Source organism: Sphingomonas sp. FG14 (genome assembly GCF_057809675.1).
Map to the genome: position 1 here is coordinate 625,166 of NZ_JBMDKK010000002.1, position 57,201 is coordinate 682,366.

Sequence of the window (57,201 nt, forward strand, 5' to 3'; positions counted from 1 at the left end):
ATTCTGTAGATTCTGGTGAACACGCGCCAGCAGAGCGTTGAGCTGCTGTTCCTCGGCCTCGCTGAACCCGTCGAGCGCATCGACGAAGAGTTCTTCGGCATAATCCCTGAGCTGGGCGATGATCGGTGCGGCCTTGTCGGTCAGGAACAATTGCCAGGCGCGGCGGTCATTGGGATCGGCACGACGCTCGACCAGCCCGGCTTCCTGCAGCCGGTCGATCATGCGGCTGAGCGTGATCGGCTCGACTTCGAGCAGATCGGCGATGCCGCCCTGGTTGATGCCCTCGCGGCGGGCGAGCAGGGTCAGCACGCGCCATTGGGGGCGAGTGACGCCGATCGTACGCGCCTTTTCGTCGAAGCTGCGGCGCAGCAGGCGCGATACGTCGGAAACGAGGAAGCCAAGGGGGTCGCTCATGACGGGCGATATAATAACAACGCTTATTATATACAAGGTCAGTTGAATTGCGTTTCAGGCTCGGCCAGTTGCAGTCCATGCAATTGCCGGCCGATTTGCGAGCCCTTCCGGCCGCGCAGTTCCGGGCGCTCGCCGCGCTCGCTCTCATGCTGATCATCGCGCAGATCGATCAACCCTTCCCGGAAATCGCGTGGCTTCATCATGTGCCGAGCGCGCTGTTGCTCGTCGCGGCGCCGGTACTGCTGCGGCGATGGCCGCTTAGCGATGGCGCAGTTGTGGCGCTGGTGCTGTTCTTCGCGCTCCATACGCTGGGCGGGCGCTATACCTATTCGAGCGTACCTTATGACGATTGGGCGAGGGGCCTGACGGGGGGCACGCCGAGTGGCTGGTTCGGTTGGACGCGCAATCATTACGACCGGCTGGTCCATTTCGCTTTCGGGATGCTTTTCTATGCGCCCATCCGCGAAATCGGCCTCCGCTGGCTCGGCCAGTCGCGCACGATGGCCGCGATCGTTTCGATCGGCTTCGCGCTTTCGGTGGGGGCGCTCTACGAGATTTTCGAAGGGCTGCTGACGCTGATGGTGGCACCCGAAATGGCCGACGGATATAATGGTCAGCAGGGCGACATGTGGGATGCCCAGAAGGATATGGGGTTGGCGTTCGTCGGCTCGCTGTTGGCGGCTGGCTGTGTGCGGTGGAGTGGCGCTCGTAGATGAAGGCCGGATCGACACCGCAGGCTTGCCGGGCTACCGCGCTGGCGAACATCAGGCTTTCAACACTCGCTGGACACAGGCCATTGGCAAGCTCCCCGACTGATTTTTCCACTCATCGCTTCGCGAGCTTCGACGGCGTCGAGCTTGCCTGGCATGAAATGGGCGCGCCCGATGCGCGGCCGCTGGTGCTGATCCACGGCTATTTCTCCGACGCGTTCACAAACTGGATCCGCTATGGCCATGCCGCGCGCATCGTGGCTGAAGCTGGCCGCCGCGTGGTCATGCCCGATCTGCGCGCGCATGGGCAGAGCGCCAAGCCGCATGACCCAGCCGCCTATCCCCCGGATGTGCTGGCGAAGGACGGTTTCGCGTTGATCTCCCATCTCGGACTGACTGATTACGATCTGGGCGGCTATTCGCTCGGCGCGCGCACGACGGTGCGGATGCTGGCCGGCGGAGCGAAGCCGGGCAGGGCGATCATCGCGGGCATGGGGCTGCAGGGGTTGATCGATACCGGCGGTCGCGCCGGGCATTTCAGGCATATCCTGAGCAATCTGGGCAGCCATCAGCGCGGCAGCCCCGAATGGATGGCGGAGGCGTTCCTGAAGACCACCAAGGGCGATCCGGTGGCGCTGCTCCACGTCCTCGATACCTTTGTCGACACGCGCCGGGCCGATATCGAATCGCTCGACCTGCCGGTGCTGGTGCTTTCGGGCGTGGATGACGATGACAACGGATCGTGCCAGGCGCTCGCCGAAACGCTGCCTGATGCCGTCGCGCGCACGATTCCCGGCGGGCATATGAGCGCGGTGACCCGGCCGGAGCTTGGTGAGGAAATCGCGCGCTTTCTGGCGTCTTGACCATGTCCGGCCACGGGTTCAGTCTGATCCGGGGGATCCGTTCGCGTCAGATCAAGGAAGTCCGATGAAGTCCGCATTGTCAGCGATCGCGCTCGTCACCATGGTTGCGGGCGCGCCGTCCGTCTTCGCCCAGTCCGCCGCCGACGCCGACAAATTCGTCGGCGATGCGGAGGCGGAGCAGCGCGAATTCAGCGTGCCCAAGGCGCAGGTCGACTGGATCAACGAAACCTATATCACCGACGATACCAACGGAATCGCCGCGCTTTTCGCCACACGCGAGAGCGAGATGCGCGTGCGTCAGGCCAAGGATGCCGCGCGGTTCGATAAGGTGCCTGACCTTTCGTTCGATACACGCCGCAAGATCGATGTGCTGCGTGGCGGCATCACGCTGCCGGCGCCGACGACGCCGGGCTCCGCCGCCGAACTCGCAAGGGTCGCGACCGGCATCAAGGGATTGTATGGCGCTGGCAAGGGCACGCTTGACGGCAAGCCGATCTCGGGCAGCGACATCGAGGCGGCGATGGGCGAAGTCCGCGATCCCGCGAAACTCAAGGAAATGTGGGTGAGCTGGCACGACAATGTCGGCGCGCCGATGCGCGAGGATTATGCGCGCATGACCGAGGTCGCCAATGCCGGAGCGCGAGAACTGGGATTTGCCGATGTTGGCGCGATGTGGCGCTCGCAATATGACATGCCGGCTGATCAGTTCGCGAAGCTGACCGACAAGCTCTGGCAGGAAGTAAAACCGCTCTACGACGACCTTCATTGCTACACACGCGGCAAGCTCAACGAGAAATATGGCGACGACGTCCAGCCCAGGACGGGGCCGATCCGCGCCGATCTGCTCGGCAATATGTGGGCGCAGGAATGGGGCAATATCTACGATGTTGTCGCACCGCCGGGGGCTGGCGATATTGGTTATGACGTGGGCGAGTTGCTGAAGGCGCGCGGCGATGATCCGCTGAAGATGGTGAAAATCGGCGAGGGTTTCTACAGTTCGCTCGGTTTCGCGCCGTTGCCCGCCAGCTTCTGGAACCGGTCGCAATTCCTGAAGCCCGCCGATCGCGAAGTCGTTTGCCATGCGTCCGCCTGGGACGTCGACAACAAGGACGATCTGCGCATCAAGATGTGCATCAAGGTGAATTCGGACGATTTCGTCACGATCCACCACGAGCTGGGGCATAATTATTATCAGCGTGCCTATAACAAGCAGCCCTATTTCTATCTGAACGGCGCCAATGACGGCTTCCATGAGGCGATTGGCGATTTCGTCGCCCTGTCGATCACGCCTGACTATCTCGTCAGCATCGGCCTGCTCGACAAGGCGAAGGTGCCCGCCGCCGACAAGGATCTTGGCCTGTTGTTGCGCCAGGCGATGGACAAGATCGCCTTCCTCCCCTTTGGCCTGCTCGTCGACAAATGGCGCTGGGGCGTCTTCAACGGCCAGATCCCTGCAACCGGTTATGAGAAGGGCTGGAACGATCTGCGCCTGCGCTATCAGGGCATCGTTCCACCGGTGCCGCGCGACGAGACGCGTTTCGATCCGGGCGCCAAATTCCATGTGCCGGCCGCGGTGCCCTATACCCGCTATTTCCTGGCGCGGATCCTGCAGTTCCAATTCTATCAGGCCGCCTGCAAGCAAGCCGGGTGGAAAGGGCCGCTGCACCGCTGTTCCTTCTATGGCGACAAGGCGGTGGGCGCGAAGCTGAACGCTATGCTCGAAATGGGCGCGTCCAAGCCCTGGCCCGACGCTCTCCAGGCATTCACTGGCAGCCGGGAAATGTCGGGCAAGGCGATGCTGGCCTATTTCGCGCCGTTGCAGACATGGCTGAAGGCGCAGAACAAGGGCAAGCAATGCGGCTGGTAATGGATCGTCGATGACAGGCTCGGGGGGGGCGATATTGCCTGAAACTGCGACGCGTCGCGCAAGGAGCGCGCGCGTATGAACCTGCCGCTCGTCAATCTGGCGGTGCTGCTCTCTGTCGCATCGATCATGTGCGTCGCATTGACGCTGGCCTGGCTCTATTTCGGTCGGCAGCGTTATGCGCAGCTCTGGGCGCTCTCGGCCGCAGGCGCGGTGCTGCAATGGAGCGTGAGCGCCTATGCGCGGATCGAGTTCCCGGGCGAAGCCTGGCCGCTGCTCATCACCGGCACGCTGGTCGCAGTCGATTCCGCGCTGATCGCCATCGGTGCGCGGCATCGGGCGCGGTTGCCTCTCCATTTGCCGCTCATGGCCGGGATCGTGCTGGTCTCGATCGTCGCGATGGGCATGGGCGCGGTGACCGCGAATCTCGCGACACGGGGATTCGTCGCCAATTTTCATGCTGGCATGATGTTCGCGATCGCGGCGGCGGCGCTCTATCCGCGTGGCCGGCCGGCGCTGCCCCCCGAACTGGCGGTGGTATCCGCCTTCGGGTTGTTCGCGCTGTTTCAGTTCTCGCTGGCGGCTCTGTCGCTTGGCATGGACTCGCGCTACATGCTCGCGACCGGTCAGGTTTACCGCGACGTGCTGATCATCGGGCTGCCCGCCGTCTATGCAGCGGTCGGCATCGCTGCGGTGTTTGTCCTGGCGATGGATCTCAACGATCGGCTGCGTGCTCTCGCTACGCGGGATCCGCTGACCGGTGCGCTCAACCGGCGAGGGCTGGAGCAGGCGGCGACCAACGCCTTCGCCGACGCGCGCCGCCGTCGCCGCGACCTTGCCATCGTGTTGTGCGCGGTCGACGGCTATGACGCCGCACGCCGCGCGCGTGGGCAGGAGGCGATCGACGGCGCATTGGCGATTATCTCCGATATCGTTCACGCCAGCGTGCGCGAGGAGGATTTGCTGGCGCGTACCGGACATGCCGAGTTCTGTCTGTTGCTGATCGACGCCTCGCCCGAAATGGCGATCGACGTCGTCGATCGCGCGCGTCAGGAGATCGCGGCCGTGACGATCGGAGAGGCCAGGCCCTTTTCGCTCACTGTCAGCTTTGGAATCACCGGCTTTCGGCCGGACGATATCGTGCTGTCGTCGGCGCTCGCCCGCGCGGATGCCGCGCTGTGCCGCTCGGTCGCCGATGGCGGCAACCGGATCACGCTTTCGACCGATCTGCCGTGACGCCTGCGATCGTCATCCTTTCGGTGCTGTTCTTCACCAGCGCGATCCTGTGCATCACCATGACCCTGGCCTGGCTCCATTTTGGCCGGGCGCGACACATATCGAGCTGGGCATTCGCCTATGGCCTGGGCGCGCTGCAATGGGTGGTGAATGCGCTTGGCGTCCTGATCGCGCCGACCAATCCGATTCCGGTGATCATCGCGAGCCTGACCGTGCTGGGGTCGAGCGCACTGGTGCCGATCGGTGCATTGCAGCGCGCGGGGCGGCCGGTGCATCTGCCGGCTTTCATCGCGATCGGCCTGGCCTTCGCGATCGCGATCACGCTAATCTATACCGTCCTTCCGAACCGGGCGCTTCAGGGCGCGCTGTCCAACATGTTCGCGGTGATCATGATGCCGATCGCCGCGATCGCGATCTGGCCACGGCACCGGCGTCCCAATGCCCCCGAACTCGCCTTCATCGTCATGTTGATGATCTTCGCGCTGTATCAACTCGCATTGAGCGGTTCCGCGCTGTTCATGGGGGTGGAGGGGGATCGGGAGGCGATCGAGCGTTATAGGATGATCCTCGGCATCGGCCTGCCGCCCGTCTATGTCGGCACCGGGATCGCTGCGGTTTTCCTGATCGCGGGCGATTTGTCTGAAAGCCTGCAGCAGCTCGTCACGCGCGACGGGTTGACCGGTGCGCTCAACCGGCGCGGCATCGAGCAGGCCGCGACTGTCGCCATGGCCAATGCCCGGCGGCGGGGACGGCCGTTCACCGTGGTGATCGGCGACATCGACCATTTCAAGCGGATCAACGATCGTTTCGGCCATGCCGCCGGGGATCGGGCATTGATTTCCTTCGCCGACAATGTCCAGGCTGTGGTCCGCGAAGTCGACATGTTCGGCAGGCTGGGCGGTGACGAATTCTGCCTCTTGCTGTCCGATCTCGCGCCCGAGGATGCCAGCGAAGTCGTCGAGCGCATCCGTGAGGAGGTGGCTGCCATCCGGATCGAGGACACGCCCGATCTGGTTTTCACCGCAAGCTTCGGCGTCGCCGGTTTCGCCGATGACGATCTGTGGTTCGGCCAGATCCTGCATCGCGCGGATCAGGCGCTCTACGAAGCCAAGGGCGCCGGCCGCAATCGCGTCGTGATCGCCGCGCCCGCACAACCGGGCTGATCGATCCTATCTGAACGGTGGCTCGCTAAAGGCGCGCAGCTTGCGGCTGTGCAGCTTGCTGCCCTCTCGGCGAAGCTGGTCGCAGGCCTCGATGCCGATCCGCATATGCTCGCTGATCGCGCGCTCGTAGAAGCGGTTGGCCTGACCCGGCAGCTTGAGTTCGCCGTGGAGCGGCTTGTCCGATACGCAAAGCAGCGTGCCATAGGGGACGCGGAAGCGATATCCTTGCGCCGCGATCGTCGCCGACTCCATGTCGATGCCGACCGCGCGCGATTGCGAGAAGCGCAGCGCGGATGCGGAATAACGCAGTTCCCAATTGCGGTCGTCGGTGGTGACGATCGTGCCGGTGCGCAACCGGCGCTTGAGCATTTCCGCGGTCTCGCCCGAAACCGTCTCGGCGGCGGCGGCGAGCGCGAGCTGGACCTCGGCGATCGCCGGCACCGGAATCTCGGGCGGCAGCACATCGTCGAGCACATGGTCGTCGCGCAGATAGGCATGGGCGAGCACATAGTCGCCGATCCGCTGGCTGGGGCGCAGGCCGCCGCAATGGCCGATCATCAACCATGCCTCAGGCCGGACGACCGCGAGATGGTCGGTGATCGTCTTCGCGTTGGAGGGGCCGACGCCGATATTCACGACGCTGATCCCCGAACGGTCGGGCGCGATCAGGTGATAGGCGGGCATCTGGTGCCGGCGCCACGCGCTGTCGGCCACCACGCGCTCGGGATCGGCGGTTTCGGGCGTCACCATCACGCCGCCGGCGCCCGAGAGCGCCGTGAAGCGGCTCCCTTCGCCCAGTTGGCCGCATGCCCAGCGGACGAACTCGTCGATATAGCGGTGGTAGTTGGTGAACAGGATATAGCGCTGGACATGTTCGGGCGGCGTGCCGGTGTAATGGCGCAGCCGGGCGAGCGAGAAATCGGTGCGCAGCCCGTCGAACAGCGCCAGCGGGCGCGCGGCGTCAGGCAGGTCGCGATAGGTGCCGTCGGCGATCTCGTCGCCGATGAATGCGAGTTCGGTCGCCGGGAACCAGCGCGACAGTTCGGTCGCGCTGATATCGTCGAGCATCAGGTCGTGTCCGGCTTCCAGCACATAGGGGAAGGGGATCTCCTGCCGCCCCGCGACCGCCGTCACCTCGACATCGTAATCTTCGATCAGCAGGCTCAATTGTTCGACCAGATAATCCGCGAACAGCGCGGGCTTGGTGACGCTGATCGCATAATTGCCGGGGGTGACCAGCCGGCCGAACGAACGCGGCGGCACCGGCGCGTCGCCTTGTCCGCGATAGCGCAACTGGATCTCAGGATAGGCGAAGGCACCCTGGGCGCGGTCGATCGGATCGGGCTTCTCGCCGGTCCGAATGAAGCGTTCAAGCGCGGAACGCAGGCGATCGACGGAGGCGGAGTAAAGAGCGTCAAGCTCGGCGACGATGGTTTTTGCGTCGGACATTGACAGCAACTATCCGAGCCTGACCCGTGCTGGCAAGTCCCCGGTCTTGCCTCCGGACGCTCTGGGCTATAGAGCGCGCCAGCATTTTTCTTTGAATCGCGAGAACCCCATGAAGATCAGCGGCGTGGACATCCGTCCCGGCAACATCATCGAATATGAAGGCGGCATCTGGCGTGCGGTGAAGATCCAGCACACCCAGCCTGGCAAGGGCGGCGCCTATATGCAGGTCGAGATGAAGAATCTCATCGACGGCCGCAAGAACAACGTCCGCTTCCGTTCGGCTGAAACGGTCGAGCGCGTGCGGCTCGACACCAAGGATTTCCAGTTCCTGTTCGCGGACGGCGACACGCTGACCTTCATGGACAAGGATACCTACGACCAGATCAACCTGCCGCGCGATCTGCTCGGCGATGCCGCTGCCTTCCTGCAGGACGGCATGGACGTGGTGATGGAGCTTTACGACGAGAAGCCGATCTCGGTTCAGCTTCCCGACCAGATCGAAGCCACGATCGTCGAGGCCGACGCCGTGGTGAAGGGGCAGACCGCCTCGTCGAGCTACAAGCCCGCGATCCTCGACAATGGCGTGCGCATCATGGTGCCGCCGCACATCGCATCGGGCACGCGCATCATCGTCGATGTGTACGAACAGGCCTATGTGAAGCGGGCGGAGTAATGGAGGGACTGGCGCGCCTGCTGCTTGCCGGCGCGCTGGCGCTCGGCTGCTTGGGCGGCACGGCCAGCGCACAGCAGGGTGCGAAGCCGCTTTCATCGGACTTGCTCGCTGTCTCCGCATGGGGGCAGCGGCTGGCGGTTGCCCAGCAGCCGCTGATCGACGCCTATAATCGTTGCCGGCCAGTCAACGAGGCGGCGGCCGCCGCTTTCAATGCGGTGTCAAACGATGCGGCCATGGCGCGAGAGGTCTTGCCGAAATTTGTCGAGTGCGTGGAGAATTTCGAGGCGGCGGCCACCCAGGTTTCCGCGACATTGTCTGGAATCGGCAATTTGCCGCGTTCCGCCGAGATTGCGCTCAACATACGCTCCGCTGATCTTCTGGAGCGGTCCGCCGCGTCGACAAGGGCGTCGGCTGCCTCGATGCGCGATCTGCTCGCCGCGATCGAGGCGGCCGCCGCGAATGACATGGATGGCGCGCGTCAGGCATATGCGCGGGCACGCAATGGTTCCGCAGGGGCGATCGACGCCCAGATATTGCTCCTGGAGGTCATGGCCAAGGGATCGCCGGTTGAATTGCACCGCGCGGTGCTGGATCTGCGGATCGTCGTCAATCGCGCAATTCGCACGATGGTTGTCGGTGAAATCACGCCACAGGGTATTGTGCTTGGCGATTCGCTTTCCACCTTCGGGCGTCCCGCGCGTGATGCGGCGAGACGGATACGCACCGGCTGGGCAAGCAGCAGCGTGGAATCGCGGCGCATCGTCGAGCGTCTTGGCGATACGAAGCGCAAGGCGATGCTCGCGCGGATGGATGTGATCTACAATTATCTCGCCGTTCAGGCGGATGCGACCGCGAGTACGCTGGAGCGTGCGCCCGCCGGAACGGTTTCGGTCATTGAGATGCAGCACTTCTCCGACGAGATTTTAAAGTTCGAGATTTTTGTCGCGCAAATGGCGGCATCGGTATCAAATATTGTTCAGGAGCACCGTTGAGTCATGGTTTCCCATTCCGGCCTCCTCACCGTCATGGAGCGCGCCGCGCGCAAGGCTGCGCCGCGGCTGCGGCGTGACTTCAACGAGGTCCAGCACCTCCAGGTCTCGAAGAAGGGACCGGCGGATTTCGTCTCGATGGCCGATCAGCGCGCCGAGCGCACGCTGTATGACGAACTGAAAAAGGCGCGTCCCGATTGGGGCTTCCTGCTCGAAGAGGGCGGCGAGATCGCGGGCGATCCCACCAAGCCGCGCTGGATCATCGATCCGCTCGATGGCACCACCAACTTCCTTCACGGCATTCCGCATTTCGCGATCTCGATCGCGGTGGAGGAGCCCCGCCCGGGTGGCGGGCGCGGCGAGATCGTCAGCGCGCTTGTCTATCAGCCGCTGACCGATGAGAGCTTCTGGGCCGAAAAGGGCAGGGGGGCCTGGCTGCAGGACCAGCGCCTGCGTGTGTCCTCGCGCCGCCATCTCGACGAGTCGCTGATCGCGACCGGGATTCCGTTCAAGGGGCATGGCGATCATCGCGAATGGCGTGCGATCCATGACGCGATCGCGATCGAGGTCGCTGGCATCCGCCGTTTCGGATCGGCCGCGCTCGACCTCGCATGGGTTGCCGCCGGCCGCTTCGACGGTTTCTGGGAAAGCGGGCTCCAGTCGTGGGACATCGCGGCCGGGATCCTGCTGGTGCGTGAAGCCGGCGGTTTCGTCACCGATTTCCGTGGCGCGGACCGCGCGCTCGAACGCGGTGAGCTTCTGGCGGCGAATGACGTCCTCCACTCGCGCCTTCACAAGCTGATGGCGGGTGCGCTCAAGGCGCCGCGCCCCGCCTGATCCGGCATCGATCCCGATCCGTAACGACGCTTGCGGACGGGATCGGAGAGGAATAGCCTCGCTCCGAGCAAGAAGGGGAGAGGCGATATGGAATATGGCATTCTCGGCTGGATCGTTGTCGGGCTGATCGCGGGCGCGCTCGCGAAATGGATCATGCCGGGCAAGGATCCTGGCGGCATCTTCGTCACCATATTGATCGGCATCGCCGGTGGCCTGGTCGGCGGCTTCATCAGCAGCCGGCTTGGTCTGGGTGGCAGCGGCAATTTCGTCAACATCCTGGTGGCGACCGCCGGCGCGATCCTGTTGCTCTGGATTTATCGGATGGTGAAAAGCCGGTCGGCCTGAATCGGCCCGGCCCGCGCGATGGGCGCGGCTGAACTGATCGGATTGGCGGCAAGCATCAGCCTGTTGTCGGGATGGCGCATCTATCTATGCGTCTTCGCCACCGGCCTCGCCATGCGCACCGGCTGGATAGAGCTGCCGCAGCATCTTTCCGGGCTCGATGCGCTCGCCAATCCCTGGGTGATCGGCATATCCGCGATCGGCCTGCTCGCCGAATTCTTCGCCGACAAGATCGCCTGGCTCGACACGATCTGGGACGGTTTGCACAGTTTTGTCCGTCCGGTCGGCGGCGCCTTGCTCGCCATGGCGATCGTCGATCCACAGGATCCGGCATGGCAGGTGGCCAGCCTGTTGCTCGGCGGCAGCGCGGCGCTGCTCAGCCATGGCGCGAAAATGGGAACCCGCGTCGTCGTCAACGCCAGTCCCGAACCCTTCAGCAACATCGCAGTTTCGAGCGGCGAGGATATCGCGACGGGCGGCCTGTTGCTGCTGGTGCTGGCGAATCCGATCGCGGCGGTGGCCGTCGCCATCTGCCTGTCGCTTGCCGCGATCGCGCTGATCGTGACGCTCCGTCGATGGATTCGCCGTTTGCGGCCGGGCGATCGGAGTGCGCTTGACTGACTCATAACTGCTGGGTTATCGGATCAATCGATAGCCAGAGAGTTATGTATTTCGATGCGCGATGGTCACGACCTGATTTTCAAGACTCTCGCGGATCCGACCCGACGGGCCATTTTCGAGCGGCTGTGCCGGGACGGGGAGCGGACGGTTCGCGCGATCACCGTGGATGCCGGGGTATCGCAACCGGCGGTTTCCAAGCATCTCGCCGTACTCAAACAGGCCGGGTTCGTGCTCGATCGACAGGACGGCCGCCAGACCCATTACAGCGCGCGGCGCGATGCGCTGGCGCCGTTGATCGACTGGACCAGCCGCATGACCGGATTCTGGGAGACCAAATTCGATGATCTCGAAGACCTGCTGAAGAGAATGGATCAATGACCGGAACGTCGACCGAAACGCGCTCGATCGTCGTCGAGCGCGAGATCGGCCATCCGCCCGAGCGGATCTGGCGCGCGCTCACCGTGCCGCATTTCATCGAGGAATGGCTGATGAAGACCAGCTTCGCGCCTGTGCTTGGCCATCGCTTCGATTTTCGTGCGGATTGGGGGGCGGTCGACTGCGAGGTGCTCGCCATCGAGCCGAACCGGACATTATCGTACACATGGGGCGATCACGATCTGAAAAGCGTCGTCACCTGGACGCTCACGCCCACCGATACGGGCACCCGGCTGCGCATGGAGCAGACCGGCTTCCAGCCTGATCAGCCGCGTTACTATCATGGCGCCAGGGCCGGTTGGCCGCGTTTCCTCGCCGCACTGGAGCAGCTTCTCGCGCGGATGGACTGACCCCGACCCACACCCTTTCCGTCGCAGGAGGATGTCTTGAAGTGGAATCACTGGATCCGGCAATTCCATCGCTGGGTGTCGATCGCCTTCACCTTGGCGGTCATCGTGAATATCGTCGTGATGTCGCAGGGGCAGCCGCCCTTCTGGGTCGGCCTTCTGGCGCTATTGCCGCTGATTCTCCTGCTCGTCACCGGTCTCTATCTTTTCGCGCTGCCCTATGCGGCGCGGCGGCGGTCCGGTGCGTTCGAGCGACCGCTATGACCAAGACGACGAAAGGCCCGGTCCTGCTGTCGGGCGGCAACCCGCAAATCGCAAAGGGTGAGGGGGACGCGCCCGTCCAGGCCTATATCGCGGCGATGCCGGGCTGGAAAAGCGATGCCGGTCATCGGCTCGACGCGTTGATCGACCGCACCGTTCCGAACGTGCGCAAGGCAGTGAAGTGGAACTCTCCGCTCTATGGCGTCGAGGGGCAGGGCTGGTTCCTCGGCATCCACTGCTTCACCCGCTATATCAAGCTCGCCTTCTTTCGTGGCGCGTCGCTCGATCCGCTTCCGCCGGTGGCGTCGAAGGACGAGAACACCCGTTATTTCCATATTCACGAGGATGAGGTGGTGGACGAGGCGCAACTGGCGCGCTGGATCGAGCAGGCGGCGGCGTTGCCGGGCTGGATTCCGTGAAGAAAAGGATAGCAAGACGATGAGCAAGGGCGAAGCGCAGGGCGGGAAATCGCCATCCGAACTGATCGACGATCGCATCGCGGAACTGGACGATTGGCGAGGTGAGACCCTTGCCCGGCTGCGTGCGCTGATCCGCGAGGCCGATCCGGAGATGACCGAGGACTGGAAATGGCGCGGTGTGCCGGTCTGGTATCATGACGGGATGGTGTGCACCGGGGAAACCTATAAGGCGGTCGTGAAGATGACCTTCGCCAAGGGCGCTGCGCTCGACGATCCGTCCGGGCTGTTCAATTCGAGCCTGGACGGCAATGTTCGCCGCGCGATTGATATCCGCGAAGGCGAGGCGATCGACGAAGCTGCGTTGAAGGGGCTCATCCACGCGGCGATCGCGCTGAACCAGTCGGGCACGCGGCGATCAAAGGCCCAGTGATATGCCCAGCCAATAGGCGGCTGCGGCGGCGGCCAGCGCGGCGACCGACGCGCTGAGCACGCGCAGGCCGAAGCTTCGGCTGCCGAAGATGATCGCGTAAGCGGCTTTCGAAACGGTGTTGCTGATCACCGCCACACCGATCGCGGCGACCGCGATCATGTGGCTGAGATCCGCCGCCATACCGGTGACCGCGACCACCACGGCGTCGACGTCAGCAAGACCGGAGAGTGCCGAAACCAGGATCAGCCCGCTGTCGCCGAGCAGGCTGGCGGCCGCTCGCGAGAGGAAGGCGACCGCAGTCAGCATCGCCGCCATCTTGAGCACCGACACGATGTCGAACGGGTTCTTGGGCTGGCTGTGCTCGCCGGGCCCGTCATGGCGGCGCGCGAAGATCCCCGCGAAACCCGCCATGACGATCGCACCGGCGCCCAGCGGCAGGAACAGCGCCGGACCCAACGGGGCTGCCAGCACCCCGACCAATATGGCGGTGCGCACATAGGATACCGCGCTGGCCGCGAGCGCGCCGGCGGCCAGGGTGCTCGACCCTTCGATCTCGGTGGAGCGGCGGGCATTGGTCAGTGTCGTCGCGGTGGACGAGATCACGCCGCCGATCGCGCCCGCGACCAGTTCGCCGCGCGCCGGGCCGAGCAACCGGACGGCGACATATCCGCCGAACGAGATCGCCGCCAGGATGATGACCAGCAACCAGGTCCGCGACGGCGATATCCCGCCGAACGGCCCGATCGGATCCTCGGGAAGCAGGGGCAGGATGATGAAGGTCATGCCCAGCAGGACAATCGCCGAGCGCAGCTCCGCCCAGCTCAGCCTTTCCACGAAATTGTGCAATACATCGCGGCTCGCCAGGATTGCGACCAGCGCCACGCCGGCGGCGGATGCGAGCGTGAGGTCACCCATCGCCGACAGCGTGCCGAGCGCGAAGGTCAGCATCGCCGCGACCGTCGTGGTCGCGCTGAACTTGTCGTCGGCCACCGCCTCGCGATACTGGTAGAGCGCGAACACCACCGCAAAGGCCGTGAACATCGCGGCGATCACGATCGCCGCGCCCACGGGGCCAAAACCTGGCATCGCCGCGATCGAGCCGGTGATGCCACCCAGCATGCCGACAAGGCCGAAGGTGCGTATGCCTGCGGTGCGTTTGCCGTCTTCCTCGTCGCGCTCGCGCCAATGGCGCTCGGTTCCGACGATGACCCCGATCGCAATCGCGAAGATCAGGCGCTGAAGAGGTTCGATCGCATCCATCGTCGACATCTCGGTCGTGAAGCGGGCCGCCGTCAACATCAAAGCCGTCCGGAACCGCCAGGCCGCCTTGTCCGGCACCCGGATATCCGGCGGCATCTTGCGTTTCGCGTCGTGGCTGGCATCACAGTGCGATGACACTGCATGCACCGGCGGCCGCTTCGCGCCCCAACCGCATCGTGACGGCGTTGCTCGCCGCGTTGCTCGTCGCCATCCTGCTCTTGCAGACCGCCGCCGCGCCGCTGCGCGAGCCCAATGCCGACGATGATTTCACTTTGCGGGAAGTGATGTTGCCGATGCGCGACGGGGTGAAACTCTACACGATCATCCTGACTCCCAAGAACGCGAAGGGCTATCTGCCGATCCTGCTTCAGCGCACACCTTATGAGGCCTCGGCGACGATGGGGGCGAAGGCGCATCCCGATCTGAACGCCGTGCTGGGACCGCGCTTCGCGGAACTGCCGGGCTATATCTGGGTGTTCCAGGACATTCGGGGCCGCTACAAATCCGAGGGCGATTATTCGCACAATCGGCCGCTGCGCGGGCCGCTCAACGATACGCCCACCGACGAATCGACGGACGCGTGGGACAGCATCGAATGGCTGGTTCGCAATGTGGAGGGCAATAACGGCCGTGTCGGCATCTACGGCACATCCAATCCCGGCTGGCTGGTGCTGAATGCATTGATCGGGCCGCATCCCGCGCTCAAGGCGGCGGTCCCCGTCAACGCAGTCGGCGATCTCTGGATGGGCGACGATTATTTCCACAACGGCGCCTTCCGCCTCAGCTTCGCGGTCGAATATCTCTACCGCATGGGCACGCGCGCCGATGCGCAACTCGCCATGGCGTTCAACCACCACGACCTCTATTCCTGGTTCCTGAAGGCCGGCAGCGCGGGCGATATCGACGCGCGCTATTTCGACAAGCGCCAGGCCTTCTGGAAGCTCGCGCTCGAGCATCCTGCCTATGACGCCTATTGGCAGGCCAAGGCGATGCCGCCGTTGCTTTCCGCAGCAAACACGAACAGCGTGCCGACGCTCAACGTCCATGGCTGGTTCGATCAGGAGGACATCTACGGTGCGCCCGCCACCTACAAGGTGATGGAGAAGAGTGACACCGCGAACGACCGCAACTTCTTCTCGGCTGGCCCCTGGTATCACGGGCAGAGCTGGGGCAATGGCGAGAATATCGGCGCGATGCGCTGGAGCGAGGATACCGCCAGACGCTGGCGCGAGGATGTGCTGGCACCTTTCCTGGCGCATTATCTGAAGGACGGCCCCGCGCACGGCGTCGCGCCCGCGACGGTGTTCGAGACCGGCAGTAACCGTTGGCGCCGTTTCGACGCCTGGCCGCCGCGCCAGGTGGAATCGCGCAAGCTCTATCTGGGCGCCGGCAACAGCCTGGTCTGGGCCGCGCCGGGTGGGGAGGGGAGCGATTCCTATGTTTCCGACCCCGCCAAGCCCGTGCCTTATCAGCCACGCCCGATCCGCCGGATCGTCGGCGATGCCGATGGACTGGCGGGCTGGCGGTCCTGGCTCACCATGGATCAGCGCTTCGTCGACGGCCGCCCCGATGTGCTCACTTATGTGAGCCCGCCGCTGGAGGAGCCGCTCACCCTGCGCGGCACCATCCTCGCGCATCTCCAGGCCGCGACGAGCGGCACGGACTCCGACTGGGTGGTCAAGGTGATCGACGTGTTCCCGGACGACAATCCCGACGACGACCGGCTGGGCGGCTATCAGTTCATGGTGGCGGGGGACATCTTGCGTGGCCGCTACCGCGAGAGCTTCAGCACCCCCCGGCCGATCGCCGCGAACCGGCCGTTGGGCTACGAACTCCGCCTGCCGCAGGTGAACCACCGTTTTCGCCGCGGACACCGGCTGATGGTGCAGATCCAGTCGAGCTGGTTTCCCCTTTACGATCGCAATCCGCAGCACTTCGTGTCGAGCATCATGCACGCGAAGCCGTCCGACTATCGCGCCGCGACCCAGACCATTTATCGCAGCGCGCGCTACCCGTCCTATCTGGAGCTGCCGGTCGATCCATCCGCCGATTGATATGGCCAGGGACCTCGAATCGCGCGGGCGCTCTTCTGCTTGATGGGCGGCGTTATTTCTTCAGGTGATCGCGGAAAAGCGGGATCAGGGCGATGAAGGTGCCGAGATTGTCGTAGAACAGTTCGCGGCTCAGCCCGCCGAAATCCATGTCGACGTCCATCTCCATCACCGGATCTCCATCCTTGTCGACATAGGCGCGGCCCCAGCGCTGATTGCGGTTCCAGTCGTTGATGCGTTCGAGCGTCGCCTTGACGTCGTTGAAGCCCGTATAGAACTGGATCGTGGTGCAGCCGGTCTTCCCCTTCGCGCAGTTGAGGAAGAAGATCGTCACCGGCACCCCGGAATCGGCGGTGCGCACATAGTCGGCGTCCGATCCCTTGATGAGTTCGGCCTTGTAACCCTTCGCCTGGAGCAGCGAGACGAGTTTCTGATGGTCCGCCGTCACCTGTTCCGCAGCCGCCGGTGCCGCCGCCATCGCGAGCGCCCAGATCGCCGCCGCTCCCACCCAAATGCGCCTGTTCATGCCGATGTCCTTCCCCCCTGGAGAAAGGCGAGCCTGTTCGCGCTGCCGGCGGCTGTCAACGCGGGCGGAGCCGAAAATGGCGGATTTCCGCCTAATTGCGAATCATTCTCACTGGTTCACGGCCTTGCTTCGCGGGTGCAGCAGTCCTAAAGCCCCGCCATAAATCTGGCCGAACGAGAGTCCCTTGGTCGATCTGTCACAATATCTCCCGATCCTGCTCTTCCTGGGCGTGGCATTGGTGCTGTCCAGCGTGTTCGTCTTTGCGCCCATGGCCGTTTCGCGGCTGACGGGCGCACATCAGCCGACGCCTGAAAAGCTCACCGAATATGAATGCGGCTTCCCCGCGTTCGAGGATAGCCGCGCGCAATTCGACGTGCGCTTCTATCTGGTCGCGATCCTCTTCATCATTTTCGATCTGGAGGCCGCGTTCCTGTATCCCTGGGCTGTGTCGCTGGGCGAGATCGGCTGGGCCGGCTGGACCGCGATGATGATCTTCTTGGCGGAGCTCGGGCTCGGCCTTGTCTATGCCTGGAAGAAGGGAGCGCTCGAATGGGAGTAGAACTCAGCCCATCGATCCCCGGTGCACCGCCGCCGGGCACGCTGCCCGATCAGTCCTTTTTCGACGGGCTGAACGGCGAGCTTTCGGACAAGGGTTTCCTCGTCACCTCGACCGAGGAACTGTTCCAATGGGCCCGTACGGGTTCGCTCTGGTGGATGACCTTCGGCCTTGCCTGCTGCGCGGTCGAGATGATCCATGTGAATATGCCGCGTTACGACATGGAGCGCTTTGGCGCCGCGCCGCGCGCGTCCCCGCGCCAATCGGACGTGATGATCGTCGCCGGCACGCTCTGCAACAAGATGGCGCCGGCGCTGCGCCGGGTCTACGACCAGATGTCGGAGCCCAAATACGTCATCTCGATGGGAAGCTGCGCCAATGGCGGCGGCTATTATCATTACAGCTATAGCGTCGTGCGCGGTTGCGACCGGATCGTCCCGGTCGATATCTATGTGCCGGGCTGCCCGCCGACTGCTGAGGCGTTGCTCTATGGCGTGATGCAGCTCCAGCGGAAAATCCGCCGCATCGGCACGATCGAGCGCTGATATGGCCAGTCCCGCACCCGCATACGCCAGTAACGATGGCGTGATCGACGCCATACGCGCGGCACTTGGCCCGGCATTGGTCGATGCGATTGAATCCGTCGGCGAGATCAAGCTGATCGTCGCGCCGGCATCGCTGGTCCAGGCGATGACGACGTTGCGCGACGATTGCGGCTATCAGCAGCTCATGGAGATCGCTGGCGTCGACTGGCCGGATCGCGAAGAGCGGTTCGAAGTCGTCTATTGCCTGCTGAGCCTCACGAAGAACCACCGCATCCGTGTTCATGTCTCGACCGACGAGGACAGGCCGGTGCCTAGCGTGACCGGGATCTGGCCCGTCGCCGGCTGGCTGGAGCGCGAAGTGTACGACATGTACGGCGTGCTCTTCACCGGCAACCAGGATCTTCGCCGCATCCTGACCGACTATGGCTTCCGCGGCCATCCGCAGCGCAAGGACTTCCCGCTGACCGGCTATGTCGAGCTGCGCTATTCGGAAGAGGCGAAGCGCGTGGTGTACGAGCCCGTCCAGCTCGCCCAGGATTTCCGCAGCTTCGATTTCATGAGTCCCTGGGAAGGCGCGCAATATGTGCTGCCCGGCGACGAGAAGGCGAAGCTGCCCGAGGCCAAGGGCGCGCCGACGCCGTTGAAGGCGGACGAGATCAAGAAGGCCGATGCGGAAAAGGTGGAGGCCAAGGCGCCGCCGCCGACGCCCAAGACCACCGAGAAGCCGGCCGATACCGGTGCTGGCGAGCCGGCGAACACCGTCGCAGCGAAGCGTTCGCCCGCGAAGAAGGCGGCTTCGAAGGCTACGGCCAAGCCTGCCGCGACCAAGGCGCCGGCCAAGCCGCGTACACCGCGCAAGCCCAAGGGTGAGGCATGATGGTTGACCATGTGGCTGAACTGGAAGCGCAGGTGAACGACGAGAAGCCGACCGTCGGCGATGTCGAGATCCAGAATTACACGATCAATTTCGGGCCGCAGCACCCGGCGGCGCACGGCGTGCTGCGCATGGTGATGGAGCTGGACGGCGAGATCGTCGAGCGCGTCGATCCGCATGTCGGCCTGCTCCATCGCGGCACCGAGAAGCTGATCGAGTACAAGACCTATCTGCAGGCGCTGCCCTATTTCGACCGGCTCGACTATTGCTCGCCGCTTGGCATGGAGCACAGCTATGTGCTGGCGGTCGAGAAGCTGCTCGACCTGGAAGTGCCGCTGCGCGCGCAATATCTGCGCGTGTTCTTCGCCGAGCTGACGCGCATCTGCAATCACATGCTGAACCTGGGCGCCCATGTGATGGACGTCGGCGCGATGACGCCGAACCTGTGGCTGTTCGAGATCCGCGAAGACTGCATGAATTTTTTCGAGCGGGCGTCGGGTGCGCGCATGCACGCCGCATGGTTCCGCCCCGGCGGGGTCCATCAGGACGTGCCGCTGAAGCTGCTCACCGATATCGGCGAATGGCTCGACACCCGGCTGCCGCGCCTGTTCGAGGATGCGATCAGCCTGGTCGCGGACAATCGCATCTTCAAGCAGCGCAACGTCGATATCGGCGTGGTCAGCAAGGACGATGCGGTCAAATGGGGCTTTTCCGGCCCGATGATCCGCGCTGCGGGCATCCCCTGGGATCTCCGCAAGAGCCAGCCCTATGACGCCTATGCGCGGATGGAATTCGAAATTCCCGTCGGCACCAAGGGCGATTGCTACGACCGTTTCATGGTCCGCGTCGAAGAGGTGCGCCAGTCCGCGCGGATCATGCGCCAGTGCCTGGCGCAGATGCCCGAAGGACCGGTGGCGAGCTTCGACCGCAAGGTGGTGCCGCCCAAGCGCGGCGAGATGAAGCGCTCGATGGAAGCGCTGATCCACCACTTCAAGCTCTATACCGAGGGCTTCCACGTTCCCGCCGGCGAGGTCTATGTCGCGACCGAAAGCCCCAAGGGCGAATTCGGCGTCTATCTGGTCGCCGATGGCAGCAACAAGCCGTATCGCTGCAAGATCCGGCCGACCGCGTTCAGCCACCTCCAGGCGATGGACTTCATGATGAAGGGCCATATGCTTGCCGACACCACCGCCGTGCTCTCGGCGATCGACGTGGTGTTCGGGGAGTGCGACCGGTGACGGCGCCGGCCGTCATCAGCATCGGCGACAAGCTGGCATCGTTCGCGGATCACTGGAACCCGCGGATCCTGGGCAGCTATAACGGCAATGAGGTGCGCGTCGCGAAGGTGGAAGGTGAGTTCACCTGGCACCATCACGGCGAGACCGACGAACTGTTCCTGGTGGTGTCGGGCGAGCTCGGTATCGAGTTCCGCGACGAGACCCGCCATCTGAAGGCAGGCGAGATGATCGTCGTCCCCAGGGGCGTGGAGCATCGGCCCTTCGCCACCGCCGAATGCCACATCCTGCTGATGGACCGCGAGGGCGAACCCAATACCGGCGCGAATCCGTCTGAATATACGCGCGAAAAGCTGGAAACGATCTGATGGCCGACGCACCCCAAATCCCCGATGAGGCGGAGACCCGCGCGCGCTGGGGCGCGTTCGCGTGGACGGCCGAGAATGCCGAAACCGCCAAGGAAGTGATCGGCCGCTATCCGGCGGGCCGGCAGGCCTCCGCCGTGATGCCGCTGCTCGATCTCGCCCAGCGTCAGGTGGGCGCGGAAACGAACACGCAGGGCTGGTTGCCGATCCCGGTGATCGAATATGTCGCGCGCGAACTCGATATGCCGTTCATGCGCGCCTATGAGGTCGCGACCTTCTACACCATGTACAATCTGGCGCCGGTCGGCCGCTACCATGTGCAGGTCTGCGGTACGACGCCGTGCATGCTGCGCGGATCGGACGATGTGATGGCCGCATGCAAGAACCACGGCCTGCAAAAGGGCAAGACCACGCCCGACGGCCTGTTCACGCTCACCGAGGTCGAGTGCCTGGGCGCCTGCGCCAATGCGCCGATGGTTCAGATCAACGACGATAATTACGAGGATCTGGACTTCGACAGCATGAGCCGCATCCTTGCCGCGCTGGCCAATGGCGAGACGCCGAAGCCTGGCCCGCAGATCGAGCGGCAGACGAGCTGCCCCGAAGGCGGCCCGACGACATTGAAGGAAATGGTGTCGGCGAACCACGATTATCGGGGGCAGTGGAAATGAGCCTGCTCGACAAGGATCGCATCTTCACCAACGTCCATGGCTTCCAGCCGTGGAATCTCGATGCCGCGATCAAGCGGGGCGACTGGGACGATACCAAGGCGCTGCTCGCGCGCGGTCCCGACGCTATCATCGAGGAGATCAAGGCCTCGGGCCTGCGCGGCCGTGGCGGCGCGGGCTTCCCCACCGGCATGAAGTGGAGCTTCATGCCCAAGGAACCGCGTCCCGATCGCCCGAATTTCCTGGTGATCAACGCCGACGAGTCCGAGCCCGGTTCGTGCAAGGACCGCGAGATCATCCGCCACGATCCTCACAAGCTGATCGAAGGCGCGCTGGTCGCGGGTTTCGCGATGCGTGCGCGCGCCGCCTATATCTATATTCGCGGCGAGTTCATCCGTGAGGCGGAGACGCTGTTCGCCGCTGTGCGCGAGGCTTATGCCAAGGGCCTGCTCGGCAAGAACGCCGCCAAGTCCGGCTATGATTTCGACGTGTTCGTCCATCGCGGCGCCGGCGCCTATATCTGCGGCGAAGAGACCGCGATGCTCGAAAGCCTCGAGGGCAAGAAGGGCCAGCCGCGCCTGAAACCGCCGTTCCCGGCGGGGGCGGGGCTTTATGGCTGCCCGACCACCGTGAACAACGTGGAATCGATCGCGGTCACGCCGACGATCCTTCGTCGCGGTGCGCCCTGGTTCAAGAGCTTCGGCAACGAGAACAATGCCGGCACCAAGCTGTTCCAGATCAGCGGCCATGTGAACAAGCCGTGTGTGGTCGAGGAAGCGATGTCGATCCCGTTCCGCGAGCTGATCGAAAAGCATTGCGGCGGCATTCGCGGCGGGTGGGATAATCTGCTCGCCGTCATCCCCGGCGGATCCTCGGTGCCGCTGGTGCCCGCGGCGCAGATCATGGACGCGCCGATGGATTTCGACGGGCTGCGCGCGCTGGGTTCCGGCCTGGGCACCGCCGCCGTCATCGTCATGGACAAGTCCACCGATGTTGTCCGCGCGATCAGCCGCCTCAGCTATTTCTACAAGCATGAAAGCTGCGGCCAGTGCACGCCGTGCCGCGAGGGCACCGGCTGGATGTGGCGCGTGATGGAGCGGCTGCGCGAAGGCAATGCCGACATCTCCGAGATCGACACACTGTTCGACGTCACTAAGCAGGTGGAAGGCCACACAATCTGCGCGCTGGGCGACGCGGCGGCGTGGCCGATCCAGGGCCTGATCCGGCATTTCCGCCCCGAGCTGGAACGCCGGATCAACGAGAAGAATGGCGGAATCATGGAGGCCGCGGAGTAACATGCCAAAGGTCACCGTAGACGGCATCGAACTCGAGGTTCCCACTGGCGCCACCGTGCTCCAGGCGTGTGAACTGGCGGGCAAGGAAATCCCGCGCTTCTGCTATCATGAGCGGCTGAGCATCGCCGGCAATTGCCGCATGTGCCTGGTCGAAGTGAAGCCGGGGCCGCCCAAGCCGCAGGCGTCGTGCGCGCTGCCGGCTGCTGAGGGCCAGGAGATCCGCACCGACAGCCCGATGGTCAAGAAGGCGCGCGAAGGTGTGATGGAGTTCCTGCTCATCAACCATCCGCTCGATTGCCCGATCTGCGACCAGGGCGGCGAATGCGACCTGCAGGATCAGTCGATCGCCTATGGCAAGGGCCATAGCCGCTACGACGAGAACAAGCGGGCCGTGACCGAGAAGAATATGGGCCCGATCGTGAAGACGGTGATGACGCGCTGCATCCAGTGCACGCGCTGCATCCGCTTCGCGGAGGAAGTGGCGGGCGTGCCCGATATCGGCGCGATCCATCGCGGCGAGAACATGCAGATCACCACCTATCTGGAGGGGGCGGTCAAGTCCGAGCTGTCGGGCAATGTCGTCGATCTCTGCCCAGTGGGTGCACTGACCAGCAAGCCCTATGCCTTCGAGGCGCGGCCTTGGGAGCTCAAGAAGACGCTGGCCATCGATGTGATGGACGCGGTGGGCACCAACATCCGTATCGATAGCCGTGGCCGCCAGGTCCTGCGCGCGCTGCCGCGCATCAACGAGGACGTGAACGAGGAATGGGCGTCGGACAAGACGCGCCATGCCGTCGACGGCCTTGTCCGCAAGCGGCTCGACCGGCCCTATGTGCGCCGCGACGGCAAGCTGGTTCCCGCGACCTGGGAAGAGGCGTTCGCCGTCATTGCCACCGCCGCCAAGGGCGCGGGCAATGCGGTTGCCGCGATTGCCGGCGATCTGGTTGATTGCGAGACCATGTATGCCGCCAGGGCGCTGGTCGGCTCGCTCGGCTCCTCGCTGCTCGAAGGGCGGCAGACGGGGCTCGCCTATGACGTGAGCAACCTGGCCGCCGTCAATTTCAACTCGACCATCGCGGGTATCGAGACCGCCGATGCGATCCTGATCGTCGGCAGCAATGTCCGCTGGGAAGCGCCATTGGTGAACACGCGCATCCGCAAGGCGATCAAGAAGGGCGCGAAGGTCTTCGCGGTCGGCGCGGAGACGGACCTCACCTACAAGGTCGAATGGCTGGGCAATGATCTGTCTCTGCTCGCCAAGCTGCCCAAGGCGGTGACCGAGGCGTTCGCGGGCGCCCAGCGTCCGGCGGTGATCGTCGGCGGTGGCGCGCTCAAGAACGGGCAAGGCGCGACGCTCGCGCTCGTCAAGACGCTCGGCCTGATCAAGGATGGGTGGAACGGCTATAACGCGCTGCATTTCTCGGCATCGCGCATGGGCGGGCTGATGCTCGGCTATGCCCAGCCGGGCGGCATCGCCGATATCGTCGCGGCCGCGCCCAAGCTGACCTTCTTCCTGGGCGCCGACGAGGTGGATTTCTCCAACTTCGCCGACAGCTTCAACGTCTATGTCGGCCATCATGGTGACAAGGGTGCGCATGCGGCGGACGTGATCCTGCCCGCCGCCGCCTATACCGAGAAGCCCGGTACCTATGTGAACCTGGAAGGGCGCGTGCAGCGCGGCGATCGCGCGGTGTTCCCCCCGGGCGACGCGCGTGAGGATTGGACGATCTTCCGTGCGCTGTCGGCCGTGATCGGCACGCCGCTGCCCTTCGACACGATCGAGCAGCTTCGCGCCGCGATGGCCGCCGACGTGCCCGCTCTGGGTGTCGAGGGTCTGGCCGCCTATGACTGGGCGCCGCCCAAGCTCGCCGCCGCAGCGTCGGGCGAGATCGGCTATCCGATCAAGGATTTCTACCTGACCAACGCGATCTGCCGCGCATCGCCGACCATGGAGCGCTGCTCGGTCGAGCTCGTGCGGGGTGAGGAATATCTGGAGGCCGCGGAGTGACCGAGTTCTTCCAGACCTATCTGGGCTATGGTTTCGGCTGGTTTCTCGCCACGCTGATCCTGATCCTGATGATCGCGCTGCCGCTGATGCTGGCCGTCGCGATGATCATCTATGCCGATCGCAAGATCTGGGCGGCGATGGCGCTGCGTCGCGGCCCCAATGTCGTCGGTCCGCTCGGCCTGCTGCAATCCTTCGCGGACGGCTTGAAGGTGTTCCTCCAGGAAACCATCATCCCGTCCTCGGCCAATCGCGGTCTCTTCCTGCTCGCGCCGATCATCACCTTCACCGTCGCGCTGATCGTCTGGGCGGTGATCCCGTTCGGCGCCGGCATGGTGCTGGCCGATATCAATGTCGGCCTGCTCTATATCCTGGCGGCATCGTCGCTCGGCGTTTACGGCGTGATCATCGCGGGCTGGGCCTCGAACTCGAAATATCCATTCTACAGTGCCTTGCGCGCTGCGGCTCAGATGGTTTCTTACGAAGTCTCGATCGGTTTCGTGCTGATCTCGGTGGTGCTGTGGGCTGGAACGTTCAATCTGACCGGCATCGTCGAGAGCCAGAAGGGGCTGTACGGCTTCGTCAACGGCAACGGCTTCAATCCGCTGCTCTTCCCGATGGCGGTGGTGTTCCTGATCTCGGCGCTGGCCGAAACCGCGCGCGCGCCGTTCGATCTGACCGAGGCTGAATCGGAACTCGTCGCGGGATACCAAACCGAATATTCGTCGATGAGCTTCGCGCTGTTCTGGCTTGGCGAATATGCCAACGTCATCCTGATGTGCGCGCTCAACGCCATCCTGTTCTGGGGCGGCTATCTGCCCCCGATCGACTGGGCGCCGCTCTACGCCGTGCCCGGCATCATCTGGCTCTTCATCAAGATCCTGGTGTTCTTCTTCATCTTCTCGTGGATCAAGGCGACGGTGCCGCGCTACCGGTACGACCAGCTGATGCGGCTGGGCTGGAAGATCTTCCTGCCATTCTCGCTGATCTGGGTCTTCCTCGTCTCCGGATTCCTCATGCTTACCCGTTACGGAGGCGTGCAATGAGCCTCGCTCATTTCGTCAAGTCATTCACGCTCTGGGAGTTCGTGAAGGCGCACTGGCTGACCTTGAAGTATTTCTTCAAGCCCAAGGCGACGATCAACTACCCGTACGAGAAGAACCCGATCTCGCCGCGGTTCCGGGGCGAACATGCCCTGCGTCGCTATCCCAATGGCGAGGAACGCTGCATCGCGTGCAAGCTGTGCGAAGCGGTGTGCCCGGCGCAGGCGATCACGATCGAGGCCGAACCGCGCGACGACGGCAGCCGCCGCACCACGCGCTACGATATCGACATGACGAAGTGCATCTATTGCGGCTTCTGCCAGGAAGCATGCCCGGTGGATGCGATCATCGAGGGGCCGAATTTCGAATTCGCGACCGAAACCCGCGAGGAGCTTCTTTATGACAAGAACAAGCTGCTCTCGAATGGCGACAGATGGGAAAGCGCGATCGCCGCGAACCTTGCCGCCGATGCACCGTACAGGTAGGGCGCGCGCATGATCCAGGCCCTTGCCTTTTACCTGTTCGCATTCGTCGTGATCCTCTCGGGAGCGCTGACGATCACCGCGCGCAACCCGGTCCACTCGGTGCTGTGGCTGATCCTCGCCTTCTTCAATGCGGCGGGGCTGATGCTGATCGCGGGCGCGGAATTCATCGCGATGCTGCTGGTCATCGTCTATGTGGGCGCGGTCGCCGTGCTGTTCCTGTTCGTCGTCATGATGCTCGACATCGATTTCGCCGAGATGCGCGCCGGTTTCGCGCGCTATGCCATGTTCGGCCTGCTGATCGCGGTCGTGCTGGTGGGTGAGATGATCGTCGCGGTCGGCGCATGGAGCGCGGGCAAGATCGAGCTGGCGCAGCGCATCGCGCCGACGCCGGCGGACATGCCCAATATCCAGGCGCTCGGCGGGCTGCTCTACAGCCGCTACCTCTATATCTTCGAGGCCGCCGGGCTTGTCCTGCTCGTGGCGATGATCGGCGCGATCGTGCTGACCCATCGTGCGCGTGGCGGCACCAAGCCGCAGAAGATCTCCGATCAGAACAAGCGCAGGCCGCAGGATGCGACGCGCAACGTCAACCAGCCCGTGGGGCAGGGGGTGGAGCTGTGATTGGTATCCAGCATTATCTGGTGGTGAGCGCGATCCTGTTCGTCATGGGGGTGCTCGGCATCTTCGCGAACCGCAAGAACGTGATCATCATCCTGATGGCGATCGAACTGATCCTGCTCGCGGTGAACATCAACCTCGTCGCATTCAGCGCCTATCTGGGCGATCTGGTCGGGCAGGTCTTCGCGATGTTCGTGCTGACCGTCGCCGCTGGTGAGGCGGCGATCGGCCTTGCGATCCTCGTCATCTATTTCCGTGGCCGTGGCACCATCGCGGTCGACGACATCAACCGGATGAAGGGGTAATTCCCGGTGGATAGAATCCTCTTCGTCGTTTTCCTGCCGCTGCTGGCCGCGATCGTCGCGGGCTTCGGCAATCGCATGCTGGGCAACACCGTGGCCAAGTCGATCACGACCGGCGCGCTGTTCATCTCGTGCGCGCTGTCCTGGTCGATCTTCGTGCCGTTCCTCGCCGGCCATGCCGATGCGCAGGTCGTGCCCGTGCTGCAATGGATCCGCTCAGGCGACCTGTCCGTCGACTGGGCTCTGCGCGTCGATACGCTGACGGCGGTGATGCTGGTCGTCATCACCACGGTCTCCGCACTCGTCCACCTGTATAGCTGGGGCTATATGGCGGAGGACGACAGCCAGCCGCGTTTCTTCGCCTATCTGTCGCTCTTCACCTTCGCGATGCTGATGCTCGTGACCGCCGACAATCTGGTCCAGATGTTCTTCGGCTGGGAAGGCGTAGGCCTGGCATCCTATCTGCTGATCGGTTTCTGGTACAAGAAGCCCAGCGCCAATGCCGCCGCGATCAAGGCGTTCGTCGTCAACCGCGTCGGCGATCTTGGCTTCATGCTCGGCATCTTCGGCACCTTCTGGGTGTTCGGCACCGTCTCGATCCCCGCGATCCTCGAGGCCGCGCCGTCGATGGCCGGGTCCACGATCGGCTTCCTCGGCATGCGCCTCGACGTCATGACCGTGCTGTGCCTGCTGTTGTTCGTCGGTGCGATGGGCAAGTCCGCCCAGCTCGGCCTGCACACCTGGCTTCCCGACGCCATGGAAGGCCCGACCCCGGTTTCGGCGCTGATCCATGCCGCCACCATGGTGACGGCGGGCGTGTTCATGGTCTGCCGCCTGTCGCCGATGTTCGAGGTAGCGCCCGTGGCGCTCGGCTTCGTCACCTTCATCGGCGCCGCGACCTGCCTGTTCGCGGCGACCGTCGGCACGACCCAGACCGACATCAAGCGCGTCATCGCCTATTCGACCTGCTCGCAGCTCGGCTACATGTTCTTCGCGGCCGGCGTCGGCGCCTATGGCGCGGCGATGTTCCACCTGTTCACCCACGCCTTCTTCAAGGCTCTGCTCTTCCTGGGCGCGGGTTCGGTAATCCATGCGATGCACCACGAACAGGACATGCGCTATTATGGCGGCCTGCGGAAAAAGATCCCGCTCACCTTCTGGGCGATGATGGCGGGCACGCTCGCGATCACGGGCGTCGGCATTCCGCTCGTCGGCATCGGCTTCGCCGGCTTCTATTCGAAGGACATGATCCTCGAAGCCGCCTTCGCCTCGGGCTATCACGGCCAGGTCGCCTTCGCGGTCGGCGCGTTCGCCGCGCTGCTCACGAGCTTCTATTCGTGGCGTCTGATCTTCCTCACCTTCTTCGGCAAGCCGCGCTGGGAGCAATCCGAGCATATCCAGCATGCCGTTCATGACGATCATCACGGCCATGCCGATCATGGACATGCCGCGCACGGTCATGACGATCATGCGCATGGCCATGCCGAAAGCGACGGCACGGCGGGCTATCACCCGCACGAAAGCCCGCTGCCGATGCTGGTGCCGCTGCTCGTGCTCGGCCTGGGCGCGGTCTTCGCGGGCGTCGCCTTCCACCATGCCTTTATCGGTTCGGAGCATGGCGCTGAATTCTGGAAGGGCAGTCTGGCGTTCGACGCGCATCTGATGCACGCGGCACATGAAGTGCCGGTCTGGGTGAAGTTCACGCCGTTCGCGGTGATGCTGACCGGCCTGTTCATCGCCTGGTGGGCCTATATGAAGGACACGACCCTGCCGGCTCGCTTCACGGCGTCGGCGCGCGGCCTCTATGCCTTCCTGCTCAACAAATGGTATTTCGACGAGCTCTACAACATCCTGTTCGTGAAGCCGGCCTTCTGGTTCGGCCGCCTCTTCTGGAAGAAGGGCGACGAGGGCACGATCGATCGCTTCGGCCCCAACGGGCTGGCGGCGCTCGTGGTGCGCGGCAGCGCGATCAGCGCGAAGCTGCAGTCGGGATATCTCTACACCTATGCGCTGGTGATGCTGCTCGGCCTTGCGGCCGCGGCCACCTGGGCGATCGCGGGGCGGTGATCGAACAATGAACGGGCTTCCCATCCTTTCGATCATGCTGGGCGTGCCGATGGTCGCGGCCATCGTGTGTCTTTACGTCAACGCGCAGACCGCGCGGACGGTCGCGCTGGGCGCGACCCTGGTCGATTTCGTCCTCGGCATCCTGCTCTGGGTGAATTTCGACGCGAGCGTCGGCGGTGCGCAGTGGCAGTTCACCGAATATGTGCCGGTGTTCGGCCGCTTCGCCTGGGCGTTGGGCATCGACGGTATCGCGCTGATGCTGATCATGCTTTCGGTATTCCTGATGCCGATCTGCATCCTGGCGAGCTGGGAGTCGATCGAGGACCGCGTCGGCGAATATATGGCGGCGTTCCTGCTCATGGAAACGCTGATGATCGGCGTGTTCACCGCGCAGGATCTGTTCCTGTTCTACATCTTCTTCGAGGCCGGCCTGATCCCGATGTACCTCATCATCGGCATCTGGGGCGGTGCGAACCGGATCTACGCCAGCTACAAATTCTTCCTCTATACGCTGCTCGGATCGGTGTTGATGCTGATCGCGATGCTGTGGATGGCGCAGGAGGCCGGGACGACTTCAATCCCGCAGTTGATGGCGTATGATTTCCCGGCGAACGCGCAGACCCTGCTTTTCCTCGCCTTCTTCGCCAGCTTCGCGGTGAAGATGCCGATGTGGCCTGTCCACACCTGGTTGCCCGACGCGCACGTGCAGGCGCCGACGGCGGGCTCGGTCATCCTGGCCGGCGTGCTGCTCAAGATGGGCGGTTACGGCTTCATCCGCTTCTCGCTGCCGATGTTCCCGATCGCTTCGGCCGAACTCGCCTGGCTGATCTTCGCGCTGTCGATGATCGCGGTGGTGGTGACCTCGCTGATCGCGCTCGTCCAGCAGGACATGAAGAAGCTGATCGCCTATTCCTCGGTCGCGCACATGGCGATCGTGACGATCGGCCTGTTCTCGTTCAATCGCCAGGGTCTCGAAGGCTCGATGGTCGTGATGCTTAGCCACGGGCTGGTCTCCGGCGCGCTCTTCCTGTGCGTCGGCGTGATCTACGACCGGCTCCATACCCGCGAGATCTCGCGTTATGGCGGCCTTGCGAACAACATGCCCAAATACGCCCTGTTCTTCATGCTGTTCACCATGGCGTCGGTCGGCCTGCCGGGCACCAGCGGCTTTGTCGGCGAATTCCTGGCGCTGGCGGGCATCTACGAGATGTCGAGCTGGGTCGCTTTGGTCTGCACCACCGGCATCATCCTGGGTGCGGCCTACATGCTCTATCTCTATCGCCGGATCGCATTCGGCGAACTGACCAAGGATGATGTCCGCGCCATGCCCGATCTCTCGGGCCGCGAAATCTGGCTGCTCGCGCCGATCGCGGTGGTGGTGATGTGGATGGGCATCTATCCCGAAAGCTTCATCGCGCCGATGCGCAAGGATATCGGCACGCTCGTCGCGCGGCTTGAGCCGACCCGGCCGACCGGCGACATGAAGATCGCGGCAGGCAAGCCCGCGCCCGCTGCCGAGCACGGCCCAACCCATGAAACTCAGGCGGAGGCGCACTGATGGACTACGCGCAATCCGTTCTGATGGCGCTGCCGGAGGTGATCATCACCCTCGGCGCGCTCGCCCTGCTGCTCGTCGCGGCCTATGCCGGCGACAAGGCCACCCGCGCCGTGAGCTGGCTCGCCGTGCTGGTGCTCGCGGGGGCCTCGGTCAGCCTGCTCGGCCTGCCGGGTAATGGCGGGGAGGCCTTCCATGGCCTCTATCGCGCCGATGGCTTCGCGGCGTTTTCCAAGCTGCTGATCTACATCGCGGCGGCGGTATCGATCGCGATCGCGCCGGCCTTCTTCTCGCGTGGCGAGCCGTTGCGCGCGGAATATCCGGTGCTGATCCTGCTGGCCTCGGTCGGCATGGGCATGATGGTGTCGGCGGGCGACCTGCTGACGCTCTATGTCGGGTTGGAGCTCAACAGCCTTGCCGCTTATGTGCTCGCCAGCTTCATGCGGCGCGACACGCGCTCGGCCGAAGCGGGCCTCAAATATTTCGTGCTCGGCGCACTGGCCAGCGGCATCCTGCTTTACGGCATCTCGCTGCTCTACGGCTTTACGGGCACGACATTGTTCGATGGCGTCGCCGTGGCGATGCGCGATGGCCTGTCCAATGGTGAATTGTTCGGACTGGTGTTCGTGCTCGCCGGCCTGGCGTTCAAGATCAGCGCGGTGCCGTTCCATATGTGGACGCCCGACGTGTACGAAGGTGCGCCGACGCCGGTGACGGCCTTCTTCGCTTCCGCGCCTAAGGTCGCGGCGATGGCGCTCACCGCGCGCATCGCGGTGGAAGCGATGGGCCCGGCCACTGACGCCTGGCGCCAGATCATCGTCTTCGCCGCACTGGCGTCGATCGTGCTCGGCGCGGTCGCGGCGATCGGCCAGAGCAACATCAAGCGCCTGCTCGCCTATTCGTCGATCAACAATGTCGGCTTCGTGCTGATCGGCCTTGCCGCAGGCACGCAGGCTGGCGTCTCGGCGGTGCTGACCTATCTCGCCGTCTATGTCGCGATGACCTTGGGCAGCTTCCTGTGCGTGCTCCAGATGCGCGATGCGGAGGGCAACCATGTCGAGAGCATCGCCAGCCTGTCCGGCTTGTCGCGCACGCGCCCGGCGCTTGCCGCCGCCTTCGCGATCTTCATGTTCAGCCTGGCGGGCATTCCGCCGCTGCTCGGCTTCTGGGCGAAGTTCCTGGTGTTCGACGCGGCGGTCGCCGCAGGCCTGTGGCCGCTCGCCGCGATCGGCATCGCCGCATCGGTGATCGGCGCCTTCTATTATCTGAAGATCGTCAAGACGATGTATTTCGACGATCCGGCGCCGAGCTATCGCCCGGTGGACAGCTATGTCGAAGGTGGGCTGATCGCGCTCGCCGCTCTCTTCGTCTCGCCGCTCGGCTATTTCCTGATCCCCGCGCTCGGCGTGGCGACGATGAACGCGGCGCAGGCGCTGTTCTGATCGGCATCATGCACGGGCCTTCATCTGCCTTCGGCGGGGAAGGCCCGTCGACATGACCGTGATCCGCACCGTCGAGCGGACCGAATCGACCAATCAGGACATGCTCGCGCTTGCCGGCGCCGGTGAATCCGAAGGGCTTTGGCTGCGCGCCGTCACCCAAAGCGCGGGGCGCGGGCGGCTCGGGCGGAACTGGTCTTCGCCGCCGGGCAATCTGTATGTCAGCACGCTGGTGCGGCCGCGCATCAGCGATCCGTCCGTCGCCACGCTCGCGCTCGTCGCGGCGGTCGCGCTCCACGAAGTGCTTGTCGCATGGAGCGGCAGCGACGCGCTCCGTATCAAATGGCCCAACGACATATTGCTCGACGGTGCGAAACTGTCGGGCATCCTGCTCGAAGGGGCGGGCGATGCGGTCGTGATCGGCATCGGCGTCAATCTGGCGCATCACCCGGAGGGGCTCGATCGCCCGGTGACGAGCTTGGCCGCGCACGGGGCCGCGCCGGATCCGGCTCTGTTTCTCGACGACCTCGCCACCGCGTTCGCGCGCTGGCTGGCGCGCTGGCGCGGCGAGGGGCTGGAACCGGTGCGCGAACGCTGGCTGGCCGCCGCCCATGCGCGCGGCACCGCACTGACCGCGAACCTACCCGATGGCGAGAGCATCGAAGGGCTGTTCGATGGTCTCGACGCGGGTGGGGCGCTTATCCTGCGCTTGGCGGACGGCACGTCGCGTGCCATTCACGCCGCTGATGTCTTCCTGATTTGAAGGACGCGACATGTTGCTCGCCATCGATGCCGGAAACACCAATGTCGTCTGCGCGCTGGTCGATCAGGGCCAGATTCGCGCGCGCTGGCGCATCGCCACCGATCCGCGCCGCACCGGCGACGAATATGCGGTGTGGGTCAACCAGCTCCTCCAGCTCGAAGGGCTCGATCGCAGCGTCGTCGATGGCGTGATCATCGGTACCGTCGTTCCGCGCACGCTCCACAACCTCCAGGTGCTGAGCAGTAAATATTTCGGCGTGGAAGCGGTCATCGCGGGACAGGGCGCCGCGCAATGGGGCTTCCCGCTCGATGTTGATGAACCGCAGAATCTGGGCGCCGATCGCGCGCTCAACATGATCGCCGCGCATGCCCAGCATGAAGGCGACCTGATCATCATCGATTTCGGCACCGCGACCACTTTCGACGTCGTCGATTATCGCGGCGCCTATAAGGGCGGGGTGATCGCGCCGGGCGTCAACCTGTCGCTCGACGCGCTGGTCACCGCCGCTGCCAAGCTGCCGCGCATCGCCATCGAAACGCCGACGAGCGATTCGGTGATCGGCCGCAACACCGTCGATCAGATGCATATCGGCATCTATTGGGGCTATGTCGCGATGATCGAGGGGTTGCTCGCGCGCACCAAGGCGGAAATCGGCCGCCCGGCAAAGGTGATCGCCACCGGCGGGCTGGCGACATTGTTCGAGATGCACGATATGTTCGACGTGATCGAGCCCGATCTCACGATCCGCGGACTCTCGATGCTCTACGAGCGCAGCCGCGGCTGATGCCTCGAATGCCGCACCGGCCTCGCGCCGGTGCTTTTGCGTTGCCGGCCTTCGGCATCGCTAGGTTCGGCGTCTCGCCGGGCCGACAGGATAGAATTGGACCGATCAAGACGTGACCAGACCCGGCAACGAACTTCTCTTCCTCGCGCTTGGCGGCTCGGGCGAGATCGGCATGAACGTCAATCTCTATGGCACCCAGGGCAAGTGGGTGATGGTGGATTGCGGGCTGACCTTCGCCGATTCCACCTATCCCGGCGTCGAACTGATCCTGCCCGATCTGTCCTTTATTGAGGAGCGCGCCGACGACCTGCTCGGTATCGTGCTCACCCATGGGCACGAGGATCATATCGGCGCCTTGCCTTATCTGGCGGCGGACCTGGGTGTGCCGCTGTTCGCGACGCCCTTCACCGCTGGCCTCATCAAGGGCAAGCTCGACGAAGAGGGTTTGAGCGACCGCGTCGAGCTCGTGATCGTCGAGAATGAAGGCAGCTTCCAGCTCGGGCCTTTCGGCTTTCGCTATGTTCCGCTGGCGCATTCGATTCCCGAAGGTAACGCGTTGCTGATCGAGACGCCCCATGGCCGGGTCTTCCACACCGGCGACTGGAAGCTCGACGATGCGCCGCAGCTCGGCGAACCATCGACCCCGGCGGAACTGAGCGCGATCGGCGATCAGGGCGTGCTCGCGCTCGTCTGCGATTCAACCAACGTTTTCAATCCAGAGGCGTCGGGATCCGAAGGCGCGGTGCGCGACGGGCTCGATGCGGTGATCGGTGCGGCGACCGGGCGTGTGCTCGTCACCACCTTCGCCTCCAATGCCGCGCGGCTCCAGACATTGGGGCAGGTGGCGACGGATACCGGGCGCACGCTTTGTGTCGCGGGCCGATCGCTCGATCGCATCCTGCGCGTGGCGAAGAGTGTCGGTTATCTGAAGGATTTCCCGGATACCGTCGATTTCGACACGATCATGTCGCTGCCGCCGTCAAAGGCGATGATCGTCGCCACGGGCGGACAGGGCGAGCCCCGGGCCGCGCTGTCTCGGATCGCGGAGGGCAGCCATATCATCAAGCTGGGGCAGGGCGATCTGGTCGTCTTCTCGTCGAAGCAGATTCCTGGCAACGAGATCGCGATCGGCAAGATCCAGAACACGCTGTCGGCAGCGGGCGTGGCGATGATCACCGATCGCCAGGCGCATGTTCATGTCTCCGGTCATCCCGGTCGTCCCGAACTTGCCGAAATGTATCGCTGGATTCGCCCGGAGATCGTGCTGCCCGTCCATGGCGAAATGCGCCATATGGCCGAACAGGCGCGTTTCGCGCTGTCGGAGGGGGTGCTCAGGTCGATCGTTCAGCAGAATGGCGAATTGCTGCGCCTGGCGCCCAATGGGCCGGAGAAACTTGGCTTCGAGCGTGTCGGGCGGCTGGTGCTCGATGGAGATGTGATCCTGCCTGCGGATGGAACCACGCTCAACGAGCGCCGCAAGATCTCCATGCACGGCCAGATCTCGGTCGCAGTGGCGCTCGACCACAATGATCGCCTGCTCGGCGACCCACAGATCCGGCTTCAGGGCGTGCCGGTGGAGGAGGATCGTGCAGACTTCCTCGCCGATGCGATCGAGGCGGCGCGCGTCGCCGTCCAGAAGGCTAGCGGCAAGCGTGACGAGGAATTCCTGCGTGAGGCGCTGCGCCTGGGCGTGCGGCGCAAGGCCACCGAATGGACGGGCAAGAAGCCCGTCGTCGATGTTCTGATCGTGAGGGTGGGCAAATGACCTGGACCTCGGGCCTCGCGATCTACATGCTGTTCTGGGTGACGAGCGCCTTCATCGTGCTGCCTTTCCATGCGCGCACCCATGACGAAGCTGGCCTCTCCAAGATTCCTGGCCAGGCCGACAGCGCGCCGGCCAATTTTCGTCCGCTCAGGGTGATCCTGTGGATCACGCTGATCTCAGCCGCCATTTTTGCGCTTTATTACGCGAACTGGGTGTTCGGCTGGGTGACGGCCGACATGTTCGACGTCTTCGCGGACTGATCCGCATACGATATTTCTACGCCGCGTCGACCCGGTCCAGCCAGTCCGCGATCACCGGCGCGGGTGTCGGGTAGAGGCCATAGACGGTGGCGAAGCGGCATCCGTAATAAGCGGTGATGTCGGCGATCGAGAAGTCCGGACCGGCGAGAAAGCGCGTCTCGGCGAGCCGACTCTCCATCAGCGTCAGGAATGCGCGAGGGGCATCGGCGATCGATCCGGCCCAGTCGGGATATTGCGTGATGCGTGCTGCGAACATCGGGTGGCGATGATGGCCATATTCGACGGCGGGAATCAGCAATTGGAATTCGGCGCGCCGTTCCCACATCGCGATCCGCGTCCGCTGTTCCAGCCCGTCACCGCACAGATAGGGCGGGCCGGAAATGGCATCGAGATACTGGCAGATGGTGAGTGATTCTGTGATGTGCGTGCCGTCGTCGAGTTCTAGCACCGGCACCTGGCCAATCGGATTGATCTCCCGATATTCGGGGTTCCTGGTGTCGTCCGCGCCGAGATTATGGATATCGAGCGTCAGGCCCTTCTTGTGCGCCAGCATGGTGACGCGGAGCGGATTGGGCGCGAGCGGCTTCGAATAGAGCTTCAACGGGCGATCAGGTCCGCAACCGCTCGATCGCCTGTGCCAACGCCACATAGAGCTTGCCCATATCCGAGGACAGCAGGGTCACGCCCAGCGGCGATCCATCGCGCGTGGCGAGCACGTTGCGCAGGATGGCTTCGAAATCATGGACATAGCGGTTGATCTGGTCGCGGAACTCGGGATCCTCGTCATAATGGTGGAGGATCTCGCGGACCTCGCCCGAATCGAGCAGCCGCACGGCCCGGCGCGTGAAGACGCCGCGATCGCCCTTGAGATAGGCGGCCCATGCGGTGTCAGTCACATCGTTGGACAGGATCTTGGTGACGTCGATCGCGGTCGAATTGAGCGATTCGATCAGCAGCGCGACGCGGCGGGCGAAGCCGTCCTGGCTGACCTTGTCCGACTCTTCACGTGCTTCCTCGATTCGCGATTCCACGGCGGAGGTGGTGTCGGCGATGGTCAGCATCTGGCGCATCAACCGGTCTGATGCCTTGTGTGCGGCCTCCACCGCGCGTTCGGCCGCCGTCGCGATCTCCACCATCTGCGCTTCGACGCGTTCGGTAAGCGTCTTGGCAAGCGCCTCGTCGCTCGCCCGCGCGAGTGCTGCCGCGCTTTCGGGCACGATCGATGCCAGCGCATCCTTGGCGCGTTCCGATGCGAGTTGCGCGGTTTCGCGGACCCGGACGAGCGATTCGACCAGTTGGGGGCCAGCCATTTCGGCGAAACGTGTGGCTTCGTCGCCCGCCAGCCCGATCGCCTGTGCCAGCGATTCGATAGTGCCGCGGCTCTCGGTGATCCGCCGGTCGAGATCTGCGACGAGTGTGTCGATGGTTTCGCGATGACGCGTGAGCGCCGCTTCGGACTCGCTCAGCCGGTTGAACGCGCTGACAGCCGTCATTTCCAGCTTTTCGGCCTCGGGTGTCAGTGCAGCGATCAGCGTGCGGCTGCCTGCCGCCTTGGCGTCGAGCCGGTCGAATGCGGCCGGCAGCGCCTCATCAAGCTCGCGGGCATTGGCGTCGAGCGCGGTCATCAGCGCTTCGGCCTTCTGGATCAGCGTATCGGCCACGCTGCCGCCCGTGCCCAGCGCCGCGTTCATGCGCTCGGCATGACCGCTCAGGTCGGCGATCGCGGACGAGAGGCGACCGGTCCGCTCCACGCCGCTGCGGTCGAGTTCGGCCAGACCGTTGTCGAGATCGCCAATCGCGGTCTGGAGCGCATCGGTCAGCGCCCGGCTGGATGCTGCGTGCGCATCCAGCGCCGCGCCCAGTGCCGCGATGCGGCTGTTGATGTCCTCGACGCGTCCCGTCAGTGCGATGCCCGCTTGCTCGCCGGTTTCGTCCATCGCCGCGCGCGATTGTTCGATCATGGCGAGCATGGCGGCGCCCTGGGCTTCCATGCCCTTGCGGGCTTCATCGACGGCTTCGGCGGCGCGGTTGAGCGCGGCATCGACCGCTTCGGTCATCTGCCCTGCGGCAGCCTCCAGCCGTGCACCAGCGGTTTCGCCGGTGCTTTCCATCCGGGCGAGATGAGCGGCCAGGCGCTGCGCTGCGCCGCCCGCGATCTCGTCCGCCTCCCGCCCACGCGCGACCAGTGAAGAAAGCTGGGCTTCGAGCGCACCGGCATTGCCATGCGCGGTCAGCCCGGCCTCCTTCAGATCCTCGGTCATGCGCTGCGCGTGGAGTTGCGCCTTGGGAAGGTCGGCAAGCAGCACGCTCAGATCGGTGCGCGCGGCGGTGGCGGCGGTCTTGAGCGCATTGGCCTGACGGCCGAGCGCGTCGACCTCTCCATGCATCGCTTCGGTCACCACCTTCAGCCGCGCCGCGGCATCCTCGCCGATATGCATGAACGAGCCGGTCTGTTCGGACAGCGCGGCCCTGTTCTCCTCCAGCCGCGCGGCATGGGTTTCCATCACCGCCTCCAGCCATTGGGTTTCGGTGCGGATCGCAGCCGATGTGCGGGCAAAGCGCCGCGCCTCGCGGCTGCTGCTGCGCATCAACAGCAGATAGATGATGCCGAGCAGCGCGAGGGGCGCGCTCGCCATGCCGATGAACGCGGTGACGCTTGCCGGCGACGAATTGAGGCTTGGCGCCGACGACCAGGTGATCGCAACGATCCAGCCGATCGCGAGCATGGCCATGACGCCTGCGATCAGCCTGTCGCGCCAAGGCGACGGCCCGTCGAATTCATCGGCCTGGACGACGAAATGCGCGTCGTATTCGGCTGCCGTCAGCGCCGGCGATTCGGCGTCTGCCTCTGCGGACGCCGCGCCACGGCGGAGTTCGACGATCCTGGATCCCCCTGTCATAACATCATCATTTACCACTTTTCCCATGGCAACGCCAACGGGCGAAACACCTCCTTAATCACTCCTGGATAGGGTGATTGGATGGCCTATGATCCCGGAGCCCTGAACACCGCGCTGGCGGCCGCGGTCGGCGACGACCCTTCGCTGATCGCCGAATTGCGCGCCGCTTTCATGGACAGCGCGCTGCGTCAGGCTGATCTGCTTTCGCGCGCCCGTTGCGACGCGAACTGGCAGATGGCGGCATGGCGATTGAAGGGACTGGCGGCGAGCTTTGGCGCGGTACGGCTGATGGACGCGGCGGAGGCCGCGGCGACCGCCGCTCCGGGTGATCCGGTCGCGGTTCGACGCGTCAATAGCGCTATTTCGTCGTTCGACCGCTGATAGCGGCTTTGCACGGCGCACAATATGCGCCTATCGCCTGACCCTCTTGTTCGGGGGTCCAGGGGACGATCGTGGCGCTAGCCAGCCTCATCATCGGATGTGCCGTGCTCGACGACGGCATCACGCCGCGCGCGGCCGCGCCTTTTCTTGGCCAGAGCCTGATCGAATATCAGGCGCGCCAGGCGGCAGCGGCGGGCGCTCGCCATATCGTCGTGCTGGTCGAGCGCGTGCCCGCCGCGTTGGTCGCGGGCGTCGACCGCCTGAAGCGCGACGGTATCGATGTCGAACTCGCCCGCACGGTGGCGGATGCGGCGGATCGGATTCATCCCGACGAACAGCTTCTGGTGATCGGCGATGGCGTGATCGCGCGGCAGGACATGCTGAAACGTGCCGCCCAATCGATATCGCCCGCGCTCTTTACGGTGCCCGACAGTGGCGCCACGTTGCGGCACGAGCGCATCGATGCCGGCGCACGCTGGGCCGGCTTCGCGCTGATCGATGGCACGATGCTGCGCAAGACCGTGGCGATGCTGGGCGATTGGGACCTTCAGTCGACATTGCTGCGCCGGATCGTCCAGGCACAGGCGACGCGGGTCGATACCGGCGCCGCCTCGGCCTGGCTCATCGAAAGCGCGGCCGAGGCGCGCGCGACCGAGATCGCCTTGCTCGACAGGGGCGGGGGGCGGCTGTTGCCCGCGCCGCTGGGCGCGCGATTGAACGGCTTTCTGCTCGATCATGACGTGCGCTCGGGCTGGCTGCGCGCGGCATCGCTCGGCCTTGCCTTTGTCGCGATTCCGGCCTTCATGTTTCAATTTGTCGCGCTTGGTGCGTTGCTGCTGACACTCTCTGGGCCGCTTGCGGCACTTCCCCGGCGGCTCGACGCGGCCGGCCTGCGCACGTCAAGCCAGGAGCGGATCTGGCGCTGGGCGCAGACCGGCTTGTTTGGCCTGGCGCTGCTGGTGCTCGCCTGGGAGCTCGACGGTATCGGCACCGGCTGGGGCGTCTGGCCGCTCTCGCTTGGCACGATCGGGCTGGTCGCGTTGATCTGGGATCAGACAAGGATCACCGGTCGTGAACCCGTGGAACCCTCGTTGTTGGCGGCGCCGCTTTTTGTGTTCGCGCTGTTCGACATGCCTGTGCAAGGGCTTGCCGCGTCGACCTTGCTCGCGGGGCTGGTGCTGACGCTCGGGCAGCGCCGTATCGCGGGCCCCGATTCCGACATTCCTGCCCGTCCGGTTTAGCATCAATTTAACTATGTTGCCGTAACGCGGTCCGCATGATCGCCGAGGACGATGATGGAACCGCGGTTTCCCGGGTCGGTGCCGGCCGTTTGCTGGCCGATGCCGCACGCGGTGGGCATGGCGGCCGCAAGCGCCTGGCCGTGCTCGTCGACCTGTTCCTGCCCGAAAGCATGCGCCTGTCGGACTATCAGCGCGTCACGATCAAGCGTTTCATCGTCCGGCTGGTGGGGGCGGTCGAACATGATCTGCGGCAGCGGCTGATCACGTCGCACGCCGCGCGTTTCACACCGGAAATCCTGGCCGGGCTTGGCAGCGCTCGCGTGCCGATCGCATTGCCGCTGCTTCAGCGCGCCCGTGCGCTTCACGATGTCGAACTGGTTTCACTCTTGCTCGCGCGCGTTGAGGAGCAGCGGTTGAGCAGCCTGCTGCGCCGCGACGGCGAGGAAACCCGATTGGTCGAGGCATTGCTCGCCGATTCCGACGAAGCCGTCTCTGGTGCGGCAATGGCGATGTTGATCGCCGAGAGCCGCCGTCATTTCCTGTTCGAGGAGCCGGTGCTCGCACGCACCGACTTGCCTGCCGACCTGCAATATCGCCTGGTCTGGTGGGTGGCGGCGGCGTTGCGCGAATATCTGACTCGCCAGCATGGCGCGGATCATGGCGTGGCGGATACCGCGCTGATGGATGCCGCGGCTGCCAGCCTTTCGAGTCATGACGAGGGCGAAACGCTTGAATCCTCTGCCATGCAACTCGCTTATGCCCTGGCGGAGCGCGGCCGGCTCGACGATTCGCTGCTCCAGGCCGCGTGCCAGGAGGGACGGCTGTCGTTGTTCGTCGCGGCGCTCGCGGTGCGCGGAGGCCTCGATTTCGACGCGGCGCGCGGCATGGCCTTGCCGCCATTCGGAGAAAGGCTGATCGTGCTGCTGCGTGCGCTCGACGTCCGCCGCGAGGTTGCGGGCGCCGTCGCCCAGATTCTCTCGGCCGATGACGCGGATTTGATCGAACAAATGTCCGCCTATGATGATCTGACGCGTGTCCGCGCGCTCGAACTGATTCAACCTTGGCAAGTCGATACGGGCTATCGCGCCGCGATCGCCGCGCTTTCGGCAGGGCTCGCCGAACGCGGTGATGGATGGGCGGCATGAACGCCGCACCCGTTCATGGCCGCGTCGATCGCAGCGGGCGGCTGATCGAGGCCGATCCGCCACTGCTCGGCCTGCAGTTGCGGGCCGGGGGCGAAGCGGGCGGGGCACTCGCCGTGCCGCAGATCGCGGCGCTGGCACGCCTCGCCAATCGGCTCGGCATCCTGATTTCGCGCGCGGTGATCGCGGCGGATGGGGAGAGCGATATCGATCTCTGGGTGCGCGCGCAGCCCGACGGCAACGAGGTCCGATTGACCGTCGGCGGCTGGAACCGCCGCCCCGCGCTGCCCGCCATCGCCGCGCGCGACATCGATCGCGAAACCGATTTTCTCCGCGCCTCTGCGGATTGGCTCTGGGAAACCGATGAGGCGCTCAAGCTCGTCGCGCTCTCGGCCTCGGCTGAAGAGGCGATTGGTGGACCCGCGAGCGGCATGATTGGCCAGCCCATCACGCAACTGGTCAGGCTGATCGAGGATGAGGACGGGAACCTGCCCTTGCTCGCCGCATTGGCGGCACAGGGCCGGCTGGAGGCGCAGGATGCCGAATTGCGCAACGGCAATGGCAGCGTCCGGCTGAGCGCGGTTCCGATCCATGACGGAGCGGGGCGTTTCGTGGGGTTCCGGGGCAATGCCGCCTGGCATCGCGCGAAGCTTGCCAGCCCTGAGGAACCCCGCATCGTCGCCGATGCCTTTGGCGAGCGGCTCGATCGCGCGCTGCGGGAACCGCTGGCGCGGATCATCTCGCGCGCGGACAGCATCAGCACGCGGAGCGAAGGGCCACTCAGGCGCGACTATGCCGAATATGCCGGTGATATCGCGACGGCCGGTCGCCATCTGCTCGCACTTGTCGACGATCTCGTCGATCTCCAGGCGATCGAGCGCAGCGACTTCCGGGTCGAGGCCGAGGTGATCGATCTGGCCGATGTCGCGCGCCGCGCCGCCGGGCTGCTGGCGGTCCGCGCCTCGGATCGCGAGGTGCGCATCGACCGGCCGGGCGAAGACGAACGATTGCCCGCGCTCGGCGATTTCAAGCGTGTGCTGCAGATCCTGGTGAACCTGATCGGCAATGCGGTTCGTTATTCGCCCAATGGCGCGATGGTGTGGATACGCGCCGAACAGGCGGCCGATCGCGCGGTGGTGGTGATCGCGGATCAGGGCAAGGGCATCGATCCGGAGGATCATGAACGGATCTTCGAAAAGTTCGAACGCGTCGATCCGGGCGAACCCGGGGGCAGCGGCCTGGGCCTCTACATCGCCCGCAGGCTGGCGCGCGCCATGGACGGAGAGATCAGTGTGGACAGCGCGCCCGGGCAGGGCGCGCGCTTCACGCTGACATTGCCGGTCGGCTGAACCGCCGGTGCACCCGGCCTTTCATGCGATATCAGCGAAGCTTGGCATCTCACGACAACTAAACGGTTTTCTCAAACGAAAACCCCGGCTTTCGCCGGGGTAAACGTCCTGGATTGTTCAGGCCGCCTCAGCGGTTGCCGACCGGCACATAGTCGCGCTGCGTCGGGCCCGTATAGAGCTGGCGCGGGCGACCGATCTTCTGATCGGGATCGGAGATCATCTCGTTCCACTGCGCGACCCAGCCGACGGTGCGGGCAAGCGCGAACAGCACGGTGAACATCGTGGTCGGGAAACCGATCGCCGACAGGATGACGCCCGAATAGAAATCGACATTGGGATAGAGCTTCTTCGAGACGAAATACTCGTCCTTGAGCGCGATCTGCTCCAGTTCGCGCGCGACGTCGAAGATCGGATCGGTGACGCCCAGCTTGTCGAGCACCTCGTTCGCGGTCTTCTGCATCACCTTCGCGCGCGGATCGTAATTCTTGTACACGCGGTGGCCGAAGCCCATCAGGCGGAACGGATCGTCCTTGTTCTTCGCGCGGGCGATATATTCGGGGATACGGTCCGGATGGCCGATCTCGCGCAGCATGTTGAGCGCCGCTTCGTTGGCGCCGCCATGCGCCGGGCCCCAAAGGCAGGCGATGCCGGCGGCGATGCAGGCGAACGGGTTGGCGCCCGAGGAGCCGGCCAGGCGGACGGTCGAGGTCGACGCGTTTTGCTCGTGATCGGCATGGAGAATGAAGATCTTGTCCATCGCCGCCTCGACGACGGGATCCACCACATATTCCTCCGCCGGCACGCCGAAGGTCATGCGCAGGAAATTGCCGGTGTAGGACAGTTTGTTGTCGGGATAGAGGAAGGGCTGACCAACCGAATATTTATACGCCATCGCCGCGATCGTCGGCATCTTCGCGATCAGCCGGTGGCTGGCGATCATCCGCTGGCGCGGATCGGTGATGTCGGTGGAATCGTGGTAGAAGGCCGAAAGCGCGCCGACGACGCCGCACATGATCGCCATCGGGTGCGCATCGCGGCGGAAACCGCGATAGAAGGTCGCGAGCTGCTCGTGCAGCATGGTGTGGCGCGTGATGGTATAGCTGAACTTCTCCAGCTCCGCCTGGCTCGGCAGTTCGCCGTTGAGCAGCAGATAGCTGACTTCCATGAAGTTCGACTGCTCGGCGAGCTGGTCGATCGGATAGCCGCGATGGAGCAGGATGCCCTGGTCGCCGTCGATATAGGTCAGGCCGGATTCGCAGCTAGCGGTCGAGGTGAAGCCCGGATCATAGGTGAACATGCCCGTCTGGCCGTAAAGCTTTCGGATATCGATCACATCGGGGCCGACCGATCCGGCCAGCACCGGATAGTCGTGATCCTTGCCTCCGGCCACCAGCTTCGCGTTTCCGGTCATAGTCGTCCTTCCTGACTGTTCAGCCTGCTTGAATCCGGTCGCTGATGCGGCCGAGCGATTCCTCGCGGCCCAACAGCACCAGCACATCGAATATTCCTGGCGAGGTCGCACGTCCTGTCAGCGCGGCCCGCAAGGGCTGGGCGATCTTGCCCAAGCCGATTCCTGCATCCTCGGCAACCTGCCGCACCGCCTCTTCGAGCGCGGGAACGGACCAGTCGACAATCCCCTGAAGTGCTTCGCCTGTCTTCTCGAGCAGTGCGATTGCGCCGCCCTCTAGCAGAGTTGCCGCCTTTTCGTCGAGTGAAAGCGGGCGCGTCTCGAACAGGAACAGAGCGCCTTCGGCCAGCTCGTCGAGAGTCTTCGCACGCGGTTTCAGCGCGGCCATCGCGGCGCTGAGCAAGGTTTCGCCATTGGTGTCGATCGTGATGCCCAAACGGGTTTCCACGCGAGGCTTCACCAGCGCCGCCAGCCGCGCATCGTCCGCCTCACGGATATAATGCGCGTTCAGATTCTCGAGCTTCTTGAAATCGAAGCGGGAGGGCGAGCGGCCGACATTGGCCAGATCGAACCATTCCACCGCCTGTTCGCGGCTGATGATCTCGGCATCGCCATGGCCCCAGCCCAGACGCAGCAGATAGTTGCAGACCGCTTCAGGCAGCAGCCCCATCTCGTCGCGATAGGCATCGACGCCCAGCGCGCCATGGCGCTTCGAAAGCTTGGCGCCGTCGGCGCCGTGAATCAGCGGCACATGCGCATAGATCGGCTCGGGCCAGCCCATCGCCTTGATGATGCCGAGTTGGCGGAAGGCGTTGTTGAGATGGTCGTCGCCACGAATGACGTGCGTCACGCCCATGTCGTGATCATCGACCACCACCGCGAGCATATAGGTGGGTGTGCCGTCCGAACGCAGCAGGATCATGTCGTCGAGTTCGGCGTTGCGCACGACCACGCGGCCCTGCACGCGATCCTCGATTACCGATTCGCCTTCGCGCTCGGCCTTCAGCCGGATCACATAGGGGGTGCCTTCGGGCGCATCGCTGGGATCGCGGTCGCGCCAGCGGCCGTCATAACGCATCGGCAGCTTGGCTGCGCGCTGCTGCTCTCGCAGTTCGGCCAGTTCCTCCGGCGTCGCATAGCAGCGATAGGCATGGCCCGATTCGAGCATCGCATGCGCAACTTCGGCATGACGTGCGGCGCGCGCGAACTGGAATACCGTGTCGCCGTCCCAGTCGAGACCCAGCCAGCGCATGCCGTCGATAATCGCCTCGATCGCCGGCTCGGTCGACCGCGCGCGATCGGTATCCTCGATGCGGAGCAGGAATTTCCCGCCATTGTGGCGTGCGAACAGCCAGTTGAACAGCGCGGTGCGGGCACCACCAATATGAAGGAATCCCGTCGGAGACGGGGCAAAGCGCGTGACGACGGTGTCGGTTTCCTGGCTTGCGCCCACGCGCTGCTTCTCCATTATGCATACCATGGCCGGTTCGACCGGCGACGCCCCTAGCATGGCTTTTCGCAGCTGCAAAATACCCTACGTCTGATACCATTTCGCATGCGCGATCGGATCGAGAGATGGCTGGAGGCGGAACGCGACCAGCTAGCGCTATGGGGGCCCGTCGCGCTGGGCGCGGGCGTCGCCGCCTGGTTCGCGCTTGCGCCGGCCAGCCAGTGGGCAGCCTTTCTGCTGATCGCTGTCGCAATCGCATTCGGAGGCGCCGCACTGGGGCTGGGTAGCCGGCTGGGGCGTTCGCTCGGCTGGTTCGGGATACTTGCCGCGATCGGCATGGCGTTGATCTGGTGGCGCGCGGAGCGAGTGGCCGCGCCGGTGCTCGAACGGCCCGCGGTGGTGAAATTCCAGGCGGAGGTCGTGCAGGTCGATATGCTGGCGGCGCGGGGGCTGGTGCGATTGCTGCTCGAGCCGCGTGATGCGCCTGCCCTACCGCAGCGCGTGCGGGTCAATGTGCGGCAGGATGATGCGGGAGAGGGGTTGCGGACTGGCGCGACCGTCGAACTGCGCGCGCGGTTGATGCCGCCACCCGAAGCGGCGGTGCCCGGCGCCTATGATTTCGCGCGGCTCGCGTGGTTCCGTGGCATCGGAGCGACCGGGCGGGCGTTGGGGCCGGTCGCGATCGTCAGCCCCGGTGCGCCACCCGTGCTCGCCGACACGCGCCGGCGCCTCTCCGCGCATATCCAGGCGCGACTCGCAGGTGGTGAAGGGGCGATCGCCGCCGCGCTGGCGACAGGTGATCAGGGCGCCATCCCCGAAGAGGATGCGGAGGCCATGCGCCGCGCCGGCTTGTCGCATCTCCTCTCGATCAGCGGTCTCCATGTCACCGCATTGGTCGGTGCGACGATGCTGCTGTTGCTGCGGCTGATGGCGCTCAGTCCCTGGCTGGCATTGCGCTGGCCGCTGGTGCTGATCGCGGCGGGCGGCGGGGCCTTGGCCGCGATCGGCTATACCTTGCTTACCGGCGCGGAGGTGCCGACGGTCCGGTCGTGTGTCGCCGCAATCCTGGTGCTGATCGGCATCGCGATCGGCCGCGATGCGATCACGCTCCGCCTCGTCGCGGCAGGCGCTGCGTTCGTGCTGTTGCTCTGGCCCGAATCGCTCGTTGGGCCGAGTTTCCAGCTCAGCTTCGCGGCAGTGACCGCGATCATGGCGCTGGTCGAGCATCCGCGGATCAAGGCCTTGCTCGCGCGCCGCGACGAGGGGTGGCTGCGCGGCACTGGGCGGATCCTGCTCGGCCTGCTGCTCACTGGTATCCTCGTCGAACTCGCGCTTACCCCGATCGCGATCCATCATTTCCACAAGGCTGGGCTGTATGGGGCGCTCGCCAATATCGTCGCGATCCCGCTCACCACCTTCATCGTGATGCCGGTCGAGGCGGCTGCGCTGCTGCTTGATCTCCTCGGGCTCGGCGCGCCGTTATGGTGGGTGACGGGGCAAGCGTTGTCGCTGCTCTTGTGGATCGCGCACAGCGTTGCCGCCATGCCCGGTGCGGTCGCGGCACTACCGGTCGTGCCAGACGCTGCGTTCGGGGCGATCGTCGCCGGCGGCATCTGGATCGCGCTCTGGCGAACGGGCGCGCGCTGGCTGGGCCTGATGCCTGTCTTGATCGGAGCGATCTGGGCGCTGTCCACCCACGCACCAGACATATTGGTGACGGGCGACGGACGCCATCTCGCGGTGCGGACGGATCGCGGCTATGCGCTGCTGCGCCCGCGCGCGGGTGACTATGTTCGTGATATGCTCGCCGAAAGTGCGGGCTTCGAAGGGGAATTGGCCGATCTTGATGCGGCGCGCGGCGCGCGATGCAGTCGCGACGCCTGCACGATCGAGCTGATCCTTGGAACGAAACGATGGCGGCTCCTCGCCACGCGCAGCACCTATTTCGTCGATCCCGCGCAATTGCGTGCCGCCTGTCGCGATGCCGATATCGTGGTCAGCGAACGCTGGCTGCCCGATTGGTGCGCGCCGCGCTGGATCAAGGCCGATCGCGCATTGTTGGCGAAAACGGGCGGGCTGACGATCGATCTGTCGAGCGCCCGGATCGCGACGGTGAAACGTGCGGGCGACGATCATCCCTGGGTGAATCCGCCGCGGCCGAAGGCGGCGTTGCCGTCATTCCGCCCAAGTCCATCCTGACCTCATGCGCCCCCGTTTGCTTCGAGCAGCGTCGAGCGAAGTCGAGACGCGACCGTCGAGAAGCATTGCGGCCAACGCTTCTCGACTTCGGTTCTCGGCAAGCTCGAACCTGCGCTCGAAGTAAACGGGAGAGGGGGCGCTCAATAGCGCCGCAGCAATCCTGCCAGCTTGCCCTGCACGCGAATCTGATCGGGCCGATAGCGCTGCGGATCATAAGCACGGTTCGCCGGATCGAGCCGGATCATCGCACCTTCGCGGCGGAAATATTTGAGCGTCGCTTCGCTTTCGTCAACCAGGGCGACCACGATCTCGCCATCGCGTGCGACGTCGGTGCGGCGGATCAATGCATAATCGCCGTCGAGAATGCCGGCCTCCACCATGGAATCGCCTGAAACCTCCAGCGCGTAGTGGTCGCCGGAGCCGAGCAGCGCGGCGGGGACGGAAAGCGTGCTTTGCCCCTCCAGCGCCTCGATCGGCGTGCCTGCGGCGATGCGGCCGTGCAGGGGGATCTCCAGCACGTCGTTGGCGGCGATCGGCAACTGGCGCGACGTGGCGGGCGCCGCCTGCTTCTTCGCCGGTTTCGCGGTGGCGCGCTCGGGCTGTTTCAGCACTTCCAGCGCGCGCGCGCGATTGGGCAGGCGGCGGATGAAGCCGCGTTCCTCCAGCGCGCTGATCAGGCGATGCACCCCCGATTTGGACTTGAGGTCGAGCGCCTCCTTCATCTCCTCGAACGAAGGAGACACGCCGGTCTCTTCCAGCCGGTCGCTGATGAAGCAGATCAGTTCATGTTGCTTGCGCGTGAGCATCGCATGTTCTCCGATGGAACGAACGAAGAACGTGTAGGAAACATCCGGGCGGTCGTCAAGCGATCGCTACGATTTCCGCCATTTCACCCACTTCGGCCGCCGGTGCACCCGCTGCGCGGACGATCAGCGCGTTCGCGGAGGCGAGCGAAACCATCGCGGCGCTGTCTTGTTCGGGTGCCTGGATCACCTCACCATTCGTCCACAGTCCGCGCAGATATTCGGCGCGGCCGCCGCACGCCGGAAGCGGCACGCCCAGGCGCACGCGGTGCGCAGTCGGCAACGGATCTGCGGCACCCTGCAATGCCCGCACCAGCGGGAGCAGGAACAGGGTGCCTGTGACGAAGGTGGAGACGGGATTGCCGGGCAGCCCCAGCACGACCGCATCGCCCAGCTTGCCGGCGAGCAGCGGTTTGCCCGGCTTCATCGCGATCTTCCAGAAATCGAGCGTGCCGCCGATCGCGTCGAGCACGGGACGGACCAGATCATGGTCGCCCACCGATGCGCCGCCGGAGGTCACGATGATGTCGGCCCCGCGCGCGGCCTCGAAGGCGGCGGCGAGTGCGTCGAAATCGTCGCGCACGATGCCGCGATCATCGACGATCGCGCCGTTCGGTTCCAGCATCCCACGCAGCATGATCGCGTTCGACGCCGGCAATTGAACGCCCGAGACCGGATCTCCGGGAGGGACGAGTTCGTCGCCTGTCGAGATCAGCGCCACGCGCGGCCGCCGGCCGACACTCAACCGGCCATGCCCGCCCATCGCGGCCAGCCCGATCCGCGCGGCCGTCAATAATGCGCCGCGTGTGACAAGGCGCTGCCCTTCCGCGAAATCGCCGTCGGTGACGCGTACATGTTGGCCGTGCCGGCGCGGGCCTTCGCCCGTCAGCACCAGGGTGTCTTCGTCTCGGGTCGCTTCTTCCTGGATCAGGATCGTGTCGGAGCCCTCGGGAAGCGCGGCGCCGGTAAAGATGCGCATCGCCTCACCCCGCCTGATCGCGTGGTCGGGTAGGGTGCCGGGCGCGCTTTCCCCGGTCACACGCCAAGGGCCAGGCATATCGGCAAAGGCGATGGCATAGCCGTCCATTGCCGAGAGGTCGGCGGCAGGCTGGCCGCGCATGGCCAGGCAATCCGTGGCCAGATAGCGGCCGGTCGCTTCGTCCAGCGTCAATGTTTCGGCCGGAAGCGGTGCGGCTAGTGCAAGCAGCCGCGCCTGCGCGTCGGCGACCGGAAGGAGGGCGCTCATTTGCCTTTGCCTACGCCGTTCGGACTGAGCCTGTCGCAGTCCTGTCTTTCCCTTTCCGTCGGCGCCGACGAAGAACGGGACTTCGACAGGCTCAGTCCAAACGGAACGGGAGTATTCGCGCTCACGCCCGATAATCGCCCGATTTGCCGCCGGTCTTCGAAACCAGCCGCACGGCGCTGATCTCCATTGCCTTGTCGACCGCCTTGACCATGTCGTAGATCGTCAGCAGCGCCACCGAAACAGCGGTCAGCGCTTCCATTTCGACGCCGGTCTGGCCCGTCGTGCGCACCGTGGCTGTCGCGTTGACGCCGCTTGCATCGGGCGTGAGATCGATCGAAACCGAGGATATTGGTAGCGGGTGGCAGAGTGGAATGAGGTCGCTGGTCCGCTTGGCCGCCATGATCCCGGAGACGCGCGCCACCGCGAGCACGTCGCCCTTTTTCGCTGATCCGTCGCGGATCGCGGCTGCCGCCTCGGCGGACATCGAGATGCGACCCTTGGCCACGGCCTCGCGCGTGGTGACCTCCTTGCCTGAGACATCGACCATATGCGCCGCGCCCTCGGCGTCGATATGGGTAAGGCCGCTCATGCCGTGCCCAGCAGCCGGCGCGTCGCCGCCTCGACATCGGCCTCGCGCATCAGCGCCTCGCCGACCAGAAAGCAATGCACGCCATGCGCGGCCATCGCATCGAGATCGACGCTGGAGGTCAGTCCGCTTTCGGCGACGAAAGTGCAACCTTCGGGCGCGCGGCCGATTAGTTCATAGGTACGCGCGAAATCGACGGTGAAATCGCGCAGGTCGCGATTGTTGACGCCGATCAGCCGTGATCGCAGCTTCAGCGCACGGTCGAGTTCGTCCGCGTCATGGACTTCCACCAGCGCATCCATGCCCAGCCGGATCGCTTCCGCCTCGATCTCGGCCATCATCCCGTCATCGAGCGCGGCGACGATGATCAGGATGGCGTCGGCACCCAAGGCACGCGATTCCGCGACCTGCCAGGGATCGACGAGGAAGTCCTTGCGCAGGCATGGGATCGATACGGCGCCGCGTGCCGCGACCAGATAGCTGTCGTCGCCCTGGAAGTAAGGCATGTCGGTCAGCACCGACAGGCAGGCCGCGCCCGCAGCCTCATAGGCGCGGGCATGCGCAGGCGGATCGAAGTCGGCGCGGATCAGCCCCTTGGATGGGCTGGCCTTCTTGATCTCGGCGATCAGCGCATGGCCGTTGCGCGCCTTGGTGTCGAGCGCGGCGCGAAAGCCGCGCGGCGGCGTCTGTGCGGCGGCGCGCGCCTCGATCTCGGCAAGATCGGTTTCCGCCTTGCGGCGGGCGACATGCGCGCGCTTGGCGTCGCAAATCTCGGTCAGCTTGTTCATTTATAGGCGATCCAGCAATCGAGCAGCGCGTTGGCAAGTCCGTTGTCGAGCACTTCCGCGGCTTCCTCCGCGCCTTCGGCCAGGGTCGCGGCGCGCCCGGCAACCACCAGCGCGGCGGCGGCATTGAGCAGCACCGCATCGCGATAGGGGCCCGTTTCACCCTGGAGCAGCCTGCGCAACGCCGCCGCATTGTAGGCGACGTCGCCACCACGGATCGCGCTGGTCGGCGTGCGCGGCAGCCCGATATCCTCCGGCGTGATCATATCGCCGACATTGACGTCGCCGACGCGGAAGACCTGGCTGGGGCCGGCGCCCGACAATTCGTCCAAACCTTCCTCGCCCGAAACGACGAGCGCGGCCTCGGCGCCCAGGCGAGCGAGCGCGGTGCCGTAGACGGGCACGTAATCGGGCCGCGCGATGCCGATCAACTGGCGCGTCACCCGCGCCGGATTGGCGAGCGGCCCCATCAGGTTGAAGATCGTCCGCCGCCCGATCGCCTTGCGTATGGGGTGGATGCGCTTGAGCGCGGGATGATGGTTGACCGCGAACAGGAAGCAGATACCGATTTCCTTCAGCGTCTCCTCCGCGGTTTCGCTGGCGCGCTCCATGTCGAGCCCCAGCGCTTCCAACGTGTCGGCCGCGCCTGCCTTGCTCGATGCCGCGCGGTTGCCGTGCTTGGCCACCGGCACGCCGCAGGCCGCGACGATGATCGCCACCGCGGTCGAAACGTTCAGGCTGTGATGGCCGTCGCCGCCCGTACCGCACACGTCGATCGCCCCTTCGGGCGCATCGAAGCCGATCATGCGGTCACGCAGCGCCTGCGCCGCCGCCGCTATCTCCACGCTGGTTTCGCCCCGTTCGGTGAGCGCGATCAGGAATTCGGCTATGGCTTCGTCGGACACGCGCTGGTCGAGCAGGTCGGCGAATGCCTGCGCCGCCGTCGCCTCGTCGAATTGTTCGCGCGGATCGGGAAGGGTGAGCACCGCGCTCATGCGCGTTCCTTCACGGCGAGCCCGGCAAGCTTCAGGAAATTGGCGAGCATCGCATGGCCATGTTCGGTGGCAATGCTTTCGGGATGGAACTGCACGCCATGGATCGGCAGTGTCGCATGGCGGAAACCCATCACCGTGCCGTCGGGGGCTCGCGCATTCACCTTCAGCGCATCGGGCAACCCGGCTTCCGGCACGATCAGCGAGTGATAGCGCGTCGCGGTGAAAGGAGAGGGGATGTTCGCGAACACGCCGGTCCCGTCATGTGTGACCGCCGATGTCTTGCCGTGCATCAGTTCGGCCGCACGGATCACCTGTCCACCGAAATACTGGCCGATCGACTGATGGCCCAGGCAGACGCCGAACAGCGGCTTGCCCGCATCCGCGCACGCCGCGACAAGGTCGAGCGATATGCCGGCCTCGTTGGGCGTGCAGGGGCCGGGTGAAATCAGAAAGGCGTCCGCGCCCGACGACAGGGCCTGTCCGGCGGAGATCGCGTCGTTGCGGACAACCTCCACCTCCGCTCCCAGCTCCATCAGGTAATGGACGAGGTTCCAGGTGAAGCTGTCGTAATTGTCGATGACGAGGATCATGGCGGACCGGCCTTATCGGCAGAAGCGGCGATGGGGAAGCACCTGCTTGTCTGCGCCGGGGCGACGGCGCGTTTCTCATGCGCGATGCATGCGTATCGAACGCAACATTTTTCGTGCGATGCGGAAATGCCGATCTTTCGTAAGCCAAATTGCCATTCAATATGGAAGGATCAGTAGCGGGTGATTATGGATATAAAGTATAATTAAAGCCGCTGAGATGTGCAGGATATCGGCCATTCTCGAAATTGAATGTAATAAAATAACCGAACTTATGCAAGTCAATATGGTGTGTAGATCATGTGACATGTCAATGGAGTGAAGAAAAACATTAACCTCTCATATACGGCGTAAGATCAGGCTTGGCTGTCTTCGTGGGGGAGTCAATGCCGTGGATGATGTGGGAAAAAACATCTGTGCGCCTGGGATGGAAAAGCGCTCGGACAATCAGCCTTGCACGCTCATTCCGTTTCAGGGCAGGAAATCGCTCGTCTCGGGCCTGAAGCTCGCCACCGCGCTCGCACTCGCCACGGGCGCCGCCGGTCAGGCCGGCGCGCAGACTTCCGTGGTCAGCGCCTGTTCGGGCGTCAGCCTGCCGCGATCGGTCGTCACCGACATCGCCGGCGATGTTCTCGTGCCAGTGCTCGGCAAGGTGGAGGACGCGTTGAACCTCGTTTCGCTCGGCCTGATCGATCTTGGCCTTTCCACCACGCTCAGCAATGCCTCGAAAGGCGCGCCGGTCACGCTCAACGCGATCGGCATCGACGGCAAGGCGATCAACGTGCTCGCCAACCCGGATTGCCAGACGGTCTCAGACAGCTTCTCCCTCGAAACGCCCGCCGGGATCGCGTTTGGCGGCAATCTCATCTCCGGTCTGGGCGCGGCCGGCGCGGGGCAGGGCGCGACGGCGGGCGACCTCACCGCCATCGCCATCGGTAACAAGGCTAGCACCAGCGCGGGCGCCATCGGCGCGATCGCGTTGGGCCAGGGCGCCAGCGTTACCCATCTCGGCTCCAGCGTGGCGCTCGGAGCGGGTTCGACCGCGACGGGCGCGACGCTCGGCAATCAGGCTTACCTGGTGGGCGGTGCTGCGACGGCGGAGGTCAATATCGGCGACCGTCGCCTGACCGGCGTCGCGGCGGGGGCCGCCGACACCGATGCTGTCAACGTCGCGCAGTTGAAGGCCGCGACCGCCGGCGCGCTGGGTGATGCGCTCCAGTTCAACGCGGGGCTGAGTGCCTATGACGCGGAACGCGGGGGCGCCGCCAGCAGGATCACCAATGTCGCGGCGGGTACGCTGAGCGCCACGAGCGACGACGCTGTCAACGGTTCACAGCTTTTCGCCACCAACAGCCAAGTTTCGATCAACACGACCAACATCACCAACCTCGAAACGTCGGTCGGCGCACTGCAGGATGACGCGCTCCAGTATAATTCGAAGATCGGCACCTATGATGCGTCGCGCGGCGGTGTACCGACCGGTGTTTCAGGCGTCGCTGCCGGCGCGCTCGACTCGACGTCGACCGATGCGGTCAATGGATCGCAGCTATTCGCGACGAACAGCCAAGTCTCAACCAATACCACCAACATTTCGACCAATACGACGAATATCGGCAATCTCGACATCGAGCTCGATGCTCTGAGTGCGCTCGCGGTCAAATATGATGGCGCGGGTATGGATGTCGTCACGTTCAAGGGGGCGAGCGGCACGCGCCTGACCGGCGTCGCCCCCGGCACGATCGACGCCGCCTCGACCGATGCGGTCAATGGTGCGCAGCTTTTCGCCACCAACACGCAGGTTTCGACCAACACGACCAATATCACCAAGCTCGAGACCTCGGTTGGCGCGCTGCAGGACGACGCGCTTCAATATAATGCGAAGATCGGCGCTTATGACGCGGCGCGTGGCGGCGTGCCGACCGGTATCGCCAATGTCGCGGCGGGCACGCTCGGCGCCACATCGACCGATGCGGTGAACGGATCACAGCTCTTCGCGACGAACAGTCAGGTCTCGACCAACAGCACCAATATCGCGAACAACACCACCAAGATCGCCAGCATCGATGTGGAATTGGACGCCCTGAGCGCGCTTGCGGTCAAATATGACGGTGCTGCCCGCGATGTCGTGACGTTTCAGGGAGCCAGCGGAACACGCCTGACTGGCGTTTCCGCAGGTGCGCTCAACGCTTCCAGCACCGACGCGGTCAATGGCGCGCAACTCTATGCGACCAACAGCCAGGTCGATATCAACACCACCAATATCGCGCTGATCAACAGCAAGATGGGATCGATCGATGCATTGGCCGTCACATATGACGACAAGTCGCGGACTGGCCTCACCCTACTCGGCGCGGGCGGCACGACGATCTCCAACGTCGCGGCCGGCGTCGACGATATGGACGCGGTCAATGTCGCGCAGTTGAAGGCTGCGACGGCGGGGATGGCAACCGATGCGCTCCAGTACGATGCCGGGGTAAGCGCCTACAACGCCCAGCGTGGCGGTGCGCCCACGCGCATCACCAATGTCGCGGCGGGCGCATTGAACGCGACAAGCACCGATGCGGTCAACGGCGCGCAATTGTTCGCGACCAACAGCCAGGTCGCCACCAACACCACCAGCATCGCCAATCACAGCACCGCGATCACCAACCTGACCGTCGATATCGGCGCGTTGCAGGATGACGCCCTGCTGTTCAATACCAAGCTCGCCGCTTATGATGCGGCGCGCGGCGGCGCCGCGACCAAGGTCACCAATGTCGCGGCCGGCGCGCTTAATGCCGCGAGCGATGATGCGGTGAACGGTGCGCAGCTTTACGCGACCAATAGCCAGGTCGATATCAACACCACTAATATCGCACTGCTCAACTCGAAGATGGGATCGATCGACGCGCTCGCCGTCACCTATGACGACAAGTCGCGAGGTTCGCTGACCCTGCTCGGCGCGGGCGGAACCCGGGTTTCCAATGTCGCGGCGGGCGTCGACAATGACGACGCAGTCAATGTAGCGCAGCTCAACAGTGTGGCGAACAGCGTCACGGCGCTGCAGGGCGACGCGCTGATGTTCGACGCCGTGGCCAATGCCTACAATGCCACGCGCGGTGGCGCGGCACAGCGTGTCACCGGCGTCGCGGCGGGCACGCTCGATGCGACCAGCACCGACGCGGTCAACGGATCGCAGCTCTATGCAACCAACCAGGCGCTGGCCTCGCTCAGCACCAAGGTCGGGGATATGGGCGCGCTGGCAGTCCAATATGACGATACCAGCCGCAAGATGTTGACCCTGGCCGGCGCGGGGGGGACTCGCGTGACCAATGTCTCGGCGGGGACAGTCGCGGCCGGTTCGACCGACGCGGTCAACGGATCGCAACTCCACGCCACCAACCAGGCGGTGGGGCAGGTGGATCAGCGCGTGACCAATCTCGCGGGCAGCATTGCCACGCATCTGGGCGGCGGCGCTGCCGCCAATGCCGACGGATCGGTCAGCGCGCCAAGCTATGCGATCGCCGGTATCGACGCGAACGGCAACAGGACTAGCCAGACCTACGACAATGTCGGTTCGGCGCTGAGTGGGCTGGGGGACAGTCTGGCAAACGTCAACGGCCGGGTCGATGCGATCGCTGCGGCCAGCGACCAAGCGGTGTCTTACGACAGTTCGGCGAAGGACAAGGTCACACTCGCCGGCGCTTCGGGCACCAAGGTCACCAATCTTGCCGATGGCGAAGTGAGCGCGGACTCGAGCGATGCGGTCAGCGGATCGCAGCTCTATGCGGTTGGCCAGCAGGTCGTGACCAACACAAACAACATCACGAATCTTCAGACCCAGATCGCCAATATCCAGGTCGGCGGCAGCGCATATGTTCAGGTCAACAATACCGCCGGCAATCCCCACGCGTCGGCGACCGGAACCAATGCGATTGCCGTCGGCGCCGGTGCGGCGGCCGCGGGCGCGAACAGTGCGGCCATGGGAACCAACGCCTCTGCGCTGGCCTCCAACAGCGTCGCGCTGGGCACCTCGTCGGTCGCCGATCGCGCGAACAGCGTGTCGGTCGGTTTCGCCGGCGGCGAGCGTCAGATCACCAATGTCGCGGCGGGTATCTCGAGTACCGACGCCGTCAATCTCGGCCAGCTCAGCACCGGGCTGGGCCAGGCGGTCAATATCTCGAACGCCTATACGGATGCGCGGATTTCGATCCTGTCCTTCGATCTCGGGCGTGTGCGCCGCGATGCGGAAGGGGGGACCGCCGCCGCCATGGCGCTCACCGCCATGCCCCAGGCCTTCGGCCCCGGCATGAGCATGTTCGGCATGGGCGTCAGCACCTGGCAGGGTGAAAGCGCCGTCGCCTTCGGTGTCTCGAAGGCGACGCCGGGCGGCAAGGTCGTCGTCAAGGCCGGCGCCACCTACAACACGCGGGGCCAGGGCGGCGCCAATGCCGGCTTGGGTGTCGTGTTCTGACCGGACCGAAGGGCGGCGGTGGGGCCGTCTGAACGCCCGGATCGGAGCGGTGGCGGGGTGCCTGGCGCTCCGCCATCGATTCCGCTTCACCATGTCCGGTCGACGATCGGATCAGGCGGGGCTTCCGGATCGGTCCGATCGTTGTCCGCGTGAAATCCCTCA

General features: G+C 64.7%; 55 protein-coding genes (1 of these 55 running past the window's edge). 41 read left to right on the forward strand and 14 right to left on the reverse strand.

The features are described from left to right. Positions 1–414, reverse strand: the 5' portion of a protein-coding gene (locus ACODTA_RS11095) for a MarR family winged helix-turn-helix transcriptional regulator (RefSeq protein WP_489065966.1). Its footprint begins 45 nt before the window's first position; only the first 414 of its 459 coding nucleotides appear in the window; it begins with the start codon at positions 412–414; its stop codon lies beyond the left edge, outside the window. Positions 415–491: 77 nt separating this feature from the next. Here ACODTA_RS11095 and ACODTA_RS11100 point away from each other — a divergent pair, with 77 nt between their 5' ends. From ACODTA_RS11100 to ACODTA_RS11120, 5 genes are all read left to right on the forward strand, one after another. Beyond that, complete coding sequence (locus ACODTA_RS11100) at positions 492–1,130, forward strand: DUF2238 domain-containing protein (RefSeq protein WP_489065967.1); 639 nt, start codon at positions 492–494, stop codon at positions 1,128–1,130. Positions 1,131–1,210: 80 nt separating this feature from the next. Further along, the gene (locus ACODTA_RS11105) at positions 1,211–1,987 is read left to right on the forward strand and encodes an alpha/beta fold hydrolase (protein WP_489065968.1); all 777 of its coding nucleotides are present in this window, start codon (positions 1,211–1,213) and stop codon (positions 1,985–1,987) included. A 64-nt stretch (positions 1,988–2,051) separates the two neighbouring features. Next, complete coding sequence (locus ACODTA_RS11110; RefSeq protein WP_489065969.1) at positions 2,052–3,854, forward strand: M2 family metallopeptidase; 1,803 nt, start codon at positions 2,052–2,054, stop codon at positions 3,852–3,854. 75 nt (positions 3,855–3,929) lie between these two features. Continuing rightward, positions 3,930–5,087, forward strand: coding sequence for a GGDEF domain-containing protein (locus ACODTA_RS11115; protein WP_489065970.1), 1,158 nt, complete (start codon positions 3,930–3,932; stop codon positions 5,085–5,087). Next, on the forward strand, positions 5,084–6,250 hold the full coding sequence (locus ACODTA_RS11120; RefSeq protein ID WP_489065971.1) for a GGDEF domain-containing protein: 1,167 nt from the start codon (positions 5,084–5,086) through the stop codon (positions 6,248–6,250). Before ACODTA_RS11115 ends, ACODTA_RS11120 begins: the two co-directional genes overlap by 4 nt. Positions 6,251–6,256: 6 nt before the next feature. On the opposite strand, the gene ACODTA_RS11125 is transcribed toward ACODTA_RS11120, so the two are convergent. Beyond that, positions 6,257–7,699 (reverse strand): AMP nucleosidase, encoded by a 1,443-nt coding sequence (locus ACODTA_RS11125; RefSeq protein WP_489065972.1) that lies wholly within the window; start codon positions 7,697–7,699, stop codon positions 6,257–6,259. Between the two features lie 109 nt (positions 7,700–7,808). Between ACODTA_RS11125 and efp the strand changes: the two genes are divergently transcribed. The 10 genes from efp (at position 7,809) to ACODTA_RS11175 (ending at position 13,053) form a co-directional block, all read left to right on the forward strand. Beyond that, complete coding sequence (gene efp, locus ACODTA_RS11130) at positions 7,809–8,372, forward strand: elongation factor P (RefSeq protein WP_222989973.1); 564 nt, start codon at positions 7,809–7,811, stop codon at positions 8,370–8,372. 50 nt (positions 8,373–8,422) lie between these two features. Beyond that, entirely contained in the window at positions 8,423–9,364 is a 942-nt protein-coding gene (locus tag ACODTA_RS11135; protein WP_489065973.1) for a hypothetical protein, read from the forward strand. A gap of 3 nt (positions 9,365–9,367) precedes the next feature. Beyond that, positions 9,368–10,198, forward strand: a complete 831-nt coding sequence (locus ACODTA_RS11140) for an inositol monophosphatase family protein (protein ID WP_222989974.1) — start codon at positions 9,368–9,370, stop codon at positions 10,196–10,198. An 87-nt stretch (positions 10,199–10,285) separates the two neighbouring features. Beyond that, entirely contained in the window at positions 10,286–10,543 is a 258-nt protein-coding gene (locus ACODTA_RS11145; RefSeq protein WP_489065975.1) for a GlsB/YeaQ/YmgE family stress response membrane protein, read from the forward strand. Between the two features lie 18 nt (positions 10,544–10,561). After that, complete coding sequence (locus ACODTA_RS11150) at positions 10,562–11,161, forward strand: DUF4126 domain-containing protein (RefSeq protein WP_489065976.1); 600 nt, start codon at positions 10,562–10,564, stop codon at positions 11,159–11,161. 54 nt (positions 11,162–11,215) lie between these two features. Then, positions 11,216–11,539: an ArsR/SmtB family transcription factor gene (locus tag ACODTA_RS11155; protein WP_489065977.1), complete on the forward strand. Its 324-nt coding sequence runs from the start codon at positions 11,216–11,218 to the stop codon at positions 11,537–11,539. Then, positions 11,536–11,946 (forward strand): SRPBCC family protein, encoded by a 411-nt coding sequence (locus ACODTA_RS11160; RefSeq protein WP_489065978.1) that lies wholly within the window; start codon positions 11,536–11,538, stop codon positions 11,944–11,946. The genes ACODTA_RS11155 and ACODTA_RS11160 overlap by 4 nt, the downstream gene beginning before the upstream one ends. A gap of 36 nt (positions 11,947–11,982) precedes the next feature. Next, positions 11,983–12,207, forward strand: coding sequence for a hypothetical protein (locus tag ACODTA_RS11165; RefSeq protein WP_489065979.1), 225 nt, complete (start codon positions 11,983–11,985; stop codon positions 12,205–12,207). Beyond that, positions 12,204–12,623, forward strand: coding sequence for a DUF1801 domain-containing protein (locus tag ACODTA_RS11170; protein WP_489065980.1), 420 nt, complete (start codon positions 12,204–12,206; stop codon positions 12,621–12,623). The genes ACODTA_RS11165 and ACODTA_RS11170 overlap by 4 nt, the downstream gene beginning before the upstream one ends. Positions 12,624–12,642: 19 nt before the next feature. Beyond that, complete coding sequence (locus tag ACODTA_RS11175; protein WP_489065981.1) at positions 12,643–13,053, forward strand: DUF1801 domain-containing protein; 411 nt, start codon at positions 12,643–12,645, stop codon at positions 13,051–13,053. Here ACODTA_RS11175 and ACODTA_RS11180 read toward each other — a convergent pair. After that, positions 13,039–14,409 carry an MgtC/SapB family protein gene (locus ACODTA_RS11180; protein WP_489065982.1) on the reverse strand — a complete coding sequence of 457 codons (1,371 nt, stop codon included), beginning with the start codon at positions 14,407–14,409 and terminating at the stop codon, positions 13,039–13,041. The genes ACODTA_RS11175 and ACODTA_RS11180 overlap by 15 nt on opposite strands. Before the next feature lie 35 nt (positions 14,410–14,444). Between ACODTA_RS11180 and ACODTA_RS11185 the strand changes: the two genes are divergently transcribed. Next, complete coding sequence (locus ACODTA_RS11185) at positions 14,445–16,367, forward strand: CocE/NonD family hydrolase (protein WP_489065983.1); 1,923 nt, start codon at positions 14,445–14,447, stop codon at positions 16,365–16,367. A 52-nt stretch (positions 16,368–16,419) separates the two neighbouring features. Here ACODTA_RS11185 and ACODTA_RS11190 read toward each other — a convergent pair whose 3' ends face one another. After that, a complete protein-coding gene (locus ACODTA_RS11190; protein WP_489065984.1) occupies positions 16,420–16,890 on the reverse strand; it encodes a YbjN domain-containing protein in 471 nt (156 codons plus the stop codon). A gap of 184 nt (positions 16,891–17,074) precedes the next feature. Between ACODTA_RS11190 and ACODTA_RS11195 the strand changes: the two genes are divergently transcribed. The 19 genes from ACODTA_RS11195 (at position 17,075) to ACODTA_RS11285 (ending at position 35,514) form a co-directional block, all read left to right on the forward strand. After that, positions 17,075–17,449, forward strand: a complete 375-nt coding sequence (locus ACODTA_RS11195; RefSeq protein WP_489065985.1) for an NADH-quinone oxidoreductase subunit A — start codon at positions 17,075–17,077, stop codon at positions 17,447–17,449. Then, on the forward strand, positions 17,440–17,991 hold the full coding sequence (locus ACODTA_RS11200; protein WP_489065986.1) for a NuoB/complex I 20 kDa subunit family protein: 552 nt from the start codon (positions 17,440–17,442) through the stop codon (positions 17,989–17,991). The genes ACODTA_RS11195 and ACODTA_RS11200 overlap by 10 nt, the downstream gene beginning before the upstream one ends. Before the next feature lies 1 nt (position 17,992). Beyond that, positions 17,993–18,868, forward strand: a complete 876-nt coding sequence (locus ACODTA_RS11205; protein ID WP_489065987.1) for an NADH-quinone oxidoreductase subunit C — start codon at positions 17,993–17,995, stop codon at positions 18,866–18,868. Further along, positions 18,868–20,103, forward strand: a complete 1,236-nt coding sequence (locus ACODTA_RS11210; RefSeq protein ID WP_489066203.1) for an NADH-quinone oxidoreductase subunit D — start codon at positions 18,868–18,870, stop codon at positions 20,101–20,103. Before ACODTA_RS11205 ends, ACODTA_RS11210 begins: the two co-directional genes overlap by 1 nt. Then, positions 20,100–20,468, forward strand: coding sequence for a cupin domain-containing protein (locus ACODTA_RS11215; protein WP_489065989.1), 369 nt, complete (start codon positions 20,100–20,102; stop codon positions 20,466–20,468). Before ACODTA_RS11210 ends, ACODTA_RS11215 begins: the two co-directional genes overlap by 4 nt. Next, on the forward strand, positions 20,468–21,136 hold the full coding sequence (locus tag ACODTA_RS11220; protein WP_489065990.1) for a complex I 24 kDa subunit family protein: 669 nt from the start codon (positions 20,468–20,470) through the stop codon (positions 21,134–21,136). The genes ACODTA_RS11215 and ACODTA_RS11220 overlap by 1 nt, the downstream gene beginning before the upstream one ends. Continuing rightward, positions 21,133–22,428 (forward strand): NADH-quinone oxidoreductase subunit NuoF, encoded by a 1,296-nt coding sequence (nuoF, locus tag ACODTA_RS11225; RefSeq protein ID WP_489065991.1) that lies wholly within the window; start codon positions 21,133–21,135, stop codon positions 22,426–22,428. Before ACODTA_RS11220 ends, nuoF begins: the two co-directional genes overlap by 4 nt. Position 22,429: 1 nt before the next feature. Next, a complete protein-coding gene (nuoG, locus tag ACODTA_RS11230; protein ID WP_489065992.1) occupies positions 22,430–24,436 on the forward strand; it encodes an NADH-quinone oxidoreductase subunit NuoG in 2,007 nt (668 codons plus the stop codon). Next, complete coding sequence (gene nuoH / locus ACODTA_RS11235; protein WP_222989989.1) at positions 24,433–25,479, forward strand: NADH-quinone oxidoreductase subunit NuoH; 1,047 nt, start codon at positions 24,433–24,435, stop codon at positions 25,477–25,479. Before nuoG ends, nuoH begins: the two co-directional genes overlap by 4 nt. After that, on the forward strand, positions 25,476–25,961 hold the full coding sequence (gene nuoI / locus ACODTA_RS11240) for an NADH-quinone oxidoreductase subunit NuoI (protein WP_489065993.1): 486 nt from the start codon (positions 25,476–25,478) through the stop codon (positions 25,959–25,961). Before nuoH ends, nuoI begins: the two co-directional genes overlap by 4 nt. A 9-nt stretch (positions 25,962–25,970) precedes the next feature. Then, on the forward strand, positions 25,971–26,582 hold the full coding sequence (locus ACODTA_RS11245; RefSeq protein ID WP_489065994.1) for an NADH-quinone oxidoreductase subunit J: 612 nt from the start codon (positions 25,971–25,973) through the stop codon (positions 26,580–26,582). Further along, complete coding sequence (nuoK, locus tag ACODTA_RS11250) at positions 26,579–26,884, forward strand: NADH-quinone oxidoreductase subunit NuoK (protein WP_489065995.1); 306 nt, start codon at positions 26,579–26,581, stop codon at positions 26,882–26,884. Before ACODTA_RS11245 ends, nuoK begins: the two co-directional genes overlap by 4 nt. Positions 26,885–26,890: 6 nt before the next feature. After that, complete coding sequence (gene nuoL / locus ACODTA_RS11255; RefSeq protein WP_489065996.1) at positions 26,891–28,948, forward strand: NADH-quinone oxidoreductase subunit L; 2,058 nt, start codon at positions 26,891–26,893, stop codon at positions 28,946–28,948. Between the two features lie 7 nt (positions 28,949–28,955). Then, on the forward strand, positions 28,956–30,506 hold the full coding sequence (locus ACODTA_RS11260) for an NADH-quinone oxidoreductase subunit M (protein WP_489065997.1): 1,551 nt from the start codon (positions 28,956–28,958) through the stop codon (positions 30,504–30,506). Then, positions 30,506–31,945: an NADH-quinone oxidoreductase subunit NuoN gene (nuoN, locus tag ACODTA_RS11265; protein WP_489065998.1), complete on the forward strand. Its 1,440-nt coding sequence runs from the start codon at positions 30,506–30,508 to the stop codon at positions 31,943–31,945. The genes ACODTA_RS11260 and nuoN overlap by 1 nt, the downstream gene beginning before the upstream one ends. 52 nt (positions 31,946–31,997) lie before the next feature. After that, complete coding sequence (locus ACODTA_RS11270; protein ID WP_489065999.1) at positions 31,998–32,705, forward strand: biotin--[acetyl-CoA-carboxylase] ligase; 708 nt, start codon at positions 31,998–32,000, stop codon at positions 32,703–32,705. 10 nt (positions 32,706–32,715) lie between these two features. Further along, positions 32,716–33,489 carry a type III pantothenate kinase gene (locus ACODTA_RS11275; protein ID WP_489066000.1) on the forward strand — a complete coding sequence of 258 codons (774 nt, stop codon included), beginning with the start codon at positions 32,716–32,718 and terminating at the stop codon, positions 33,487–33,489. Positions 33,490–33,661: 172 nt separating this feature from the next. After that, positions 33,662–35,254, forward strand: coding sequence for a ribonuclease J (locus ACODTA_RS11280; RefSeq protein ID WP_489066204.1), 1,593 nt, complete (start codon positions 33,662–33,664; stop codon positions 35,252–35,254). After that, a complete protein-coding gene (locus ACODTA_RS11285; protein ID WP_489066001.1) occupies positions 35,251–35,514 on the forward strand; it encodes a DUF1467 family protein in 264 nt (87 codons plus the stop codon). Before ACODTA_RS11280 ends, ACODTA_RS11285 begins: the two co-directional genes overlap by 4 nt. Positions 35,515–35,530: 16 nt before the next feature. On the opposite strand, the gene ACODTA_RS11290 is transcribed toward ACODTA_RS11285, so the two are convergent. Next, positions 35,531–36,115 (reverse strand): glutathione S-transferase family protein, encoded by a 585-nt coding sequence (locus ACODTA_RS11290; RefSeq protein WP_489066002.1) that lies wholly within the window; start codon positions 36,113–36,115, stop codon positions 35,531–35,533. Positions 36,116–36,122: 7 nt separating this feature from the next. Further along, positions 36,123–38,414 (reverse strand): coiled-coil domain-containing protein, encoded by a 2,292-nt coding sequence (locus ACODTA_RS11295; protein WP_489066003.1) that lies wholly within the window; start codon positions 38,412–38,414, stop codon positions 36,123–36,125. An 81-nt stretch (positions 38,415–38,495) separates the two neighbouring features. On the opposite strand from ACODTA_RS11295, the gene ACODTA_RS11300 reads away from it, so the two are divergent. From ACODTA_RS11300 to ACODTA_RS11315, 4 genes are all read left to right on the forward strand, one after another. Continuing rightward, entirely contained in the window at positions 38,496–38,795 is a 300-nt protein-coding gene (locus ACODTA_RS11300) for an Hpt domain-containing protein (protein WP_222990001.1), read from the forward strand. A gap of 71 nt (positions 38,796–38,866) precedes the next feature. Further along, entirely contained in the window at positions 38,867–40,036 is a 1,170-nt protein-coding gene (locus tag ACODTA_RS11305; protein ID WP_489066004.1) for a hypothetical protein, read from the forward strand. A gap of 35 nt (positions 40,037–40,071) precedes the next feature. Further along, positions 40,072–41,181: a DUF2336 domain-containing protein gene (locus ACODTA_RS11310; RefSeq protein ID WP_489066005.1), complete on the forward strand. Its 1,110-nt coding sequence runs from the start codon at positions 40,072–40,074 to the stop codon at positions 41,179–41,181. Further along, complete coding sequence (locus ACODTA_RS11315; protein ID WP_489066006.1) at positions 41,178–42,527, forward strand: sensor histidine kinase; 1,350 nt, start codon at positions 41,178–41,180, stop codon at positions 42,525–42,527. The genes ACODTA_RS11310 and ACODTA_RS11315 overlap by 4 nt, the downstream gene beginning before the upstream one ends. 127 nt (positions 42,528–42,654) lie before the next feature. Here ACODTA_RS11315 and ACODTA_RS11320 read toward each other — a convergent pair whose 3' ends face one another. Next, positions 42,655–43,938, reverse strand: a complete 1,284-nt coding sequence (locus tag ACODTA_RS11320; RefSeq protein WP_489066007.1) for a citrate synthase — start codon at positions 43,936–43,938, stop codon at positions 42,655–42,657. Positions 43,939–43,957: 19 nt separating this feature from the next. Next, positions 43,958–45,403: a glutamate--tRNA ligase gene (gene gltX, locus ACODTA_RS11325; protein ID WP_489066008.1), complete on the reverse strand. Its 1,446-nt coding sequence runs from the start codon at positions 45,401–45,403 to the stop codon at positions 43,958–43,960. An 87-nt stretch (positions 45,404–45,490) separates the two neighbouring features. On the opposite strand from gltX, the gene ACODTA_RS11330 reads away from it, so the two are divergent. After that, positions 45,491–47,584 (forward strand): ComEC/Rec2 family competence protein, encoded by a 2,094-nt coding sequence (locus ACODTA_RS11330; RefSeq protein WP_489066009.1) that lies wholly within the window; start codon positions 45,491–45,493, stop codon positions 47,582–47,584. Between the two features lie 140 nt (positions 47,585–47,724). Here the strand turns inward: ACODTA_RS11330 and lexA are convergent, their stop codons facing one another. The 6 genes from lexA to ACODTA_RS11360 form a co-directional block, all read right to left on the reverse strand. Further along, positions 47,725–48,390: a transcriptional repressor LexA gene (lexA, locus tag ACODTA_RS11335; RefSeq protein WP_489066010.1), complete on the reverse strand. Its 666-nt coding sequence runs from the start codon at positions 48,388–48,390 to the stop codon at positions 47,725–47,727. Positions 48,391–48,445: 55 nt separating this feature from the next. Continuing rightward, the gene (locus tag ACODTA_RS11340) at positions 48,446–49,633 is read right to left on the reverse strand and encodes a molybdopterin molybdotransferase MoeA (protein WP_489066011.1); all 1,188 of its coding nucleotides are present in this window, start codon (positions 49,631–49,633) and stop codon (positions 48,446–48,448) included. A 121-nt stretch (positions 49,634–49,754) separates the two neighbouring features. Continuing rightward, on the reverse strand, positions 49,755–50,222 hold the full coding sequence (moaC, locus tag ACODTA_RS11345; RefSeq protein ID WP_489066012.1) for a cyclic pyranopterin monophosphate synthase MoaC: 468 nt from the start codon (positions 50,220–50,222) through the stop codon (positions 49,755–49,757). Beyond that, entirely contained in the window at positions 50,219–51,007 is a 789-nt protein-coding gene (gene trpC / locus ACODTA_RS11350) for an indole-3-glycerol phosphate synthase TrpC (protein ID WP_489066013.1), read from the reverse strand. The genes moaC and trpC overlap by 4 nt, the downstream gene beginning before the upstream one ends. Then, the gene (trpD, locus tag ACODTA_RS11355; protein ID WP_489066014.1) at positions 51,004–51,999 is read right to left on the reverse strand and encodes an anthranilate phosphoribosyltransferase; all 996 of its coding nucleotides are present in this window, start codon (positions 51,997–51,999) and stop codon (positions 51,004–51,006) included. The genes trpC and trpD overlap by 4 nt, the downstream gene beginning before the upstream one ends. Further along, positions 51,996–52,589 carry an anthranilate synthase component II gene (locus tag ACODTA_RS11360; protein ID WP_489066016.1) on the reverse strand — a complete coding sequence of 198 codons (594 nt, stop codon included), beginning with the start codon at positions 52,587–52,589 and terminating at the stop codon, positions 51,996–51,998. Before ACODTA_RS11360 ends, trpD begins: the two co-directional genes overlap by 4 nt. A 424-nt stretch (positions 52,590–53,013) precedes the next feature. Between ACODTA_RS11360 and ACODTA_RS11365 the strand changes: the two genes are divergently transcribed. Beyond that, positions 53,014–57,039: a YadA family autotransporter adhesin gene (locus ACODTA_RS11365; RefSeq protein ID WP_489066017.1), complete on the forward strand. Its 4,026-nt coding sequence runs from the start codon at positions 53,014–53,016 to the stop codon at positions 57,037–57,039. The last annotated feature ends 162 nt before the right edge of the window (positions 57,040–57,201 follow it).

Coding starts and splice junctions, on each gene's coding strand:
- ACODTA_RS11275 (WP_489066000.1), top strand. CDS start 32,716: ATGTTGCTCGCCATCGATGCCGGAAACACCAATGTCGTCTGCGCGCTG.
- ACODTA_RS11310 (WP_489066005.1), top strand. CDS start 40,072: ATGATCGCCGAGGACGATGATGGAACCGCGGTTTCCCGGGTCGGTGCC.
- nuoI (WP_489065993.1), top strand. CDS start 25,476: ATGAGCCTCGCTCATTTCGTCAAGTCATTCACGCTCTGGGAGTTCGTG.
- ACODTA_RS11295 (WP_489066003.1), bottom strand. CDS start 38,414: ATGACAGGGGGATCCAGGATCGTCGAACTCCGCCGTGGCGCGGCGTCC.
- ACODTA_RS11205 (WP_489065987.1), top strand. CDS start 17,993: ATGGCCAGTCCCGCACCCGCATACGCCAGTAACGATGGCGTGATCGAC.
- ACODTA_RS11365 (WP_489066017.1), top strand. CDS start 53,014: ATGGAAAAGCGCTCGGACAATCAGCCTTGCACGCTCATTCCGTTTCAG.
- ACODTA_RS11270 (WP_489065999.1), top strand. CDS start 31,998: ATGACCGTGATCCGCACCGTCGAGCGGACCGAATCGACCAATCAGGAC.
- lexA (WP_489066010.1), bottom strand. CDS start 48,390: ATGCTCACGCGCAAGCAACATGAACTGATCTGCTTCATCAGCGACCGG.
- nuoN (WP_489065998.1), top strand. CDS start 30,506: ATGGACTACGCGCAATCCGTTCTGATGGCGCTGCCGGAGGTGATCATC.
- ACODTA_RS11110 (WP_489065969.1), top strand. CDS start 2,052: ATGAAGTCCGCATTGTCAGCGATCGCGCTCGTCACCATGGTTGCGGGC.
- trpD (WP_489066014.1), bottom strand. CDS start 51,999: ATGAGCGCGGTGCTCACCCTTCCCGATCCGCGCGAACAATTCGACGAG.
- ACODTA_RS11160 (WP_489065978.1), top strand. CDS start 11,536: ATGACCGGAACGTCGACCGAAACGCGCTCGATCGTCGTCGAGCGCGAG.
- ACODTA_RS11300 (WP_222990001.1), top strand. CDS start 38,496: ATGGCCTATGATCCCGGAGCCCTGAACACCGCGCTGGCGGCCGCGGTC.
- ACODTA_RS11280 (WP_489066204.1), top strand. CDS start 33,662: ATGAACGTCAATCTCTATGGCACCCAGGGCAAGTGGGTGATGGTGGAT.
- nuoF (WP_489065991.1), top strand. CDS start 21,133: ATGAGCCTGCTCGACAAGGATCGCATCTTCACCAACGTCCATGGCTTC.
- ACODTA_RS11180 (WP_489065982.1), bottom strand. CDS start 14,409: ATGCCGCCGGATATCCGGGTGCCGGACAAGGCGGCCTGGCGGTTCCGG.
- ACODTA_RS11145 (WP_489065975.1), top strand. CDS start 10,286: ATGGAATATGGCATTCTCGGCTGGATCGTTGTCGGGCTGATCGCGGGC.
- ACODTA_RS11175 (WP_489065981.1), top strand. CDS start 12,643: ATGAGCAAGGGCGAAGCGCAGGGCGGGAAATCGCCATCCGAACTGATC.
- nuoG (WP_489065992.1), top strand. CDS start 22,430: ATGCCAAAGGTCACCGTAGACGGCATCGAACTCGAGGTTCCCACTGGC.
- trpC (WP_489066013.1), bottom strand. CDS start 51,007: ATGAACAAGCTGACCGAGATTTGCGACGCCAAGCGCGCGCATGTCGCC.
- ACODTA_RS11210 (WP_489066203.1), top strand. CDS start 18,868: ATGGTTGACCATGTGGCTGAACTGGAAGCGCAGGTGAACGACGAGAAG.
- ACODTA_RS11125 (WP_489065972.1), bottom strand. CDS start 7,699: ATGTCCGACGCAAAAACCATCGTCGCCGAGCTTGACGCTCTTTACTCC.
- ACODTA_RS11190 (WP_489065984.1), bottom strand. CDS start 16,890: ATGAACAGGCGCATTTGGGTGGGAGCGGCGGCGATCTGGGCGCTCGCG.
- ACODTA_RS11220 (WP_489065990.1), top strand. CDS start 20,468: ATGGCCGACGCACCCCAAATCCCCGATGAGGCGGAGACCCGCGCGCGC.
- ACODTA_RS11320 (WP_489066007.1), bottom strand. CDS start 43,938: ATGACCGGAAACGCGAAGCTGGTGGCCGGAGGCAAGGATCACGACTAT.
- ACODTA_RS11185 (WP_489065983.1), top strand. CDS start 14,445: ATGACACTGCATGCACCGGCGGCCGCTTCGCGCCCCAACCGCATCGTG.
- ACODTA_RS11170 (WP_489065980.1), top strand. CDS start 12,204: ATGACCAAGACGACGAAAGGCCCGGTCCTGCTGTCGGGCGGCAACCCG.
- ACODTA_RS11140 (WP_222989974.1), top strand. CDS start 9,368: ATGGTTTCCCATTCCGGCCTCCTCACCGTCATGGAGCGCGCCGCGCGC.
- ACODTA_RS11360 (WP_489066016.1), bottom strand. CDS start 52,589: ATGATCCTCGTCATCGACAATTACGACAGCTTCACCTGGAACCTCGTC.
- ACODTA_RS11115 (WP_489065970.1), top strand. CDS start 3,930: ATGAACCTGCCGCTCGTCAATCTGGCGGTGCTGCTCTCTGTCGCATCG.
- efp (WP_222989973.1), top strand. CDS start 7,809: ATGAAGATCAGCGGCGTGGACATCCGTCCCGGCAACATCATCGAATAT.
- ACODTA_RS11330 (WP_489066009.1), top strand. CDS start 45,491: ATGCGCGATCGGATCGAGAGATGGCTGGAGGCGGAACGCGACCAGCTA.
- ACODTA_RS11200 (WP_489065986.1), top strand. CDS start 17,440: ATGGGAGTAGAACTCAGCCCATCGATCCCCGGTGCACCGCCGCCGGGC.
- ACODTA_RS11260 (WP_489065997.1), top strand. CDS start 28,956: ATGAACGGGCTTCCCATCCTTTCGATCATGCTGGGCGTGCCGATGGTC.
- ACODTA_RS11100 (WP_489065967.1), top strand. CDS start 492: ATGCAATTGCCGGCCGATTTGCGAGCCCTTCCGGCCGCGCAGTTCCGG.
- ACODTA_RS11150 (WP_489065976.1), top strand. CDS start 10,562: ATGGGCGCGGCTGAACTGATCGGATTGGCGGCAAGCATCAGCCTGTTG.
- ACODTA_RS11285 (WP_489066001.1), top strand. CDS start 35,251: ATGACCTGGACCTCGGGCCTCGCGATCTACATGCTGTTCTGGGTGACG.
- gltX (WP_489066008.1), bottom strand. CDS start 45,403: ATGGAGAAGCAGCGCGTGGGCGCAAGCCAGGAAACCGACACCGTCGTC.
- ACODTA_RS11245 (WP_489065994.1), top strand. CDS start 25,971: ATGATCCAGGCCCTTGCCTTTTACCTGTTCGCATTCGTCGTGATCCTC.
- ACODTA_RS11340 (WP_489066011.1), bottom strand. CDS start 49,633: ATGAGCGCCCTCCTTCCGGTCGCCGACGCGCAGGCGCGGCTGCTTGCA.
- moaC (WP_489066012.1), bottom strand. CDS start 50,222: ATGAGCGGCCTTACCCATATCGACGCCGAGGGCGCGGCGCATATGGTC.
- ACODTA_RS11315 (WP_489066006.1), top strand. CDS start 41,178: ATGAACGCCGCACCCGTTCATGGCCGCGTCGATCGCAGCGGGCGGCTG.
- ACODTA_RS11155 (WP_489065977.1), top strand. CDS start 11,216: ATGCGCGATGGTCACGACCTGATTTTCAAGACTCTCGCGGATCCGACC.